The organism is Serratia sp. B501 (assembly GCF_051172315.1).
Taxonomy (GTDB): domain Bacteria; phylum Pseudomonadota; class Gammaproteobacteria; order Enterobacterales; family Enterobacteriaceae; genus Serratia; species Serratia ureilytica.
In genome coordinates this window covers 388,840-444,992 of record NZ_JBPIZB010000001.1, presented here as the reverse complement: position 1 = coordinate 444,992, position 56,153 = coordinate 388,840, and the positions used below count along the sequence as shown (strand labels likewise).

The 56,153-nt window shown below is 59.2% G+C and carries 56 protein-coding genes and 1 other annotated feature (2 of these 57 only partly in view); of the genes, 22 read left to right on the top strand and 34 right to left on the bottom strand.

Translation table 11 applies throughout. From position 1 onward, the window contains the following. From ACSBQV_RS02365 to ACSBQV_RS02330, 8 genes are all read left to right on the top strand, one after another. A protein-coding gene (locus ACSBQV_RS02365; protein ID WP_033642899.1) for a 3-deoxy-7-phosphoheptulonate synthase crosses the window boundary here: on the top strand, positions 1–983 show its 3' portion. Its footprint begins 64 nt before the window's first position; 983 of the gene's 1,047 nt are visible here — the last part of the coding sequence; its start codon lies beyond the left edge, outside the window; its stop codon occupies positions 981–983. A gap of 105 nt (positions 984–1,088) precedes the next feature. Next, a complete protein-coding gene (locus ACSBQV_RS02360; protein WP_033642898.1) occupies positions 1,089–1,574 on the top strand; it encodes a glutathione peroxidase in 486 nt (161 codons plus the stop codon). 172 nt (positions 1,575–1,746) lie between these two features. After that, positions 1,747–1,929 (top strand): hemin uptake protein HemP, encoded by a 183-nt coding sequence (gene hemP / locus ACSBQV_RS02355; RefSeq protein ID WP_016927944.1) that lies wholly within the window; start codon positions 1,747–1,749, stop codon positions 1,927–1,929. A gap of 94 nt (positions 1,930–2,023) precedes the next feature. After that, positions 2,024–4,108 (top strand): TonB-dependent hemoglobin/transferrin/lactoferrin family receptor, encoded by a 2,085-nt coding sequence (locus ACSBQV_RS02350; RefSeq protein ID WP_117187491.1) that lies wholly within the window; start codon positions 2,024–2,026, stop codon positions 4,106–4,108. A 66-nt stretch (positions 4,109–4,174) separates the two neighbouring features. Next, the gene (locus ACSBQV_RS02345; RefSeq protein ID WP_033642896.1) at positions 4,175–5,212 is read left to right on the top strand and encodes a hemin-degrading factor; all 1,038 of its coding nucleotides are present in this window, start codon (positions 4,175–4,177) and stop codon (positions 5,210–5,212) included. Further along, on the top strand, positions 5,209–6,042 hold the full coding sequence (locus ACSBQV_RS02340; RefSeq protein ID WP_099782851.1) for a heme/hemin ABC transporter substrate-binding protein: 834 nt from the start codon (positions 5,209–5,211) through the stop codon (positions 6,040–6,042). The genes ACSBQV_RS02345 and ACSBQV_RS02340 overlap by 4 nt, the downstream gene beginning before the upstream one ends. Then, on the top strand, positions 6,042–7,046 hold the full coding sequence (locus tag ACSBQV_RS02335) for a FecCD family ABC transporter permease (protein ID WP_099782849.1): 1,005 nt from the start codon (positions 6,042–6,044) through the stop codon (positions 7,044–7,046). The genes ACSBQV_RS02340 and ACSBQV_RS02335 overlap by 1 nt, the downstream gene beginning before the upstream one ends. Next, positions 7,039–7,824 (top strand): heme ABC transporter ATP-binding protein, encoded by a 786-nt coding sequence (locus ACSBQV_RS02330; RefSeq protein WP_099782847.1) that lies wholly within the window; start codon positions 7,039–7,041, stop codon positions 7,822–7,824. Before ACSBQV_RS02335 ends, ACSBQV_RS02330 begins: the two co-directional genes overlap by 8 nt. A 37-nt stretch (positions 7,825–7,861) precedes the next feature. Here ACSBQV_RS02330 and ACSBQV_RS02325 read toward each other — a convergent pair whose 3' ends face one another. The 25 genes from ACSBQV_RS02325 to ACSBQV_RS02205 all read right to left on the bottom strand — a co-directional run bounded on the left by ACSBQV_RS02325 (position 7,862) and on the right by ACSBQV_RS02205 (position 33,238). After that, on the bottom strand, positions 7,862–9,304 hold the full coding sequence (locus tag ACSBQV_RS02325) for a protein adenylyltransferase SelO (RefSeq protein ID WP_099782845.1): 1,443 nt from the start codon (positions 9,302–9,304) through the stop codon (positions 7,862–7,864). A 245-nt stretch (positions 9,305–9,549) separates the two neighbouring features. Continuing rightward, positions 9,550–10,281 (bottom strand): EAL domain-containing protein, encoded by a 732-nt coding sequence (locus tag ACSBQV_RS02320; RefSeq protein ID WP_033642891.1) that lies wholly within the window; start codon positions 10,279–10,281, stop codon positions 9,550–9,552. Between the two features lie 511 nt (positions 10,282–10,792). Further along, a complete protein-coding gene (locus ACSBQV_RS02315) occupies positions 10,793–11,806 on the bottom strand; it encodes a lipoate--protein ligase A (protein WP_033642890.1) in 1,014 nt (337 codons plus the stop codon). Positions 11,807–11,865: 59 nt separating this feature from the next. Beyond that, positions 11,866–12,330: an NlpC/P60 family protein gene (locus ACSBQV_RS02310; RefSeq protein ID WP_016927954.1), complete on the bottom strand. Its 465-nt coding sequence runs from the start codon at positions 12,328–12,330 to the stop codon at positions 11,866–11,868. 176 nt (positions 12,331–12,506) lie between these two features. Next, positions 12,507–12,899 carry a 4-amino-4-deoxy-L-arabinose-phosphoundecaprenol flippase subunit ArnF gene (gene arnF, locus ACSBQV_RS02305; protein WP_099782843.1) on the bottom strand — a complete coding sequence of 131 codons (393 nt, stop codon included), beginning with the start codon at positions 12,897–12,899 and terminating at the stop codon, positions 12,507–12,509. Next, positions 12,896–13,240, bottom strand: a complete 345-nt coding sequence (gene arnE / locus ACSBQV_RS02300) for a 4-amino-4-deoxy-L-arabinose-phosphoundecaprenol flippase subunit ArnE (protein ID WP_033642887.1) — start codon at positions 13,238–13,240, stop codon at positions 12,896–12,898. The genes arnF and arnE overlap by 4 nt, the downstream gene beginning before the upstream one ends. Then, positions 13,237–14,901: a lipid IV(A) 4-amino-4-deoxy-L-arabinosyltransferase gene (gene arnT, locus ACSBQV_RS02295; RefSeq protein WP_099782841.1), complete on the bottom strand. Its 1,665-nt coding sequence runs from the start codon at positions 14,899–14,901 to the stop codon at positions 13,237–13,239. The genes arnE and arnT overlap by 4 nt, the downstream gene beginning before the upstream one ends. Continuing rightward, entirely contained in the window at positions 14,898–15,803 is a 906-nt protein-coding gene (gene arnD, locus ACSBQV_RS02290) for a 4-deoxy-4-formamido-L-arabinose-phosphoundecaprenol deformylase (protein WP_099782839.1), read from the bottom strand. Before arnD ends, arnT begins: the two co-directional genes overlap by 4 nt. After that, the gene (gene arnA, locus ACSBQV_RS02285; protein WP_033644264.1) at positions 15,800–17,782 is read right to left on the bottom strand and encodes a bifunctional UDP-4-amino-4-deoxy-L-arabinose formyltransferase/UDP-glucuronic acid oxidase ArnA; all 1,983 of its coding nucleotides are present in this window, start codon (positions 17,780–17,782) and stop codon (positions 15,800–15,802) included. The genes arnD and arnA overlap by 4 nt, the downstream gene beginning before the upstream one ends. Then, positions 17,782–18,762 carry an undecaprenyl-phosphate 4-deoxy-4-formamido-L-arabinose transferase gene (gene arnC, locus ACSBQV_RS02280; protein ID WP_033642884.1) on the bottom strand — a complete coding sequence of 327 codons (981 nt, stop codon included), beginning with the start codon at positions 18,760–18,762 and terminating at the stop codon, positions 17,782–17,784. Before arnC ends, arnA begins: the two co-directional genes overlap by 1 nt. Beyond that, positions 18,749–19,903, bottom strand: a complete 1,155-nt coding sequence (gene arnB, locus ACSBQV_RS02275; RefSeq protein WP_099782837.1) for a UDP-4-amino-4-deoxy-L-arabinose aminotransferase — start codon at positions 19,901–19,903, stop codon at positions 18,749–18,751. Before arnB ends, arnC begins: the two co-directional genes overlap by 14 nt. Positions 19,904–20,304: 401 nt before the next feature. Beyond that, positions 20,305–21,060 (bottom strand): vitamin B12 ABC transporter ATP-binding protein BtuD, encoded by a 756-nt coding sequence (gene btuD / locus ACSBQV_RS02270; protein ID WP_099782835.1) that lies wholly within the window; start codon positions 21,058–21,060, stop codon positions 20,305–20,307. Between the two features lie 5 nt (positions 21,061–21,065). Continuing rightward, the gene (locus ACSBQV_RS02265; protein ID WP_033642881.1) at positions 21,066–21,617 is read right to left on the bottom strand and encodes a glutathione peroxidase; all 552 of its coding nucleotides are present in this window, start codon (positions 21,615–21,617) and stop codon (positions 21,066–21,068) included. 45 nt (positions 21,618–21,662) lie between these two features. Then, positions 21,663–22,670: a vitamin B12 ABC transporter permease BtuC gene (gene btuC / locus ACSBQV_RS02260; RefSeq protein ID WP_094142146.1), complete on the bottom strand. Its 1,008-nt coding sequence runs from the start codon at positions 22,668–22,670 to the stop codon at positions 21,663–21,665. A gap of 179 nt (positions 22,671–22,849) precedes the next feature. Next, positions 22,850–23,266 carry a DUF2502 domain-containing protein gene (locus ACSBQV_RS02255; protein ID WP_099782833.1) on the bottom strand — a complete coding sequence of 139 codons (417 nt, stop codon included), beginning with the start codon at positions 23,264–23,266 and terminating at the stop codon, positions 22,850–22,852. Positions 23,267–23,817: 551 nt separating this feature from the next. Next, entirely contained in the window at positions 23,818–24,114 is a 297-nt protein-coding gene (gene ihfA / locus ACSBQV_RS02250) for an integration host factor subunit alpha (protein WP_004931414.1), read from the bottom strand. A 4-nt stretch (positions 24,115–24,118) separates the two neighbouring features. Further along, positions 24,119–26,506, bottom strand: a complete 2,388-nt coding sequence (gene pheT, locus ACSBQV_RS02245; protein WP_033652458.1) for a phenylalanine--tRNA ligase subunit beta — start codon at positions 26,504–26,506, stop codon at positions 24,119–24,121. Between the two features lie 14 nt (positions 26,507–26,520). After that, positions 26,521–27,504: a phenylalanine--tRNA ligase subunit alpha gene (pheS, locus tag ACSBQV_RS02240; protein ID WP_004931416.1), complete on the bottom strand. Its 984-nt coding sequence runs from the start codon at positions 27,502–27,504 to the stop codon at positions 26,521–26,523. 187 nt (positions 27,505–27,691) lie between these two features. After that, positions 27,692–27,814 (bottom strand) — a sequence feature (Phe leader region). Next, positions 27,766–27,810: a pheST operon leader peptide PheM gene (gene pheM, locus ACSBQV_RS02235; protein WP_121626058.1), complete on the bottom strand. Its 45-nt coding sequence runs from the start codon at positions 27,808–27,810 to the stop codon at positions 27,766–27,768. (Overlaps the previous feature by 45 nt.) Before the next feature lie 113 nt (positions 27,815–27,927). Further along, positions 27,928–28,284: a 50S ribosomal protein L20 gene (gene rplT / locus ACSBQV_RS02230; RefSeq protein WP_004931417.1), complete on the bottom strand. Its 357-nt coding sequence runs from the start codon at positions 28,282–28,284 to the stop codon at positions 27,928–27,930. A 43-nt stretch (positions 28,285–28,327) separates the two neighbouring features. Further along, complete coding sequence (gene rpmI, locus ACSBQV_RS02225; RefSeq protein WP_004931418.1) at positions 28,328–28,525, bottom strand: 50S ribosomal protein L35; 198 nt, start codon at positions 28,523–28,525, stop codon at positions 28,328–28,330. A 98-nt stretch (positions 28,526–28,623) separates the two neighbouring features. After that, entirely contained in the window at positions 28,624–29,175 is a 552-nt protein-coding gene (gene infC / locus ACSBQV_RS02220; RefSeq protein WP_048233542.1) for a translation initiation factor IF-3, read from the bottom strand. 3 nt (positions 29,176–29,178) lie between these two features. Further along, the gene (gene thrS / locus ACSBQV_RS02215; protein ID WP_025159696.1) at positions 29,179–31,107 is read right to left on the bottom strand and encodes a threonine--tRNA ligase; all 1,929 of its coding nucleotides are present in this window, start codon (positions 31,105–31,107) and stop codon (positions 29,179–29,181) included. A 218-nt stretch (positions 31,108–31,325) separates the two neighbouring features. Continuing rightward, on the bottom strand, positions 31,326–31,949 hold the full coding sequence (locus ACSBQV_RS02210; protein WP_047026212.1) for a hypothetical protein: 624 nt from the start codon (positions 31,947–31,949) through the stop codon (positions 31,326–31,328). A gap of 239 nt (positions 31,950–32,188) precedes the next feature. Further along, the gene (locus tag ACSBQV_RS02205; protein WP_099782829.1) at positions 32,189–33,238 is read right to left on the bottom strand and encodes a YrzE family protein; all 1,050 of its coding nucleotides are present in this window, start codon (positions 33,236–33,238) and stop codon (positions 32,189–32,191) included. 223 nt (positions 33,239–33,461) lie between these two features. On the opposite strand from ACSBQV_RS02205, the gene ACSBQV_RS02200 reads away from it, so the two are divergent. Together ACSBQV_RS02200 and ACSBQV_RS02195 are read left to right on the top strand one after the other, a co-directional pair. Beyond that, a complete protein-coding gene (locus tag ACSBQV_RS02200; RefSeq protein ID WP_025302614.1) occupies positions 33,462–33,689 on the top strand; it encodes a hypothetical protein in 228 nt (75 codons plus the stop codon). Between the two features lie 107 nt (positions 33,690–33,796). Continuing rightward, positions 33,797–34,486: a MarC family NAAT transporter gene (locus ACSBQV_RS02195; RefSeq protein ID WP_033652461.1), complete on the top strand. Its 690-nt coding sequence runs from the start codon at positions 33,797–33,799 to the stop codon at positions 34,484–34,486. A gap of 36 nt (positions 34,487–34,522) precedes the next feature. Here the strand turns inward: ACSBQV_RS02195 and ACSBQV_RS02190 are convergent, their stop codons facing one another. From ACSBQV_RS02190 to ACSBQV_RS02165, 6 genes are all read right to left on the bottom strand, one after another. Continuing rightward, positions 34,523–35,656 (bottom strand): ABC transporter substrate-binding protein, encoded by a 1,134-nt coding sequence (locus tag ACSBQV_RS02190; RefSeq protein WP_047026214.1) that lies wholly within the window; start codon positions 35,654–35,656, stop codon positions 34,523–34,525. A gap of 150 nt (positions 35,657–35,806) precedes the next feature. Then, a complete protein-coding gene (locus ACSBQV_RS02185; protein ID WP_033652462.1) occupies positions 35,807–37,090 on the bottom strand; it encodes a serine/threonine protein kinase in 1,284 nt (427 codons plus the stop codon). A 256-nt stretch (positions 37,091–37,346) separates the two neighbouring features. Next, positions 37,347–38,684, bottom strand: a complete 1,338-nt coding sequence (locus ACSBQV_RS02180) for a c-type cytochrome (RefSeq protein WP_033642870.1) — start codon at positions 38,682–38,684, stop codon at positions 37,347–37,349. A 12-nt stretch (positions 38,685–38,696) separates the two neighbouring features. Beyond that, positions 38,697–40,478 (bottom strand): GMC family oxidoreductase, encoded by a 1,782-nt coding sequence (locus ACSBQV_RS02175; protein WP_004931432.1) that lies wholly within the window; start codon positions 40,476–40,478, stop codon positions 38,697–38,699. Between the two features lie 2 nt (positions 40,479–40,480). Next, positions 40,481–41,206: a gluconate 2-dehydrogenase subunit 3 family protein gene (locus tag ACSBQV_RS02170; protein WP_033642869.1), complete on the bottom strand. Its 726-nt coding sequence runs from the start codon at positions 41,204–41,206 to the stop codon at positions 40,481–40,483. 304 nt (positions 41,207–41,510) lie between these two features. Next, positions 41,511–42,176, bottom strand: a complete 666-nt coding sequence (locus ACSBQV_RS02165; protein WP_004931439.1) for a transglycosylase SLT domain-containing protein — start codon at positions 42,174–42,176, stop codon at positions 41,511–41,513. Between the two features lie 109 nt (positions 42,177–42,285). Here ACSBQV_RS02165 and ghoS point away from each other — a divergent pair, with 109 nt between their 5' ends. The 6 genes from ghoS (at position 42,286) to ACSBQV_RS02135 (ending at position 47,372) form a co-directional block, all read left to right on the top strand. Then, entirely contained in the window at positions 42,286–42,585 is a 300-nt protein-coding gene (ghoS, locus tag ACSBQV_RS02160; protein ID WP_033642868.1) for a type V toxin-antitoxin system endoribonuclease antitoxin GhoS, read from the top strand. 131 nt (positions 42,586–42,716) lie between these two features. Beyond that, positions 42,717–43,661, top strand: coding sequence for a metal ABC transporter substrate-binding protein (locus tag ACSBQV_RS02155; protein ID WP_099782827.1), 945 nt, complete (start codon positions 42,717–42,719; stop codon positions 43,659–43,661). Then, positions 43,658–44,548, top strand: a complete 891-nt coding sequence (locus ACSBQV_RS02150; RefSeq protein WP_099782825.1) for a manganese/iron ABC transporter ATP-binding protein — start codon at positions 43,658–43,660, stop codon at positions 44,546–44,548. Before ACSBQV_RS02155 ends, ACSBQV_RS02150 begins: the two co-directional genes overlap by 4 nt. Further along, positions 44,548–45,408 carry an iron/manganese ABC transporter permease subunit YfeC gene (gene yfeC, locus ACSBQV_RS02145; protein ID WP_016927980.1) on the top strand — a complete coding sequence of 287 codons (861 nt, stop codon included), beginning with the start codon at positions 44,548–44,550 and terminating at the stop codon, positions 45,406–45,408. Before ACSBQV_RS02150 ends, yfeC begins: the two co-directional genes overlap by 1 nt. Next, complete coding sequence (locus ACSBQV_RS02140; protein ID WP_099782821.1) at positions 45,408–46,262, top strand: metal ABC transporter permease; 855 nt, start codon at positions 45,408–45,410, stop codon at positions 46,260–46,262. The genes yfeC and ACSBQV_RS02140 overlap by 1 nt, the downstream gene beginning before the upstream one ends. A gap of 240 nt (positions 46,263–46,502) precedes the next feature. After that, positions 46,503–47,372 carry a fructosamine kinase family protein gene (locus ACSBQV_RS02135; RefSeq protein WP_033642864.1) on the top strand — a complete coding sequence of 290 codons (870 nt, stop codon included), beginning with the start codon at positions 46,503–46,505 and terminating at the stop codon, positions 47,370–47,372. Between the two features lie 35 nt (positions 47,373–47,407). Here the strand turns inward: ACSBQV_RS02135 and ACSBQV_RS02130 are convergent, their stop codons facing one another. After that, positions 47,408–47,968 (bottom strand): YniB family protein, encoded by a 561-nt coding sequence (locus ACSBQV_RS02130; RefSeq protein ID WP_025302601.1) that lies wholly within the window; start codon positions 47,966–47,968, stop codon positions 47,408–47,410. 185 nt (positions 47,969–48,153) lie between these two features. Here ACSBQV_RS02130 and ACSBQV_RS02125 point away from each other — a divergent pair, with 185 nt between their 5' ends. From ACSBQV_RS02125 to ACSBQV_RS02110, 4 genes are all read left to right on the top strand, one after another. After that, on the top strand, positions 48,154–49,434 hold the full coding sequence (locus ACSBQV_RS02125; protein WP_099782819.1) for an HdeD family acid-resistance protein: 1,281 nt from the start codon (positions 48,154–48,156) through the stop codon (positions 49,432–49,434). Positions 49,435–49,498: 64 nt separating this feature from the next. Further along, a complete protein-coding gene (gene hxpB, locus ACSBQV_RS02120; RefSeq protein WP_033652469.1) occupies positions 49,499–50,164 on the top strand; it encodes a hexitol phosphatase HxpB in 666 nt (221 codons plus the stop codon). 421 nt (positions 50,165–50,585) lie between these two features. Beyond that, positions 50,586–51,134 (top strand): metal-dependent hydrolase, encoded by a 549-nt coding sequence (locus ACSBQV_RS02115; RefSeq protein WP_033642861.1) that lies wholly within the window; start codon positions 50,586–50,588, stop codon positions 51,132–51,134. A 186-nt stretch (positions 51,135–51,320) separates the two neighbouring features. Next, positions 51,321–52,712 (top strand): L-cystine transporter, encoded by a 1,392-nt coding sequence (locus ACSBQV_RS02110; protein WP_047576041.1) that lies wholly within the window; start codon positions 51,321–51,323, stop codon positions 52,710–52,712. A 63-nt stretch (positions 52,713–52,775) separates the two neighbouring features. Here ACSBQV_RS02110 and phnX read toward each other — a convergent pair whose 3' ends face one another. Further along, entirely contained in the window at positions 52,776–53,585 is an 810-nt protein-coding gene (gene phnX, locus ACSBQV_RS02105) for a phosphonoacetaldehyde hydrolase (protein WP_099782817.1), read from the bottom strand. 9 nt (positions 53,586–53,594) lie between these two features. Then, the gene (phnW, locus tag ACSBQV_RS02100; RefSeq protein ID WP_060660794.1) at positions 53,595–54,698 is read right to left on the bottom strand and encodes a 2-aminoethylphosphonate--pyruvate transaminase; all 1,104 of its coding nucleotides are present in this window, start codon (positions 54,696–54,698) and stop codon (positions 53,595–53,597) included. 152 nt (positions 54,699–54,850) lie between these two features. Here phnW and phnR point away from each other — a divergent pair, with 152 nt between their 5' ends. Further along, positions 54,851–55,570: a phosphonate utilization transcriptional regulator PhnR gene (gene phnR / locus ACSBQV_RS02095; protein ID WP_069100110.1), complete on the top strand. Its 720-nt coding sequence runs from the start codon at positions 54,851–54,853 to the stop codon at positions 55,568–55,570. A 177-nt stretch (positions 55,571–55,747) separates the two neighbouring features. Further along, on the top strand, positions 55,748–56,153 hold the 5' end (the start) of the coding sequence (locus ACSBQV_RS02090) for a 2-aminoethylphosphonate ABC transporter substrate-binding protein (protein ID WP_434991407.1). 605 nt of this gene lie beyond the right edge of the window; the window shows 406 of its 1,011 coding nt (coding positions 1–406); its start codon is at positions 55,748–55,750; its stop codon lies beyond the right edge, outside the window.

Here is a 56,153-nt window from a genome sequence, read left to right as displayed (position 1 = left end):
CGGATAAGCTGCCGATCTCGGCGGCCGTCGCCGATAACGTGACAGCGTCACGTAAACGCATTGAAAAAATCCTTACCGGTGAAGACCGCCGCCTGCTGGTGGTGATCGGCCCCTGCTCCATCCACGATCTCGACGCCGCCGTCGATTACGCCGGCCGGCTGAACGCCCTGCGCGAACGCTACCAGGATCGCCTGGAGATCGTGATGCGCACCTACTTCGAAAAACCGCGCACCGTTGTCGGCTGGAAAGGCCTGATCTCCGATCCGGCGCTGGACGGCACCTTCCAGGTCAACCGCGGCATCGAAATGGCGCGCCGCCTGCTGCTGGAGGTGAACCAGCTCGGCCTGCCGACCGCCACCGAATTCCTGGACATGGTCGTCGGCCAATACATCGCCGATCTGATCAGCTGGGGCGCCATCGGCGCGCGCACCACCGAAAGCCAGATCCACCGTGAAATGGCCTCGGCGCTCTCCTGCCCGGTCGGCTTCAAAAACGGCACTGACGGCAACACCCGCATCGCCATCGACGCCATTCGCGCGGCGCGTGCCGGGCACATGTTCCTGTCGCCGGACAAACATGGTCAGATGACCATCTACCAGACCAGCGGCAACCCGTACGGCCACATCATCATGCGCGGCGGCAAAACGCCGAACTACCACGCCAGCGATATCGCCGCCGCCTGTGACAGCCTGCGTGAATTCGATCTGCCGGAGCACCTGGTGATCGACTTCAGCCACGGCAACTGCCAGAAGATGCATCGCCGTCAGTTGGAAGTGGCCGACAATGTCTGCCAGCAGATCCGCGCCGGCTCTGCCGCCATTACCGGCGTGATGGCGGAAAGCTTCCTGGTGGAAGGCACGCAGAAAATCGTCGCCGGCCAGCCGCTGACCTATGGCCAGTCGATCACCGATCCTTGCCTGAGCTGGTCCGACAGCGAACAGCTGCTGGCGATGCTGGCGGATGCCATCGATAGCCGCTTCTAGCCTATCGCAGGCCGGGGCCACGCCCCGGCTTTATCTCCCCTGTTTCGCTCATCTATACTGATCGCAATCCTTTAACACCCGCCGCAACGCACTGGGAGCCCCGGCATGATTCACTCTCTGTTATCCATCCCCTGCGTCACGCTGCAGGGCGAGCAAAAAACGCTGGGCGATTTCCCGGCGCGCGCTTACCTGGTGGTCAACACCGCCAGCAAGTGCGGCTTCACCCCGCAATACCGCGGGTTGGAAAATTTGTGGCAATACTATCGCGAACGCGGGTTGATGGTGCTCGGCTTCCCTTGCAACCAGTTTGGTTCTCAGGAGCCGGGCAGTCCGCTTGAGATCGCCAATTTTTGCAGCCTCAACTACGGCGTCAGTTTCCCGCTGTTCAACAAAATAGAGGTCAACGGCCCCGGCGCCCATCCGCTGTTCAACGAACTGAAACGCCTGGCGCCCGGCATTCTGGGCAGCCGCCGCATCAAATGGAATTTCACCAAATTCCTGCTCACCGCCGATGGTCAACGTGTCACACGCTTTGCGCCGATCACCAAACCTGAGCGTCTGTTCGACCGTATCGAAACCCTGCTGAAATAATCCCCTCTTTTTTACGGGCCGAGCGCGTTCGGCCCGTCGCCGGATGTCCGTTCGGCAAAAAGGTTCCATCGGTAAGAAAATTTTCCTTGATGTAACCTTTCCATCACATGATAATGATTCTCAATTTGATATTAATTACCATTTAATGGTCTGTTTTATAAGCACAAAGATGATGGATACTGCTAACACGCCAACTCCCGCCGCCGCGGCCCCGACCGAGCACAGCGCAAACGCGCCGCCCAGCTACGACAGCGCACAGCTGCTCGGCGCCGACGGCATCGCGTTCATTACCCATCAGGGCCAGCGCTATCAACTGCGGCAGACCAAGGCAGGGAAATTGATCCTGACCAAATAACCACAGAATCCTCAAACGCCAGCCACCCCGATCTTGTGATCCAGGCAGCCAGCAAATCTATTGATATGTTTCATAACATACGGAGAGTTGCACCATGCCTCTGACATTTTCCACCCGGCTGCGTTTTTCCGCGTTGAGTCTGGCGATTGCCTGCGCTCTGCCTACGGTGGCCTTGGCACAAAACACCAGCACGACACCCTCTTCTTCCCCCGCGACGCCGGCCAAAAAAGCCAAAGCCGCTGACGAAACCATGACCGTGGTCGCCACCGGCAATCAGCGCAGCAGCTTTGAAGCGCCGATGATGGTGACGATCATCGAAGGCAGTTCGCCGGAAAGCCAAACTGCGGGGACCGCTGCCGATATGCTGCGCCGCGTGCCGGGTATTACCGTCACGGGCTCCGGCCGCAGCAATGGGCAGGATCTCATGATGCGCGGTTACGACCGACGCGGCGTGCTGACGCTGGTCGACGGCATCCGCCAGGGCACCGATACCGGCCATATTAACGGCACATTTTTAGATCCTGCGTTGGTGAAACGCATTGAAATCGTGCGCGGCCCTTCTGCCCTGCTGTACGGCAGCGGCGCGCTGGGTGGCGTAGTGTCTTATGAAACTGTCGACGCCGCCGACCTGCTGTTGCCAGGCCACGACAGCGGGTTCCGCGTCTACGGCACCGCCGGCAGCGGCGATCACAGCTTGGGCATGGGCGCCAGCGCCTACGGCAAGACCGATAACCTCGACGGCCTGCTGTCGTTCGGCACCCGCGACGTCGGCAATCTGCGCCAGGGCAATGGCTTCAATGCCCCCAACGACGAAACCATCAACAACGTGCTGGCCAAAGGCACCTGGAAGATCGACGACAACCAGTCGCTGGGCGGCAACCTTCGTTACTACAACAACAGCGCCCAAGAGCCGAAAAACCCACAAACGCCAGCCAGCTCCGCTGGAAACTTAATGACCGATCGTTCGACGATCCAACGCGACGCGGCTCTGAGTTACAAACTGAAGCCGGTCGGCCAGGATTGGCTGGATGCTGAAGCGAAAGTGTATTACTCGGACGTGAAAATTAACGCGCACGCCAGCGGCAGCGAAGATGAAGCGCGCAAACAAACCACTAAAGGCGCCAAACTCGAAAACCGCACACGCCTGTTTGCAGATACTTTCGCTTCGCACCTGTTGACCTACGGCACCGAGGCTTACAAACAGGAGCAAACGCCGGGCGGAGCGACCGAAAGTTTCCCGCACGCAAAAATCAACTTCGCTTCAGGCTGGCTGCAGGACGAAATCACGCTGCGCGATCTGCCCGTCACCCTGCTCGCCGGCACCCGCTATGACAATTACAAGGGCTCAAGTGACGGCTATGCCGATGTGGATGCGAACAAATGGTCCTCACGCGGCGCAGTCAGCATTACCCCCACCGACTGGCTGATGCTGTTCGGCTCCTATTCTCAGGCGTTCCGCGCACCGACGATGGGTGAGATGTACAACGACTCCAAACACTTCTCCATCCCAATGGGGCCTACCACCATCACCAACTATTGGGTGCCGAATCCTAATTTGAAACCGGAAACCAATGAAACTCAAGAGTACGGATTTGGTCTGCGTTTCGACGATCTGCTGCTCGCCGATGATAGCTTGCAGTTCAAAGCGAGCTATTTCGATACCAAAGCCAAGGATTACATCACAACCGACGTCACCATGGAGCTGGGACGCGGCCCGCGCGGTCCTTACTGCATCAGTTGCACCACCTTCTCGACCAATATCGATCGCGCAAAAATCTGGGGATGGGACGCTACGCTCAGCTATAAAACCTCATGGTTCGGCTGGGATTTGGCTTATAACCGCACCCGCGGCAAAAATGAAGCGACCGGTGACTGGTTGAGCAGCATCAATCCGGACACCGTCACCAGCTCGCTGGATGTGCCGCTGGGCGAAACCGGTCTGTCCGCCGGTTGGGTCGCCACCTTCGCCGAACGCGCCACCCGCGTGCAGACGGGGACGCCGGAGCAAGGCGGCTACGGGGTTAACGACTTCTATCTGAGCTACAAAGGCCGCGACCGTCTGCAGGGCGTCACCACCACCGTGGTGCTGGGCAACGCCTTCGACAAAGAGTACTACTCGCCGCAGGGCGTCCCGCAGGATGGCCGCAACGCCAAACTGCTGGTCAGCTACCAGTGGTGATCATTTGACTATCTGGCGGACATCCGGTGTGTCCGCCATTCGCATCACAGCGCAGGAGAATCCCGCATGAGCAACACCCTGTACGAACGTTACCAACAGGCTAAAATCGACCATCCCGGCAAATACGCCCGCGATCTGGCGGCGATCCTTGGCGTCAGCGAAGCAGAGCTGACGCACGCCCGCGTTGGCCACGACGCCCGCCGCCTGCAGGCCGACGCACGCACGTTGCTGACCGAACTCGAGCAAGTGGGCGTCACCAAGTCCATCACCCGCAACAGCTATGCGGTGCATGAGCAGATGGGCCGCTACCGCAACCAGCACCTCAACGGCCACGCCGGGCTGATCCTCAACCCGCGCGAGCTGGATCTGCGCCTGTTCCTCAACCACTGGACCAGCGTCTTCGCCATGAGCGAAACCAACAAGCGCGGCGTGCGCCACAGCATTCAGTTCTTTGACCCGCAGGGCGATGCGCTGCACAAGGTCTACACCACCGAGGAAACCGATCTGCCGGCCTGGATGGCGCTGGTGGAACGCCACCTGAGCGAAGAAAACCCGGCGCTGGCGCTGCAGCCCGCCGAGGCGGCCACCTCCGATGAAGCCACGCAGGATCAGGCTAAAATCGACGCTGAATGGCGCGCGATGACCGACGTGCACCAGTTCTTCCAACTGCTGAGCCGCAATAAGCTGACGCGCCAGCAGGCCTTCCGCGCTGTCGGCGACGATCTGGCCTATCAGGTGGACAACAGCGCGCTGTCGCAACTGCTGGAGGCGGCGCAGCAACAGCAAAATGAGATCATGATCTTCGTCGGCAACCGTGGCTGCGTGCAGATTTTCACCGGCCAGATCGAACGGTTGATGCCGCAGGAAGGCTGGATCAACGTGTTCAACCGCCGCTTCACGCTGCACCTGATTGAAAACGCCATCGCCGAAAGCTGGATCACCCGCAAACCGACCAAAGACGGCATCGTCACCAGCCTGGAGCTGTTCGCCGCAGATGGCACGCAGATCGCGCAGCTGTATGGCCAGCGCACCGAAGGCCAACCGGAACAAACCCAGTGGCGCGAGCAGGTCGCCGCGCTCGCCGCCAAGGACATCGCCGCATGAAATCCTCCTTGATCCGCCGCCTGGCGTTGATGGTGACGCTGACGCTGCCGCTCACCGCCGCCGCCGCCGCGCAGCGCATCGTCTCGATCGGCGGCGACGTGACGGAAATCGCCTTTGCGCTCGGCGCCGGCGACGACGTGATCGCCCGCGACAGCACCAGCCTGCATCCGGAAGCGGTGAAAAAGCTGCCGGACGTCGGCTACATGCGCCAGCTGAACGCCGAAGGCATTCTGGCGCTGAAACCGACGCTGGTGCTGACGACCGAGCTGGCGCAGCCGGCGCTGGTGCTCAAACAACTGGCGGACAGCGGCGTCAAGGTCGTCAGCGTGCCGGGTGACACCACCCTGCAGGCGGTGCCGCAAAAAATCGCCGCGATCGCCACCGCGCTGCAGCGTGATGAGCAAGGCAAGCAGTTGAGCGAGCGCTATCAACAGCAGCTGGCGGCGGTCGATACCACTCCGCTGCCGGTCAAGGTGCTGTTTGTGATGAGCCACGGCGGCATTACGCCGATGGCTGCCGGGCAACACACCGCCGCCGACGCGGTGATCGCCGCCGCCGGACTGAAAAACGCCATGCAGGGCTTTGACCGCTACCGCCCGCTGTCGCAGGAAGGCGTCATCGCCAGCGCGCCGGACCTGTTGCTGGTCACCACCGACGGCGTGCGCACCCTCGGCGGCGAACAGCAGCTGTGGACGCTGCCGGGTCTGGCGTTGACGCCGGCAGGCAAGCAGCGTCGCGTGCTGATCGTCGATGACATGGCGCTGCTGGGCTTCGGTCTGGAAACGCCGGCGGCGCTAGCCAAACTGCGCCACGCGGCGGAGCAAAAGTAATGCGCTGTCGCACCTCGCCTCAGTTAGCCATCATCGGCCTGCTGGTGCTGCTGACGCTGCTGGCGCTGGTCGCCGCTAACCTGGGCGCGCTCACGCTGTCGTTTGGCACCCTGTGGCGCGAACCCTTTAGCGACGCCACCTGGCACATCTGGCTCAACATTCGTCTGCCGCGCGTGCTGTTGGCGGTGGTGATCGGCTGTGCGCTGGCGGTATCCGGCGCGGTAATGCAGGGGCTGTTCCGCAATCCGCTGGCGGATCCGAGCCTGCTGGGCATCAGCAGCGGCGGCGCGCTGTTTGTCGCGCTGTTCATCGTGATGCCGCTGGCGTTGCCGGTGACGATCGCGTTGTATGGCCACATGCTGGCGGCGTTCCTCGGCAGCCTGCTGGTATCGCTGCTGATCTACGGCATCAGCCGCAGCGGGCACGGCAATCTGTCGCGGCTGCTGCTGGCGGGCATCGCGATCAACGCCCTGTGCATGGCGGCCATCGGCGTGCTCTCCTACATCAGCAGCGATCAACAGCTGCGCCAATTCTCGCTGTGGATGATGGGCAGCCTCAGCCAGTCGCAATGGCCGACGCTGGCCGTTTCCGCCTCGCTGATCCTGCCCACGGCGCTGCTGACGCAGCTGCAGGCGCGTCGTCTGAACCTGTTACAGCTGGGGGACGAAGAGGCACACTACCTCGGGGTGAACGTTCAGCGCGCCAAGCTGCAGCTGCTGCTGTTGAGCGCCCTGTTGATCGGCGCGGCGGTGGCGATGAGCGGCGTGATCGGCTTCGTCGGTCTGGTGGTGCCGCATCTGGTGCGCATGCGCCTCGGCGGGGATCACCGCTGGCTGCTGCCCTGCTCTGCTCTGGGCGGCGCCTGCCTGCTACTGGTCAGCGACACGCTGGCGCGCACGCTGGTGGCGCCGGCCGAAATGCCGGTGGGATTGATGACCAGCCTGATCGGCGGCCCTTACTTCTTGTGGCTGGTGATGCGCCAGCGGGAGCGAACCGGTGGATAACGTCGCCAACCTCACGGCCCGGGAGCTGCGCTACAGCCTCGGTACGCGCCGCTTGATCAACGATGTTTCGCTCAGCCTCGCCGGCGGTGAAATGGTGGCGATTATCGGCCCTAACGGCGCCGGCAAATCGACGCTGCTGCGTTTGCTGACCGGCTATTTGACGCCGGACTGCGGCGAATGCCGGCTGCTTGGCCGCCCGCTGGAACACTGGGCGCCGCAGCAGTTGGCCAAAGTCCGAGCCGTGATGCGTCAATACAGCGATCTGGCGTTTCCCTTCAGCGTGGAAGAAGTGGTCAGCATGGGACGCGCGCCGCACGGCAAACGCGACGAGCACCAGGCGATCCAACAGGTGATGGTGCAGACCGATTGCCTGGCGCTGGCACAGCGCGACTATCGTCAGCTGTCCGGCGGCGAACAGCAGCGGGTACAACTGGCGCGGGTATTGGCGCAGCTGTGGCAGCCGCAGCCGTCCCCCGCCTGGCTGTTCCTCGACGAGCCGACTTCGGCGTTGGATCTTTACCACCAGCAGCATACCCTGCGCCTGCTGCGCTCGTTGACGCGCCAACAGCCGCTGGGCGTCTGCTGTGTGCTGCACGATCTCAATCTGGCGGCGCTGTACGCCGACCGCATCCTGCTGTTGCATCAGGGGCGCCTGGTGGCGAGCGGCACACCGCAGGCAGTGTTGCAGACGGAAATCCTCACCCGCTGGTACCAGGCCGATCTCGGCGTGATTCATCATCCCGAAGTGTCGTTGCCGCAGGTCTATCTGCGCCAATGAAACGTTCAAGGGCGCCATGAGGCGCCCTTTTTTCATCTCAGCTGGAACAGGAAATCTCCAGATGTTTGCCCCAGTCCGGCGGCAGCGCGGCGAGATCGTCATACTCCGGCGCATCGTCGAACGGCCGCAGCAAGGCCTGATGCAACCGCTGCAAACGGCCGACGTCGTCTTTCTCCGCATCCTCAATCGCTTGCTGGGCCAGGTAGTTGCGCAGGATCAGCCGTGGGTTCACCGCCTTCATCGCCCGTTGCCGCTCCGCGTCGCTGACCTGCTCCTGCTGCAAACGCTGACGATATTGCTGATACCAGGCGTCGAAGGCCGCGCGGTCGATAAACTCATCGCGCAGCGGCGACTGCGCCTGTTGCTGTTCGGTTTCGCTCAACAGACGGAACGTGCGGGTATAGTCCCGCCCTTCCTGGGCCATCAGGCTCAACAGGCCGGTCAGCACGTCGTTATCCTGCGCCGTCGGCGTGAAGAAGCCCAGTTTGGCGCGCATCTGTTCGCCATAGGCGCGCATCAACGCCGGTTCATACGCCGCCAACGCCTGCTGCAGCTGTTCGGCAGTCATCAGCCCCGACAAGGTTTGCGCCAGGCGATGCAGGTTCCATAACGCCACCGCCGGCTGATTATCAAAGGCGTAACGCCCTTGATGGTCGGAATGGTTACAGATGTAGCCGGGCTGATAGTCATCGAGGAAGCCGTAAGGGCCGTAATCGATGGTGATGCCGAGAATCGACATGTTGTCGGTGTTCATCACGCCGTGGGCGAATCCGACGGTTTGCCAATGGGCGATCAGGCGCGCCGTGCGTTCGACCACGTCGGTAAACCACAACAGGTAACGCTCGGCCTGATCCTGCAACTGCGGCCAGTAACGGGCGATGACGAAATCCGCCAGCTGCCGCACCTGCTCCGGCTGTTTGCGGTAATAAAAGTGTTCGAAGTGACCGAAGCGCACATGGCTTTCCGCCACCCGCAGCAGCATCGCGCCGCGTTCCGGCTGCTCGCGGTATACCGGTTGTTGACTGGTGACAATAGTTAACGCACGCGTGGTGGGGATCCCCAGATGGTGCAACGCCTCAGAGGCCAGAAACTCGCGGACAACCGAACGCAGCACCGCGCGGCCATCCCCCATGCGTGAATACGGCGTCAGCCCGGCGCCCTTCAGGTGCCAGTCGCGGTGACTGCCGTCCGCCAGGACTTGTTCGCCCAGCAAAATGCCGCGACCATCGCCCAGTTGCCCGGCCCAGACGCCAAACTGGTGGCCACTGTACACCTGCGCCAACGGCTGCATGCCCGGCAGCAGCGTTTCCCCCGCCCAAATCGGGGTTTTATCCTGAGTAAACCAACTTTCATCCAGCCCCAGATCGCGCGCCAGCGGCTCACTGTGGTACAGCAGGCGCGCATCCTTGAGCGGCGTCGGGTTCAGGGCGGTGTAAAAACCGGGTAATTGTTGGTAGTAAGCGTTATCGAATTGCGGCATAGGCCCTCCGTTTCAGCGTAGTGTAGAGCCTGAACGGGAGGATTAACACCGAAGGAATGCAGGGAGAACGCATCCGCCTGTCGCCAGAACGGATGCGGGAGGTTTCGCGTGAGGAAACGCGCTGAACGTCGGCTGACAAACGCGGTTATCAGCAAAAACGTGGGTGAATAACGGCGACTGAATCACGCTAAACATCACCCCGTCGCTTATTTACCTCATTGTGTGTAGTTTTTTTGTATCACTTCTTAATTATTGAACTCGCTGGGCATCGCCAGCAAAGCTTGCAGATTATCCACACCAACGCTGGGCCATAAAAAACCTTGCAGGCCTAAAACACCGGCGTATCTGAGTTTATTAAAGTACTCTTTTTTCTCTATTCCTCCGACGATCACGCCTTTACACAACAGGTTGATATTCTTTAACAACGAGTCGATGACCACGTCATACCCCTGATGGGTAAACAGCTGCCAGTAAAAACGCTTGTCTATCTTTACGTAGTCAAACAAACCATCGTACAACGCGGTCAGCGTGGCTTTACCGGAACCGAAATCATCGAGCCACAGCGTAAACAATTCGCTTAATCGCCGCACGCTCGTATTGTTCTTTCCGGCAGAAAGATTCGGAAAACTCTCACTCATTTCAAATGCAATAAAAGGATATTGCCGGATCCTCTGGCACAAGGCCGGATCGGAAAGAATAAGCTCGACGATGGTTTCTTCGATATTGATGGTCAACTGCACGCTGTTACCGGTAAACCAGGCAGCATGCTGCTCCGCCAGTCTCAATTGCTCATTAAATAACTCAATCCTTTGTTCAGGCGCCAATAAATTAATCCCAATTTCGGCCGGCATGGCTAAATCACCGTCGAGACTGTTGAAACGGCTCAACATTTCCACCGCCAACAGCCCGCCCTCCATTGAGTAAACAGGTTGAAAAACATAGCTACTAATAAAGTCAGCTTCGAGTTGGATGTTCATTTTAATGCCACAGGATGAATGGCTAGCGTATCATCGTATATCAATATATTTTATCGATCAATCCTTCTGGGATTAATCGGAAATATCAATGCAAATGCTCGTAAAATATCATTTAATTGATAGATTAAAGCTATACGACAATCGCGAACGGCGCAAAGAAAAGCAGCCGCACTTATGCCAGTTTTCTCGTTCGGCGCGTGATGCGAAAAGATATTTGGCTTAAGTGGAATGGATTTGAGGTCAAATTTGACTTATCTCCTTTGTTTTAATTAAGAAAAATCCTAAATAAAGTAAAATAATCTTTCTGACTTAACGCCAATTTTTCCGGCCGTTAACGATGACTGATTAAATTTAATAACGCATCAATTCCGCCCGTTATTCGCAGCATTGAAAACCTGAAAAAATGCCCGCCTTGATTTTCAGAAAATCTGCGCTACGCCCAGCGAAACGTCGCTTTCAGCGATAAAAAAAGGGATGAGCACGCTCATCCCCTCGCTGCCAGACCGCCCGGCTAGCGGATGGTATCGCTCAGCCATTGCCGCAGCTCGGTCAATTCAGCCGCCTGTTGCGGATAGGCCGCCACCAGGCGGTCGCAGCAGGCGGCGACGGGCTCACTACGGTACGCGCAGCCCACCAGCATGTCCGCCAACCGCTGTAGCGGAGCCGGATTCAGGCTGTCGGTGAATACCTGCGCACGAACAATTGTCCCCTTCTCGACATCAAAGAACAGGTCCACGCCGCCCCAGACGAAGCGTTCATTTAGCAGATGGCTGAACGCCGGCGCCTTGCCGAAATTCCATTCCCAACTGCTCTGTTTGGCGAACTGCGCGGCAAAATCGGGCAGATCGGGGAATACATCCGGCGAAATGATCTCCGGCTCGGCCGTCTCGCCATAGTGGGCGAAGAAGGCCTGCACGATCGCCTCACACACCTGCTCATGGCTGATGCCCGGCAAAAACTCCGCCAGGTTGGCGACGCGTGAACGCACCGAGGTGATGCCCTTGGCCTGCAGTTTTTTGGGATCCGGATTGAGGTAGTCCGCCAGCCGCTCCAGATCGGCATTCAGCAGCAGCGTGCCGTGGTGGAAACCGCGATCCTGCGTTTCGCGATAGGCGGAGCCGGATATTTTGCGCGGCCCATCGGCAGTTTCCATCACCAGATCATTGCGCCCCGATGCGTCGGCCGTTACGCCCAACTGCCGCAACGCTTGCAGAATGATGTTCGTGGAGACGCTTTTATCGTACCCCGGCTTGCCGGCCATAAAGGTGAAACAGGTGTTGCCCAAATCGTGGAATACCGCCCCGCCGCCGCTGCTGCGCCGCGCCAGCCGAATGCCATCCTGTTCCATACGCCGGGTGTTGCACTCTTTCCAGGGGTTCTGCGACTGGCCGATCACCACCGTTTCGGCATTACGCCACAGGAAGAGGATTTTTTGCGTGGTCATTTCGCGGAAGATGCACTCTTCCACCGCCAGATTGAACCAGGGATCGTAGGAGTCGGAGATCAGTAAACGCAAACTGTTCATGGCAGGCACCGTTCAAAACACGTGATGCCGCCATGATACACCAAATCAACGGGTTAAGGCTAAATGCGCCGCGCCTGCCAGTAGACCCGTTTCCAGTAGACGTTATCGAGCGAGGAGCGGATCACCCCGCGGCTGGTCGACGCGTGGATAAATTGGTCGTTGGTATCGTAAATGCCGACGTGCAGGCCGTTCTCACCGCCGCCGGTTTTGAAAAACACCAGATCGCCCGGCATCAGCTCGTCGCGCGAGACCTTGGTGCCCAGCGAGGTTTGCTCTTCGGTCGAACGGGGCAGCTGCATGTCGAAGCGATCGCGGAACGTGCGGTAAACAAAGCCGGAGCAATCTACGCCGCCGCGATCCAAGCCGCCGTAACGGTATGGCGTACCGTACCACTGGCGCAATTGTTCATTGAGCTGGGCCACCACCACGATAGAATCCGCCAGGCGGCCGCTGGGTGGCGGCGCATGGCTGCTGCAACCGGCGAGGATTAAACTGGCTAATAAAAACCACACACGCATCCGCATAATATCCCTTCATTGAACACGTTGCCGCATTATGCCATCCGGTACACCACCACACTGCCTGCGAGGCAAAGCCGGCACCACGTAAGGAGAGCGCTATTTCGCGTTAATTTATCTCCCGCATGGGGAAAAAGGCAAGCGCCATGAGGGAGATAATAGCAGGATCGCCGGTTTTGGCCCTATTGCGGCGATTTGGTCTCGGATTTGCTGTTAATCAGCCAGACGCCGAACAGAATAAACAGCGTGCCCAACGTTTTCAGCAGCGTAGCGGATTCGTTAAACCACGGCAGGATCACCGCCGCCAGGTAAACCAGCGCATAGCTGACGCTCAGCAGAGGATAAGCGCGATTTAACGGCAGATGGCGCAGCGCAAAGAACCAACACAGCATCGACAGCGCATAACCGAAGATGCCGCCGCCCACCGCCAGCAGCGGCAGCCAGTAGTCGGCGATCAGCGTCAACGAGACGTCGGCGAACGACATCAGCGGGATCTGAACCATGCCCCACTTCATCAGCAACTGCGCCAGCGTCACCAGCAGTACGCTGGCGGCGCCCCAGGCATAGCCCTTCATGAATGCACGCTCATCAGCAGGATCCCCAGCATAATCGACGCCACGCCACACCAATGACGCGCGGTCGTCGGCTCATGAAACAGCCAGCGCGCGGCCAGCGTCACCATCACGAAGTTAAGGCTGAGCATCGGGTAAGCCAGGCTGAGCGGCAGGCGTTGCAGCACATTGAGCCACACCGCCATGCCCAGCCCCAGCAACAGCACCGCCAGCGCCAGCCAACGCAGTGTCTGCTTGAGCCGCGCCTCGTCCGCCCGTTCCCAGCAGTGCGCCGCCTGCTTCTGGCACAGCTGCCCACCACAGGTGAGCAGACTGACCACTATCACCAACAGAAAACCGATCATGGTTGCTGTTTATACCACATCAGCACCAAACGGTTCATGCGATCCACCTTGTCTGCGGCAGGCAGTTCCTGCGGCAGCGCTTCGCCGCGCGAGAGCTGCAACACCAGCGACACATTCCCCTGCTTGCGCGCCTGCGCCAGCCACTGCGGGAAGTCGGCGTCGCTGATCAGGTGCCCTTTGGCGTCCGGATACTCCAGACCATAGGCCACCTCGCCTTTCTGGCTGTACATCAGCACGTCGCTGCGCTTCAGTTCCCAGGCCAGACCGGCCGCCACCCCAACGCTGTCGGTCAGCACGTAACGGCTGTCGCCCAGCTCGGCCATCGTGGCGCGGGCGAAGTTCTGCGGCAGTTTGGAATCGGTCACCTGCTGCGGAATCGCGTAACCGATCACCAGGCACAGCAGCACCGGACAGGCCGCCGCCCAGCGCCATTGGCGGCCGTTATCGCGCGCGGAGACCAGCGCGAACAGCAGCCAACCACCGAACGCGATCAGGCCGAGCACCACTTTCGGCCACTCCTGCGGAGTAAACAGATGCGCTTTCGGCAGCAGACCGGCGCTCAACACCACCAGCGCCACGATGCCAATCAGCCCGAACAGGCCGTTCAGCCAGGCGTTGGCCTTAAACAGCTTGGCGCGCAGCGTGGCGGCATAGTCTTCCGCATAGGCGGTCATCAGCAGCGCCAGCGGCGCCATGCACGGCAGAATATAGGTCGGCAGCTTGCCTTTGGCGATGCTGAAGAAGATCAGCGGCATCATCGCCCAGCTCAGCAGGAAGAACAGCTCCGGGTGCTGCACGCGTTCGCGCCAGCCTTTGAGCAGCGCGCCGGGCAGCAGCGCCAGCCACGGCAGCACCGCCGCCAGCAAGATCGGCAGGTAATACCAGAACGGCGCCTTGTGCTGGGCGTTATCTTCGGCGAAACGCTGAATGTGTTCGACCCAGAAGAAGTAATTCCAGAAATCGGGCTCACGTTGCGCAATCGCCAGCGCCCACGGCAGGCTGAGCAACGTGGCGGTCACGATCGCCACCGGGCCGTAGCACAGCAGATCCTTGATACGACGTTGCTGGATGACGATCGGGATCACCGCGATCACCGGCACCGCCAGCGCCAGGAAGCCCTTGGTCATAAAGCCCATGCCGCAGGCCAAGCCCAATAGCGCGTAGGCACCCAGCTTGCCTTTGACCGAGGTGGCTTTCAGCGTCAGGTAGTAGCTGACCATCGCCGCCGCCAGCCACAGCGAGATCATCGGATCCAGCACGCTGTAGGTGCCGATGCTGAACACCAGCACCATCGACAGGAACATCAGCACCGCCAGGCTGGCACGGCGCGCATTGCGCCACATCAGCATCGCCAGCGCGAACACCAGCAATGCGGTCATGCCGGTGCTGAACACCGAGCCGAACCGCACCGCAAAGTTGTTTTCGCCGAACAGCCACTGGCTGATGTTATTGAACCAGTAACCCGCTACCGGCTTCTCGAAATAACGCAGCCCCAGCAGATGCGGCACCACCCAATCGCCGCGTTGCAGCATTTCACGGCTGATCTCGGCATAACGCGTCTCATCCGGCTGCCACAGCAGACGACCGTTAAGCGGGATCAGGTAGACCAGAGCAAAAAAAACGGCCAGCAGAATGGCCCAGGATCCTTTTAGCGCCTTCATGTAACGTCCTTCACATCGGTTTGACAGCCCAGCCAACCTTCGCGGCCGGGGAAAGGAGCACGCTTGATGCGGCCCAACGGCAGTGACGCCAAATCTTGCGGTAACAGCGCGCTCAGCGGACAGAATTCGATGCCCTGCTGCTGTGCGCGTTGCAATAACTGTTCGAACATCGCCGCTTGCGACATGCCTTCCACTTCGGTGTGAATGGTGTACACCGGTACGCCGCGATCGTTCTCGATGGCGCGCAGAATGTAGTCGTTGAAGTCGGCCATGCTGACTTCGCTGCCGATCACTTCGTCGAAGGTTGGCAACGTCACCGGGATCTGCACCGTACCGTGACGCCCGTCGCTCAGCACCGGACGGAACGGATGGGTGCCGCGGCAATCGCTGTTGTAATGAAAGCCGAAACGCTGTTTGACCTCCAGCACGCGCGTGTCGGCACGCCACCCCGCCACGGCGGAGCATTTCACCGGCTGGCCGGTGCTGGCGCTCAGGGCATCGACGCCCAGCTGCACCTGTTCGGTCAGCTGCGCCTCGCTCCACTTGCCGACTTTGGCCTGCCATCCCTGGTGATCCCAGGCATGCAGCCCGACTTCATGGCCGGCTTCGGCGGTGCGCTTCATCAGCGGCCCCAGCGCGCGTGAAATGTTGCGCCCCGGCCACGCGGTGCCGGCCAGCAGAATATCCAGACCGTACAGCGAAGCGGCGTTCGAGCGCAGCATTTTCCACAGAAATTTCGGACGCAAAAGGCGCCAAAGATGGCGCCCCATGTTGTCCGGTCCCACGCTGAAGAAGAAGCTGGCCTGAATGTCATACTTTTCGAACAGGTCCAGCAACTGCGGCACCCCTTCACGGGTGCCGCTGAAGGTATCTACATCAACCCGCAGACCGACTTTCTTCATGCATCGTTCCCTTCCTGAACGGTAGTGCGCAGGAAGTAGTCCAGCGTATCGGCGACGGTTTGCTTCATCTCGATGGTCGGCTGCCAGCCCAGCAGGCGGCGCGCGTTTTTGATGCTCGGCGTGCGGTGCTCGACGTCCTGGTAACCTTTACCGTAGTAGCTGCTGCTCTCCACATCCTTGAAGCCGGCAAACGGCGGGAAGCGGTCACGCAGCGGGTGGTTGTTGAAGCTTTCCAGCAGCATTTCCGCCAGCTCGCGAATGCTCGCTTCGTTGGTCGGGTTGCCGATGTTGACGATCTGGCCGTCGCACAGGCCGTCGCGGTTCTCAATGATGCGGAACAGCGCTTCGATGCCGTCGTTGATGTCGGTGAAGCAACGCTTCTGTGCACCGCCGTCCATCAGTTTGATCGGCGAACCTTCTACCAAGTTGAGGATCAGCTGGGTGATGGCGCGGGAAGAACCGATGCGCGCGGCGTCCAGGTTATCCAGACGCGGCCCCATCCAGTTGAACGGACGGAACAGCGTGAACTTCAGGCCCTCTTTGGCGCCGTAAGCCCAGATCACCCGATCCAGCAGCTGTTTGGAGACCGAGTAAATCCAGCGTTGTTTGTTGATTGGCCCGACGATCAGACGCGAGTGGTCTTCATCGAACTCTTTGTCGTCACACATGCCGTACACTTCAGAGGTGGACGGGAAGATGATGCGCTTGTTGTATTTCACGCAGTCGCGAACGATCTTCAGGTTCTCTTCGAAGTCCAGCTCGAACACGCGCAGCGGGTTGCGGGTGTATTCGATCGGCGTCGCAATCGCCACCAGCGGCAGCACCACGTCGCATTTCTTGATGTGATACTCGATCCACTCAGAGTGGATGCTGATGTCGCCTTCCACGAAGTGGAAGCGCGGGTTGTCGAGGAAGCGGCTGATGGCGTCAGAGCCGATATCCAGACCGTAGATGTCGTAACGATCGTCGCGCAGCAGACGCTCGGTCAGGTGGTTGCCGATGAAACCGTTGACCCCGAGGATCAGCACGCGAGTGCGGCGTTTCATCACGGCGTTGGGCTTGGCGGCCAGACGCACGTCGGTGACGATGCCCATTTCCTGCGCCAGGCGGCTGCCCTGCACGTACAGGCCACTTTCGTTCTGCCCGGCGACGATTTCCAGCGCGCCTTCGCCACAGGCGATGACCAGCGGGGCGGTGCTCAGCACGGTGCCCGGTTGTTTATCGTGTTGGGTATCCAGCACGCGGGAACGCCAGACGATCAGCTTGCGCTGGCCGAGGTAGCTGAATGCCCCCGGGTACGGTTCGGTGACGGCGCGGACCAGGTTGTTGATCTCTTTGGCGGATTTGTGCCACAAGATCTCGCCGTCCGCCGCGGTGCGGCGCCCGAAGTAGCTGGCCTGAGACTCATCCTGCTTGGTAAAAGTGGCGGTGCCGTTCTTCAGCTTCGGCAGCTGCTCTTTCAACACGGCCTGTGCGGCTTCCAGCACTTTTTTGTGCAGCGTCAGCGCGGTGTCGTTGTCGGCGATAGCCACTTTCTGCTGGCCCACAATGTCGCCGGCGTCAGGGCGTTTCACCATTTTGTGCAGGGTGGCCCCGGTTTCGGTTTCGCCATTCACCAACGCCCAGTTCACCGGCGCGCGGCCACGGTAGCGCGGCAGCAGCGAACCATGCAGGTTGAAACCGCCCAACGGGGCCAGCGACAAGATCTCGTCGCTCAGCATGTGACGGTAGTAGAACGAGAAGATCACGTCCGGCTGCAGTTCGCGAATGCGATCAACCCACAGCGGGTGGTTCACGTCTTCCGGCGCATAGACCGGCAGATCCAATTCGGCGCCCAAACGGGCCACGGAGGAGAAGAAGTTGTTCTCACCTGGGTCGTCGGTGTGCGTGAACACAGCCTGCACGTCATAACCCGCCTCAGTCAGCGCTTTCAGACCTGCGCAGCCAATATCATGGTAAGCAAATACAATAGCTTTCATCATTCTTCTTCCTGAGTATTGTGGTCTTGCTGTACGCCGACCACTTTCTGAACAAAATAGCGAGGACGTGCGCGCACGTCGGTATAGATGCGGCCGATGTATTCACCCAGTAGCCCCATGCCGACAAACTGGGCGCCGATAAAGGTGAACAGGACGGCGAAAAGCGTGAACACGCCGCCGGCGGCCCATTCAGGACCGAGCAGCAGACGCAGCGCGATCAGCACCAGCGCCAACACGAACCCGGACAGCGCCACGATGCTGCCGACCACGCTGAGCAAACGCAGCGGCGTAGTGGTCAGACAGGTGATCAGGTCATACATCAGGTTGATCAGCTTCATCAGGCTGTATTTGGAGTCGCCGAACTCGCGCTCGGCGTGACGCACGTCGATCTCGGTCGTGCGACGGGCGAAGGTATTCGCCAGGATCGGGATGAAAGTGCTGCGCTCATGACAGTGCAGCATCGCCTCAACGATATGACGACGGTAGGCGCGCAGCATGCAGCCGTAGTCCCCCATCGATTTACCGGTGGCGCGTTGAATCATCATGTTGATTACGCGCGAAGCGCTTTTGCGGAACCAGGAGTCCTGACGGTTGGCGCGCACGGTGCCCACCACGTCATAGCCCTCTTCCGCCACGCTGACCAGCCGAGGGATTTCCTCCGGCGGGTTCTGCAGATCGGCGTCAAGGGTAATCACCAGGTCGCCGGTCACCTGATTGAAACCGGCCATGATCGCCGAATGTTGGCCATAGTTGCGGTTAAGCAGGACGGCAATCACGTGACTGTCCGGCTTTTCGGCCGCCGCGGTCAGCATGTCAGCGGAGTTGTCGCTGCTGCCATCGTCGACGAGAATGATTTCATAAGGTTGGGATAACTGCTTACAGGCGGCGGTAGTGCGCTCCAGCAACGCAGGCAGGCTTTCCTGCTCGTTGTATACCGGGATGACTATCGACACTTTTTTGATCGGTTCAACGCGAGACACGTAAAGACTCCACAACAGAAGACAAGGCATTGACCACGCGATCCACATCGGCGTCGGTCATATCAGGGAATAGCGGTAAGGTGCACAGCCGCGCCGAGTTCCATTCGGTATTCGGCAACGACAGCTGCGGATAGCGCTCACGGTAGAATTTCTGGGTGTGCGCGGCACGGAAATGCAGCCCGGTGCCGATGCCAACCTCTTTCAGGCGCTCCATCAGCTGGCCGCGATCGAGGCCGCAGCGCTCGGGATCGACGCGCACCATAAACAGGTGCCAGGCGTGGTCATGCGGATAATCCGGCACGCCCAACGGCTGGAACGGCGAGCCTTCCAGCGCGCTCAGGTAGCGCTGCGCCAGCGCCTTACGGCGCGCGTTCAGCTCGGCGAAGCGCGACAGTTGCACCACGGCGATCGCCGCGTGAATGTCGGACAAGTTGTATTTGTACCCCGGCTCCACCACTTCGGCCTGCGGTTTGCGGCCAAGCTGCTGGCGATCGAAGGCATCGACGGCCAGGCCGTGGAACTTCAGGCAACGCAGGCGATCCGCCAGCGCATCGTCGTCGGTGGCGATCAGGCCGCCTTCGGCGCAGGTCACGTTCTTAATCGCGTGGAACGAGAAAATCGCCGTGCCGCGCGCGCCGACCCATTCGCCGTTGTAACGCGTGCCGACCGCATGGGCGGCGTCTTCGATTAACGGCAGACCATGGCGTTCGGCCACGGCGCGCAAAGCGTCCATCTGCAGGGGGGCGCCGGCATAATGCACCGGAACAATCGCTTTGGTTTTCGGGGTGATGGCAGCCTCAACGTCGGCGGCGCTGACCATCAAGGTCTCACGGTCAACGTCGATCATCACCGGCGTAGCGCCCAGCAGTTCGATCATGTTGAGGGTGGAAACCCAGGTTTGGGAAGGGGTGATGACTTCATCGCCGGGCCCCACGCCCAGCGCCATCAAAGTGATGTGCATGCCCGCTGTGGCGGAACTCACGGCGATGGCGTGCTTACAGCCGAAGGTGGAACAGAAGTCGCTTTCCAGTTGCTGATTTTGCGGGCCGGTGGTGATCCAACCGGAACGCAACACTTTCTCTACCGCGGCGATTTCTTCGTCGCCGATGGCTGGACGAGAGAAAGGTAAAAATTGATCCATAGTTAACCCCAAACGTATCGAACTGCTTTTGATGACACTGTAAATCCCTTTCGTTTAACGAATATTAAACGCCAGAGAAGAATCGTTTCCGTGGATTAACTGCCAATGTAAGGCCGCAAGCTTAACTAAACCTTAAGACGAGACTTGTCATCAGTGGGAGAACTGATAGGAAGGTGCCGTCATCATTAATTTAATTTTATTATGTAAATCAATTTCTTATATTTTTTAATAATTACTTACGTATTTTATTTTTGCCGAATCAAGCGTAGCACGTCATCGACGTTTTTCAAGAAAATCGATAAGAAAATGAGAGACCGCACAATATTCGCCGATCCTTACCCCGCTATTTATATTCACTGTGTTTAGTTTCCGTTTACGTTGCGCCCCGCCCACTGGGTTAATTAAGCCGTGCGGGTCATGATCCAACGCTGGTCCCCTACCCATTGCAGCTGGAAATCCACTTCATAAATCTGCGACAGCAGCGCGGGCACCATCACTTCACGCGTGACGCCCTGCGCCACCAGCCGGCCGGCATGCAGCAACCAAACCCGATCGGCCTGCTGCAGGGTGTGATTCAGATCGTGCGCGCATACCAGCGCGCTGCGCCCGCTCTGGCAGAATTCGCGCAGCAGGCGATCCAGCGCGACTTTCTGCGCCACATCCAGGCTGTTGGTCGGCTCATCCAGCAACAACAGGCGGCTGTGCGGATTGACGCTGGGCCACACCTGCAGCAAGACCGCCGCCAGCCGCACCCGTTGCCATTCTCCTCCAGAAAGCTGCGTCAGCATGCGTGACAGCTTATCCACCAGCTTCAACCGCCGGCACAGATAGAGGATGGCGTGCTCCACATCGGTTTGCGCCGCCGCCGCAGGCCGGTGCAGCGCCAAATACTGAAACACCGGCATCAGCGACACCGGCGGCTGTTGCTGGCTGAGGTAACCGCGCCGGGATGCCAGTTCGCTCCCCGGATAATCGGACAGCGCGCGTCCGTCCAGACGAACCTCGCCCAGCCCCGGCAGCATGCCCGCCACCCGCGCCAGCAGAGTGCTCTTCCCGGCGCCATTTGGGCCGATCAGGTGAACCTGCAACCCGCCGTCAATCTGTGCCGAAAAAGGCGCCAGGCGCCCCGCCACCCCAACCTCAACGAGTTGCAGCATCCGTCTTACCCTGCCAGCGCTTGTTTCACCGCCGCCACCAGCGCCGGATCTTCTGGCGTGGTGTCAGGCGAGAAGCGCTGGATCACCGTGCCGTCGCGCGCGATGAGGAATTTCTCGAAGTTCCACAAAATATCGCCGGCGTGCTTCGGCGCACGCCCTTTGCTGGTCATCCGCGCCAGGAACTCGCTGCCCTGCGGCGCGACAGCAGCCGGCTGCGCGGCAATCAGCGCCTGATACAGTGGATGACGGTGTTCGCCGTTCACCTCAATCTTGGCGAACATCGGGAATTGCACGCCGAAAGTGCCGCGGCAAAACGCCAGGATCTCTTCATTGCTGCCCGGTTCCTGCCCCAGGAATTCATTGGACGGGAACCCCAGCACTTCCAGCCCCCGATCGCGATAGGTTTCGTACAGCGCTTCCAGCCCTTCATATTGCTTCGTCAGGCCGCACTCCGAGGCCACGTTGACCACCAGCAGCACCTTGCCCTGATAGGCCCCCAGCGTGGTAGCCTGATTTTCGATGGTCTGTAACGGCAGGTTATAAATTGGATTGCTCATCGGTTGTCATCCTGTAGTTTTTTAATGGCAGGTGAATGAAGAAAACTACCTTACGCCTTTTGCCCGGGTCAGTAACCAGATAAATAGCGGCGCTCCCAGCGTAGCGGTCACCACGCCGATCGGCAGTTCGGCCGCCAGCAGCGCAACGCGGGCGATCACATCGGCCACCAGCAACACGCCGGCCCCCGCCAGCGCGCAGGCCGGCAACAGATAGCGTTGATCGGTCAGGCCGGTGAGCCGCAAAATATGCGGGATCACCAGCCCGACGAAGCCGATCACCCCGGCGAGCGCCACGCTGACGCCCACCAGCCAGCCGATCGCCAGCACCAGCAGGTTGCGCCATAGATGCAGCGACAGCCCGAGCTGCCGCGCCTGCACCTCGCCCAGCGCCATCAGGTTAAGCGCTCGCCCCTGGCCACACAGCCACAGCAGCACCGGCAGCAGCGCCAACACCAGCCACTTTTGGCGCCAGTCGACGCCGCCGAAGCCCCCCATCATCCAGTACATCAACTGCCGCAGATCGAGACTGGTGCTGAAATAGACCGCCCAGGTCATCAGCGCGCTGCACACGATGCCCAGCGCCACTCCCACCAGCAACAGCCGCGCATTGGTCAGGCGGCGCCGGCGAGCGAAGCTCAGCAGCAAGAACGTCATCGCCAGCGCGCCTGCTATCGCGGCGGCGCTCATCAGCGCTACCGGCAGCAGACCGTGGCCCAGCAGCACCGTCAGCACCAGCGCGACGCCGGCGCCGTTCGCCACCCCCAGCAGGCCAGGTTCCGCCAACGGGTTTTCAAACAGCGCCTGCATCACCGCCCCGGCTACCGCCAGGGCGGCGCCGACCAACATCACCGCCAGCGCACGCGGCAATCGCAGTTGCCAGACGAACAGCTGCGCCCGATCGCTGAACCATTCTGACGGCCATATCCATCGATCGCCGGCGCAAAGGCTAAACAGCAATGCCAGCACCACGCCCAGCGCCAACAGAATGACCTGGCGTTTATCGCGGTAACGTTGATGTTGCAACAGTAAGGTGAAGGTACGGCTGGTTGGCATGGCGCGGCGATTCCCTGCCGGCCGCTGTCGTGGCCGGATAATTGACGTCTGAGTCAAATATTAGGGGGTTAACGCCGCAAGGGGAAGCCTTGCGTAAACGATGGCGCAGGAAAGCAGCGGCTGGCCCTGCCCGTCATCGCCAGGATGATGGCAAAACCAGCCGCCGATAAACTCAGGGGTTAACGATGCTGACCGGGGTTGCCCTGCGGATAGGGCCGGCCACGGCCGTCATCGCGTCGGTCATGGTCGCCGCGATCGTCATGGCGGCCATCATGATCACGATTATCGCGATCGCCGTGGAAAGGATTGCCGCTGCGCGCCGGCTCGCGACGCTCATAGCCGCGCGGCGGCGAAGGCTGCCAGCGCCCGCCGTCCCAGTACAGGCCGCGCGCATTGCGCTCCCCCAAACCGCGGCCTTGGTGTGCATGCCACCATTGCGGGGGACGCCAGTCGTAGCCATCCCAGTAGTAACCACGGCGGTCCTGATCCCCCAAATGCAGGGAAACGCCCGGCACGTTGATATCGACGGAGACATCGGCCTGTGCCGCCAGCGGCAGCAACAGAGGGAAACACACCAGCAACAGGATCTTTTTCATTTTGCCTTCTCACTCTATTTTTCTTGCTGCAGTGGTTATATCAGTGCGCTTATTTAGCGACTATCTCACCGGTGCCTATTTTCAGATCGTTTTCGACGGCCTTACACAATCCCGACACTGTTTGCCGACGTCTTTAATTATTATTGCCTCTGCCAAGGCTTAACGAATAACTGACATCGCTTAAGCGGCGCGACAATGATAATTAAACGGATCCCCACCGGAGGATAATAAGATGATTAAACGACTCGGTATGCTGCTGGCCGTGGTCGCCCTGGCCTCAACCCTTAGCGCCTGTTGCTGGGGCCCTCACGGAGGCGGCGGCCACCGTGGCGATGGCCCTGGCCATTATTACGGCCGTTATTGAAGTGAGAAATAAAAGCCACGCATTACATTAAATAAGATATAAGAATATTCCGCAATTAAGGGCAATGATTTTCGCCGTGCCGACTTAACGGCTCAATGAAGTCATGTCTTATCGATTAGGAATAAACTGAATTTTGTCCCAGAAAAGAAAAAGGCCGCGCAAGCGGCCTTTTTTGATGTCACGTCACTCACCCTTTCGGGCTGGCGTTTTCTACCCGGCTTTTCAGCTTCTGCCCCGGACGGAAGGTCACCACGCGGCGCGCCGTAATCGGAATATCTTCGCCGGTCTTCGGGTTACGCCCCGGACGTTGGTTCTTGTCACGCAGATCAAAGTTGCCAAAACCCGACAGTTTTACCTGTTCGCCATTCTCAAGGGCCCGACGGACCTCTTCAAAGAACAGTTCCACCAGGTCTTTGGCGTCCCGTTTGCTAAGCCCAAGCTTCTCAAACAGGTGTTCTGACATTTCAGCTTTAGTAAGCGCCATAGGTTCAATCCCTCAAGGATGCTTGGAATCGCTGTTTTAGAGCCTCTACGCATTTTGCAACGGTAGCGGCTATCTCCTCTTCTTCCAGTGTACGAGCGGTATCCTGCAATACCAGACTGATAGCCAGGCTCTTGTCACCTTCTGCCACGCCCTTGCCACGGTACACGTCAAACAAGTTTACGCCAACTACCTGATTTGCGCCAACTTTCTTACACTCGGCCAAAATATCTTCTGCGGGGACGTTTTCAGCCACCACAATGGCGATATCACGGCGGTTTGCCGGGAAGCGCGAAATCTCCCGCGCCTGAGGCACGGCGCGGCTCGCAAGCTTGTTCCACTCCAGTTCAAACACCACGGTGCGGCCGTTAAGATCCAGTTTACGTTCAAGTTCCGGGTGAACCACACCGATGAAACCAACGCGTTCGCCGTGCAAATAAATCGCCGCACTTTGCCCTGGATGCAGGGCCGGATTGGCTTCCGCCCGGAACTGAATTTCGGATAATTTACCGGTCAGCTCGAGGACAGACTCCAGATCCCCTTTTAAATCATAGAAGTCGACGGGCTTGCGCGCCAGATCCCAGTGTTCATCGTGCGTATGGCCGGCGATCACGCCCGCCAGCATGACGTCCTGACGGATACCCAGATCTGCCGCACTATCAGGCACAAAGCGCAGGCCGCTTTCGAACAGGCGCAGGCGCGTCTGCTGGCGGTTCTGGTTATACACCACCGCGGACAGCAGGCCGGTCCACAGCGACAGACGCATCGCCGACATTTCGACCGAAATCGGGCTCGGCAGGATCAGCGCTTCTTCATTCGGGTGCAGCAGCGCCTGCACTTTCGGATCGACGAAGCTGTAGGTGATCGCTTCCTGATAACCGTGATCGACCAGCATGGTCTTCACGCGCTTGAGCGTCAGATCGGCTTCGCGATGCTGGGTCATCACCAAATCGGCGCGCACCGGCACATCCGGAATGTTGTCGTAGCCGTAAACGCGCGCCACTTCTTCCACCAGATCCTCTTCGATCTCCATATCGAAACGCCAGCTCGGCGCGACCGCTTGCCAGCTGTCGCCCTGTTCGGTCACCTGGCAACCCAGGCGGCGCAGAATGTCGCTGACCTGCTCGCTCGGCACCACGTGGCCGATCAGGCGATCCAGCTTCTCGCGGCGCAGCGTGATGGTGGCACGCTTCGGCAGTTCATTCTCGTGAGTCACGTCGATAATCGGGCCTGCCTGGCCGCCGCAAATGTCGAGCAGCAGGCGCGTGGCGCGCTCCATGGCTTTGTACTGCAGCGCCGGATCGACGCCGCGCTCATAGCGGTGAGAAGCATCGGTGTGCAGGCCGTGACGCCGCGCGCGGCCGGTGATCGACAGCGGGCTGAAGAAAGCGCACTCCAGCAGCACGTCCTGGGTTTCGCCGTTGACGCCGGAATGCTCGCCGCCGAAGATGCCGCCCATCGCCAATGCTTTTTGATGATCGGCGATCACTAAGGTGTCGGCGTTCAGTTTGGCTTCGTTGCCGTCCAGCAGCGTCAAGGTTTCCCCTTCTTCCGCCATGCGCACCACGATGCCGCCGTCGATGCGGCTCAGATCGAAAGCGTGCATCGGCTGGCCAAGTTCCAACAGCACATAGTTGGTGACGTCGACGACGGCATCGATAGAACGGATACCGCAACGACGCAGTTTTTCACGCATCCACAGCGGGCTTGGCGCCTTGACGTCGATGCCTTTCACCACGCGGCCCAGATAACGCGGGCACGCCTGCGGCGCGTCAACACGGATCGGCAGCGTGGCGTCAATCGTCGCGGGCACCGGGCTCATGTCCGGTTCGGTCAGCGCAACCTGGTTCAGTACGCCCACGTCACGCGCGACGCCGATGATGCCCAGGCAGTCGGCGCGGTTCGGGGTGACGCTGATCTCGATGGTGTTGTCGTTCAGTTTCAGATAGTCACGGATGTCGGTGCCGATCGGCGCATCCAGCGGCAGTTCGATAATGCCGTCATGATCGTCGGAAATGCCCAGTTCGGAGAACGAACACAGCATGCCTTCCGAAGGTTCGCCGCGCAGTTTGGCGGCCTTGATTTTGAAATCGCCCGGCAGCACAGCGCCCACGGTGGCGACCGCCACTTTCAGGCCGGTGCGGCAGTTCGGCGCGCCGCAGACGATGTCGAGCAAGCGATCGCCGCCCACGTTAACTTTAGTGACGCGCAGTTTATCGGCGTTCGGGTGCTGACCGCACTCGACAACCTCACCCACCACGACGCCGTTAAACGCGCCGGCAACCGGATCCACGCCGTCCACTTCCAAACCGGCCATGGTGATTTGATCGGATAATGCTTCGCTGCTGATGGCCGGGTTTACCCACTCGCGCAACCAGAGTTCACTGAATTTCATGTGATATTCCCGCCTTACTTAAACTGTTTGAGGAAACGCAGATCGTTTTCGAAGAATGCGCGCAGGTCGGTGACGCCGTAACGCAGCATCGTCAGGCGCTCCATGCCCATACCGAAGGCGAAGCCGGAGTAAACTTCCGGATCGATGCCCACGTTGCGCAGCACGTTCGGATGCACCATGCCGCAGCCCAGCACTTCCAGCCATTTACCGTTTTTACCCATCACGTCCACTTCGGCGGACGGCTCGGTGAACGGGAAGTAGGACGGACGGAAACGAACCTGCAGGTCTTCTTCAAAGAAGTTATTCAGGAAATCGTGCAGCGTGCCCTTCAGGTTGGTGAAGCTGATGTCTTTATCGACGATCAGCCCTTCCATCTGGTGGAACATCGGGGTGTGAGTCTGATCGTAGTCGTTACGATAAACGCGGCCCGGCGCAATGATGCGGATCGGTGGCTGCTGGTTCTTCATGGTGCGGATCTGCACGCCGGAGGTCTGAGTGCGCAGCAGGCGCGTAGCGTCGAACCAGAAAGTATCGTGGTCGGCGCGCGCCGGGTGATGCCCTGGAATGTTCAGCGCGTCGAAGTTATGGTAATCGTCTTCAATCTCCGGGCCGGTAGCGACGGAGAAGCCCAGCTCGCCGAAGAAGGTTTCGATGCGGTCGATGGTGCGGGTCACCGGGTGCAGGCCGCCGTTTTCCATGCGACGGCCCGGCAGGGAGACGTCGATGGTTTCAGCCGCCAAGCGCGCGTTCAGCGCGGCGCTTTCCAGCGCGTTCTTGCGCGCGTTCAGGGCGTCTTGCACCTCTTGCTTGGCCTGGTTGATCACCGCGCCGGCCGCCGGACGGTCTTCCGCCGGTACGTCGCGCAGAGACTGCATCTGCAAGGTGAAATGACCTTTCTTGCCAAAATATTCGACGCGCACCAAATCTAACGCGGCAACATCCTGGGCATCTTCTACGGCTGCCTTGGCATTGGCAACCAGCTCTGCGAGATGTGGCATTGCTTTCCTCTTCCTCTGGCCGGGATGGCCCTAAGTAATTGTTATCTATTATTCGAACACGCCTTTGAGCAATCTTCAAAGACTTTTCAATGCGTTGCTGGCCAGGCGGCTCGCCTGCGCGGCGCAGGGCCGGCTGAGTACCCGCCGTTCTCACCGCAACGCTTTGCAAGGCGGGACGATGGCCAAAAACAAAAAAGCCTCCACGAGGGAGGCTTAGGCGCTACTTTTCGTTTCTTTTCTTACGCGCAAAGCCTCCTGAAGTCAGGCGCTAAAGTAAAAAAAGAAACGAAAAATAGCTGCGTGCATGATTGCGGTACCTTGTCGATGATTGTCCACCAGTGATATAGCGGCGGGCAATGAAAGTCAATATTTGTCGCTGAAAACAAAGATTAAAAGAGGGAGCAAGCTCCCTCTTCTACTGACTTACGCCAGAGCTGCTTTCGCTTTCTCAACCAGTGCGCCGAAGGCCACTTTGTCGAAGACTGCGATGTCAGCCAGGATCTTACGGTCAATTTCGATCGAGGCTTTTTTCAGGCCGTTGATGAACTTGCTGTAAGACAGACCGTTCTGACGAGCAGCTGCGTTGATACGTGCAATCCACAGCTGACGGAACTGACGCTTACGTTGACGACGGTCACGGTAAGCATACTGACCTGCTTTGATTACTGCCTGGAAGGCAACACGATATACGCGCGAACGGGCACCGTAGTAACCTTTCGCCTGCTTCATGATTTTCTTGTGACGTGCGCGTGCAATTACACCACGTTTTACGCGAGCCATATGCTCTCTCCTAAAGTCTTATTCTAAATTCAAAAAAAATGGCTTATGCGTACGGCAGGCACGCGGTAACCAGGACCAGATCGTTTTTAGACACCATGCCTTTCGGACGCAGGTGACGTTTACGCTTGGTTGCTTTTTTGGTCAGAATATGACGCAGGTTGGCATGTTTACGCTTAAAACCACCGCTGCCGGTTTTTTTGAAGCGCTTGGCTGCACCACGTACAGTTTTAATCTTTGGCATTTTAATTAAATCCACTTCGCATTGTTAAACAACGAATCAGTTGGGCGAATAAAACCCACACAGCGCAAGCGCCGCGCGGGTTCCATTACTTGTAAGCCTTACTGTTTCTTCTTAGGAGCGAGCACCATAATCATCTGGCGGCCTTCGATCTTCGTAGGGAAGGACTCGACCACTGCCAGATCCATATCTTCACACAGGTCTTTACGGACGCGGTTAAGCACTTCCATGCCGATCTGCTGGTGCGCCATCTCACGCCCGCGGAAACGCAGGGTGATTTTGGCTTTATCGCCATCTTCCAGAAAGCGAATCAGGTTGCGTAGTTTGACCTGATAGTCGCCATCATCGGTGCCAGGACGGAATTTGATTTCCTTAACCTGGATAACTTTTTGCTTCTTCTTCTGTTCTTTCGTCGACTTGCTCTTCTCGTAGAGGAATTTGCCGTAATCCATGATTCGGCAAACTGGCGGTTCGGCATTTGGGCTGATTTCTACTAAATCAACGCCCGCTTCCTCAGCTTTTTCAAGAGCTTCATTCAGACTGACAATACCAATCTGCTCGCCATCGACGCCGGTTAGGCGAACTTCTTGCGCGCGAATTTCTCTGTTAATGCGATTAGGACGCGCCGGTTGAACTCGTTTTCCGCCTTTAATACTTTATTCCTCCAGTTGATGAAGACTACGGCTGCGAATCTCTTTCAGCAGCTTGTCTACGACTTCGTTTACGTCCAGGCTTCCCAAGTCTTTGCCACGGCGGGTACGAACGGCAACTTTGCCTGCTTCGACCTCTTTGTCACCGCACACCAACATGTAAGGGACTCGACGTAAAGTATGTTCGCGAATTTTAAAGCCAATCTTCTCATTTCTCAAGTCCGCTTTCACGCGAATACCTGCATCCTGCAGTTTTTTGGTCAATTGCTGGACGTAATCAGACTGGCTGTCGGTGATATTCATCACCACCACCTGCACCGGAGCGATCCAGGTCGGGTAGAACCCGGCATATTCTTCGGTAAGGATACCGATGAAGCGTTCCATGGAGCCCAAAATGGCGCGGTGAATCATTACCGGCACGACGCGATCGTTGTTTTCACCAACGTACGATGCGCCCAAACGGCCCGGCAAGAAGAAATCGAGCTGCACGGTACCACATTGCCATGCGCGATCCAAACAATCATGCAGGGTAAATTCAATTTTCGGTCCGTAGAAGGCGCCCTCGCCCGGCTGGTACTCGAACGGAATGCCGTTCTCGGTCAGCGCGGCGGCCAGGTCTTCTTCCGCACGGGTCCACATGTCGTCGGTACCGATGCGTTTTTCCGGGCGCGTGGACAGCTTGACGGCAATCTTGTCGAAGCCGAAAGTGCCGTACACGTCATAGACCATGCGAATGCATTCGTTCACTTCGGCGCGCACCTGCTCTTCGGTACAGAAGATGTGGGCGTCATCCTGCGTGAAGCCGCGCACGCGCATCAGGCCGTGCAGGGAACCCGAAGGCTCGTTGCGATGGCAGCTGCCGAATTCGCCCATGCGCAGCGGCAAATCGCGGTACGACTTCAGGCCCTGGTTGAAGATCTGCACGTGACCCGGGCAGTTCATCGGCTTGATGCAGTATTCGCGGTTTTCCGACGCGGTGGTGAACATGGCGTCTTTGTAGTTTTCCCAGTGGCCGGTTTTTTCCCACAGCACGCGGTCCATCATGAACGGACCTTTCACTTCCTGGTACTGATATTCTTTGAGCTTCATGCGCACGAAGGCTTCCAGCTCGCGGAAGATAGTCCAACCGTCGTTGTGCCAGAACACCATGCCCGGCGCTTCTTCCTGCATATGATACAGGTCGAGCTGTTTGCCGATCTTGCGGTGATCGCGCTTGGCCGCTTCTTCCAGGCGTTGCAGGTAGGCGTTCAGCTGCTTCTTGTCTGCCCAGGCGGTACCGTAGATACGCTGCAGCATTTTGTTTTTGCTGTCGCCGCGCCAGTAAGCGCCGGAGGTTTTCTGCAGTTTGAAATGGTGGCAGAAACGCATGTTCGGCACGTGCGGACCGCGGCACATGTCGACGTATTCTTCGTGGTGATACAGGCCCGGACGATCGTCATGGCTGATGTTCTCATCCAGGATCGCCACTTTATAGATTTCGCCGCGCTCAGCGAAGGTGTCGCGGGCTTCTTGCCAGCTGACCTTCTTCTTGATGACGTCGTAATCCTTATCGGCCAACTCGTGCATCCGCTTTTCCAGCAGATCCAGGTCTTCCTGCGTCAGGGTGCGGTCGATATCCACGTCATAATAGAAACCGTTGTCGATCACCGGACCGATCGCCATTTTGGTATCCGGCCACAGCTGCTTGATCGCATGACCCAGCAGGTGCGCGCAGGAGTGGCGCATGATTTCCAGACCGTCTTCGTCTTTGATGGTGATGATGGCCAGCTGCGCATCTGATTCGATCAGATCGCCGGCGTCGACCAGCTCGCCGTTGACACGGCCGGCGATACAGGCTTTCGCCAGGCCAGGGCCGATATCGCGCGCGACATCCATCGGGGAAACGGGGTGGTCGAAATGACGCTGACTTCCGTCAGGAAGGGTAATAACAGGCATTAATAATTCCTTATCTACAGTGGTGACCCACACGACAGATCACATGCAGTACGAAAATTGGATTTTGGGTTTGGTCAGCCAGGTTTCAGATCTCGCCCACAATTGCCAGATTGAAACCTCACTGGGTATACAGAATGGAACGCATACCTTCTCAGCCGCATTCGGCTAAGCGAATAGTATCACTAAAATTGTTCCGGATAAATAAAGCGCCGCCGCCCTCACACTTTCGCTCTATCCGGCGCAAACACGCCTTTCAGGTAGCTAAGGGTGGCCAGCAGGCACAGGCCGTAGCCCAGCAGTTCGCATCCCTCTTCCACCATGTTTTTCACCACCCGGTTGTAACCGTCCAGCATCAGCGTTTGCCACAGCGCGCTCATGCCGAATAGGCGTGAAAACACCAGAATGCACAGCAGGCCGGCGCACATCATGCCGTAGCCGGGGTGCGACACGATATAGACCAGGCCGCGCGCCGTAGCCGCAATATGCCTTGCGGCATGCCACAGACAGGCCAAGGCGACCGCCAGCGCGAACCACACCCAGGCGCCGTGCCACAACGCATCGAAAGCGAAGTCCATCTCGCGGATCAGCATGCAGAGAAAGAAGCCGCCAACCAGCAGCCAGGCGGAACGACGCTCGGCCTGTCGCCGAGCCGCGGCGAAGAAACCGCCGGAGATGGCGAGCAGCAACAGCTCCTGCGCCGCTTCGGTCAACGAGGTTTCATGCACGAAGTTATGCAGCCAGTGCACATCGATAAACACCAGGCCGACCAATGCCGCCATGAAGGCGGCGGAAAGCGCGAATGCGCCGATTTTCCCCAGTAAAATATGCAGTTCTTGTTTCATAATCACACTCATTATTATTTACAGCGCCTCTATGGTATCCACCTGTTCTCAGGGATCGTGGCAATTGATGCCTAATGCCCTGCGCCGCGCGAAAGGTGGTCGTTAATTACGCCGAAACAATAAAAAACCCCGGCACCTGGGCCGGGGTAAGGCCAGTCTTTCCTGGCAGTCACTTCATCGTCGTCAGTATTCCAGGCTCTCATCCCTATATCATCGAGACGCGCAAAGGAGCCTGAAGATTACGCCTTCGCAGGTGATACCGCGATACGGTGGACATTGGTGTTAACGCCCCACAAGCCGGCCAACGCACTGACCACTGCGCCAATCAACAGCGCAAAGAACGACCACAATGCGGCCCGCGACAATTCGTCCGCAGCAGCGGCAGCCTGTTCGCGCGCCTTCTGTTTCAGCTCCACATACTCCTGTTTTGCCTGATTGATTTTTGCTTCGGCGTCATCCAAACGCTGATTAACCAGCTGCGCAGTTTTATTTTTGGCTTCGACCAAATTCTTCACCGTCTGGTCCACTTCCTGCGGCGTCATATCGGTATTTTCCGCCAAGGCCTTTTTCAGGGCGTCTTGATCCACATCTTGCGAGATGGCCTCACCCTGTTTTTTAAGCTTGGCGACCAGTTGATTAATAATGTCGTCGCTATTGTCAGGCTGAAGTGCCAGAGCTTTTACTGCGTCCGCCAAATCAGTTTTGGCCGCATTCAACTGCTGTTGCATGAATTCAGGCTGCAATGACGGGATACCGCTTTTTTTAAGCGCCGTAACCACATCGCCTTGCAGCTGTTCAGGTTCCAAGGTTGTGTCAATGCCCAACTTGTCAAACACTTTACCGCCGGCGTCCGCCAATCCGGATGCCCCTTTGCCAATTGCTGAACCGGCGCCGGAGAGCAAGCTGCCGGAGGTCGAAGCGATAGCGCCCAGCGCATTGCCGGTCGCCTTCACGGCAGACCCGACCAGCATCCCACCCAGCACCGCCGCCACAATCAGTGAGGTCGCCCATACCAGGAAGCCATGAATAAGTCCGTCATTAGCAGCCAAACGCCCGGCAATAAAAGCGCCGGCGGCCAAACTAATAATGATTGAAACAGCGGACCAAATCACTACGGTGGTACCGGCGCCGTTTATCGGATCGTCTGATGTCGGATCCACGATGGAGAATCCAAGACTGGTGCCTAACGTCGACAGCAACAGTGAAACAGCCAATACGGTGATCACGCCGCCGATGACGCTGCCCCAGGAGATTTTTTTCGCTGCTACCCATTCTTTTGCCACTTCCATAGTAAAACTCCTTTTAAGTTTTCGATTATAAAGAAATGCCAGAAAGCCTTACCATTATAGACTCGCTTCATCAATCAGGCGGTTAAAGGGTGAAAAAAGTTAAAAATAATTAATGATAATGACTTCAGAAGTGCGTTTACTTTCAGCGGCGCTACGCTGACAGACCGCCTTAGCGTCACTATTCTTACGCTATCCACCAATGAACAAGGTCTTAGCGCACAACATGAACCGGTTACTCGCAGCCCTCATCGTGGCGTGCGCGGCATTGGCGACGTTATATGGGCTGGTGCATTTTGGCGCGCGTTCGGTGCCGCGCGCGATTGCGGTCAACGAGGCGCCGCTGGGGTGTGAGGATGAACCTGAGCTCGCCGGCGAGTGCGGCGATGACGATGAGGCTCCCGCCGACGAATTTCGCCGGCCGGCGACGCTGAACGCCCGGGCCGACGGTTAATTAACGTTACGAGCTATCCCCATTGCCGCCAGGCGTACGGCAGGCTAGGCTGTTCAGCTCATGGGCCGCCGTTTGGCGGCTTGAACGTTGCACAGGGAGTCTATTTTATGACGGGTATTTTGCAGTTATTCCAGGCCATCGGACTGGGTTTGGTGCTGCTGTTGCCGCTGGCCAACCCGCTGACCACGGTGGCGTTGCTGCTCGGGTTGTCCGGCAATATGACGCGCGAAGAGCGTAATCAGCAGTCGCTGATGGCCTCGGTTTATGTGTTCTGCATCATGACGGTGGCGTTTTATGCCGGGCAGGTGGTGATGAACACCTTCGGCATTTCGATCCCCGGCCTGCGCATCGCCGGCGGCCTGATCGTCGCCTTCATCGGTTTTCGCATGCTGTTCCCGCAGCAGAGCCCCGAAGACGCGCCGGAGGTGGAGAGCAAGTCGCACGAGCTGCGCCACAAGACGTCGGCCAACATCGCCTTCGTGCCGCTGGCCATGCCGAGCACCGCCGGGCCGGGCACCATCGCGATGATCATCAGCTCGGCGTCGAGCGTCAAAGCGAACTCGCTGGGTTTTGAACCCTGGGTGTTGGCCGTGGCGCCGGTCGCCATCTTCCTGACGGTCGCGGTGATCCTGTGGGCCTGCCTGCTCAGTTCCGGCGCCATCATGCGGTTGGTCGGGAAAAGCGGCATCGAGGCGATCTCGCGCCTGATGGGGTTCCTGCTGGTGTGCATGGGCGTTCAGTTCATCATCAACGGCGTGCTGGAGATCATCTCCACCTATACACCGGCCGCCGCCTGACCATGAAAAACGGGCGCGACACCGCGCCCGTTGCCGTTATTTCCCCGCCGGCGCCTGCGCGCCCAAAATGCCCTTGCCTTCCGGCACTTCGGTAAAGCGACTGAGGATCTCGCTGTAGGTCTTGGCCGGATCCAAATCCGGGAACTGCGCCGGATAGATAAATTTCGCCAGATACTCCAGCCCGACGATGTTGTACGGGTGGTTGTAGAAGTTATGGTAGATGCCGTAGAACCGCCCTTCCTTCACCGCCGACACCTGCGAGAACCCCGGGCGCTGCTTCATGCGGTTGAAGGCCTCATCCACCTGCTGCTGCGTCACGCCATAGCCGAACGGCACCGCGGCGTTGGTCTTGCTGGCCCACTGCGAGCCGGAAACGATGTAGGCATCCGGTTTCATGCTGATCACTTTTTCCAGCGCCACGTCGCCGGTCGCGCCCGGCAGCAGCGCAGAACCGATGTTGCGCGCGCCGACCGCTTCGACCAACGCGCCCCAGCCGACGTGCGCATGGGTGAAGCAGCAGGATTCCAGGCCATTCAGACCGGCCTTGGCTTCGAAGAACACCAACGGTTTGGGTGCCACCGCCTGCGTTTTGGCCAGAATGGCCTGATAATGCTGCTGATAATAATCGGTATATTGCTTGGCTTCGCTTTCACGGTTGAGGGTTTCCCCCAACAGCGTCACGCTTTTCGGCGTGTTTTCCACCGGCTTGAGCATGGTATCGATAAACAACACCGGCACGTTCAGCGCCTTCAGCTTATCCAGCACGCCGGTTTGGCTCAGCGAAGGCTTGGAACGCAACTGGGCGATCATCAGATCGGGCCGCTTGGCGATCACGCTCTCCAGATTCACTTCGCCTTTATCGCTGAATCCCATGTCGATGATGTTTTTCGCCGCCGGCCATTTGCTCTGCAAGATTTCCCAGGTCGCCGCGTCGCTTTTCTTCAGCAGGTTATTCCAGGCCACCAGCCGGCCGAACGGGTTGGCGCGATCGAGCAGCGCCAGCGTAAGAATGTCGCGCCCGTCCTGCACCACGATGCGTTTCGGCTCCTGCTGGAGGGTGACCGTCTGGCCGGAGGTGTCGGTCAGGGTCAACGGATAGGTAGTAGCCATCGCCGGAGAGGCGAGTAAGGCGGCGCAAACCAGCGCCGGCAAAGTGATTCGACGGTGCACGAAAGACTCCTTAGTCATGAATACATTCAGGAAATACTAATGAGAATGGCTTGCATTATCAAAGATAACGCCCGGCATGCCGGCGATTAATTGCAAAGGGATGTGTAAAGGAAGGATAAGAGGCGCGCCGGAGGCGGCGCGCCCAGGGGATCATATCAGGCCGTAGATCAGCGCCGAGAGCGCGATCAGCCCCATCACCAGCACGAAGACGTTGCTCGCCGCGCGATATTGGCGCATGGCCGGCACCGCACGCACGGCGTACATCGGCAAGATGAACAGGATCGCCGCAATCAGCGGGCCGCTGATGGTTTCGATGATATGCAGCGCGCTGGGGTTCCACACCGTCGCCGCCCAGGTGAGCAGGAACAGCGACACCGCCGAGATGCGGTGCGTCATGCGCGAGCTGAGCGGCTTGCCGACCGCGCGCGTGACGCCGTCGATCAGGCTGGTCGCCCCTTCCGTCACCCCCAGCGAGGTGCCGAGATAGGATTTGGCCATCGCCAGCATCGCCATCACCGGGCCAAGGTAGGCGATCAGCGGGTTGGAGAACTTGTTGGCCAGCGTGGTCAGCACCGTGATGTTCTGCTCTTTCGCCTGCAGCATGTCTTCATGAGACAGGCTCAGCACGCAGCTGAACACGAAGAACAGCACGGTAACGCAGATCAGCACATAGCTGTAGCGCATGATGCGCGCGCAGCGGCGTTCCGCCTTGTCGCCGTACAGGCTCTTCTGGGTCGAGGCGAAGGAAGAGATGATCGGCGCATGGCTGAAGGAAAACACCATCACCGGCACAGCCAGCCACAGAGAATGCCACAATCCCGGCGTGTCGAAGCGGGTGGCGGCCAGGCCATGCACGAAGTTGGCGGTATTCCAGCTCGGCATCAGATAGAGCGAAATGCCCATCAGGAACACCAGCAGTGGGAACACCAGCATGCCCATCGCCGCCACGATGCTGTCTTTGCCGCGCAGCAGCACCAGATTGAGCACCACCACCACCGCCAGGCTCAGCCAGAGGCGCGGCAGCGGCGCCACGTGAAACTGATGGATCAGGAAGCTGTCCAGCGCATTGGTGATCGAAATGCTGTACACCAGCACGATCGGGAAGAACGCCATCAGATACAGCACCATGATGATTTTGCCGGCCAGCACGCCGAAGTGTTCCACCACCACATCGTGAATGTTGCCGTCGCGGCTGGAGCCGGAAAGCACGAAACGGCTGAGCGCGCGGTGCGGCAAATAGGTCAGCGGGAAAGCGAACAGCGCCATCAACAGCAGCACCAGCGGGCCGTTCAGGCCGGCGTTGATCGGCAAGAACAACGTACCTGCGCCCACCGCAGTCGCATAGAGACCGAACATCCAGACGGTGTCGGTTTTGTTCCATTTGGCAGTCTGAGCGGCCGTCAGCGTGCCTGAATCGGGAGAAATCGTACTCATGAGACAGTCTACCTTAATCTGCGGCGACAACGATTGCGCCTAACGGGATATCCTTCTCCGCGAGTTTTTTAATAATAATCAGTGAATTAAAGCGATATTTCATACTTACGCCTGATGAAAGGACGGCAAAGGATAATGAAAAATCCGCTGCGGGTCTATGTTTTATCGGCTGAACGGACGATTTGCGAACACAATCTGCTGAAAAAGCAGGCGGCAGCAGAAAAACTAAGGGCCCCTTGCGGAGCCCTTAAACGGTTTACTTCTTCGCGTCCGGATGGTCCGGCACCTCGGCGCTGCCCATCTCCTTCTCATCGCGGATCATCGAGCGGTCTTTACGCACGTCGGCCACGTCGGAGGCGCTCACCGGTTTGGCGCTGTTGCCCCAGCTGGAGCGGATGAAGTTCACCACGTCCGCCACCTGCTGATCGTTCAAACGCCAGCCAAACGGCGGCATGGTGATGTTGGACACCGCGCCCTGCACCGCCGGCGTGGTGTTGCCGGTCAGCACGATATGGATCAGCGAGGTCGCGTCCTCGGTCTGCACCACCGGATTGCCCTTCAGCGACGGGAAGGCGCGCTTGTAGCCCACGCCGTCGGTGCGGTGGCAGGCCGCGCAGTTATCGACATACAGGGCCGCACCGGGCTTGCTGTCATTCCCGCGCCACAGATCCTTGGCCACGCTGTCTTCGACCGGCGCCGCCTGCTGCTTGCCGTCTTTCGGCGGCAGCGATTTCAGGTAGCGCGCAATGGCGGTCAGATCGTCGTCGCTCAGGTATTGCAGGCTGTGCTCCACGACGTCGCTCATGCCGCCGAACACGATGGCTTTGTCGTTACGGCCGGTTTTCAGGAACTCGGTCAGCTCGGCTTCGCTCCAGCTGCCCAGGCCGTCCTTGCGGTCGCCGCGCAGGCTGGAAGCCACCCACCCGTCGATCGGCGCGTTGCTCCCGGACAGGTAGTCGTCGCTTTCGCTGTTGCTCAACGCTTTCTCCTGCATGGTGATGCTGCGCGGGGTATGGCAGGCGCCGCAGTGGCCCAGGCCTTCCACCAGGTAGCGACCGCGCTCAATCACCGGATCGGCCTTGGCGTCGGCGACAAAATCCGCCGGCGACGGCGCAAACATGCCGCGCCAGATGCTCAGCGGCCAGCGCATCGACAGCGGCCACGGGATGTCGGAGTCCTTGTTGGCCTGCTCCACCGGCTGCACGCCGTGCATGAAATAGGCATACATGGCGCGCATGTCGTCCTCTTTCACCAGCGCGAACGACGGGTACGGCATCGCCGGGTATAGGGTGCTGCCGTTTTTGGCTACGCCCTTACGCACCGCGTTGTCGAAATCCTCGAAGCTGTAATCGCCGATGCCGGTTTTCTTGTCCGGCGTAATGTTGGTCGAGTAGATGGTGCCGATCGGCGTCTCCATCGCCAGGCCGCCGGCGAAGGTCTTGCCGTTCTTGCCATCGGTATGGCAGGCCACGCAGTCACCGGCGCGCGCCAGGTACTCGCCGCGCTTGATCAGCTCGCTGCTGACGGTAGCGTCCTGCGCCCAAACGGAGAAACTCACTGCACTGAGAACCAGTGCTGGTACAAATGCTTTCATCGTTCGCCGTCCTTATGCCTGCACCAATGGGCCTGGGTTTTTCAGATACTGCTCGCGAATGGCGCGGGCAGACCAATAAGCCAGCGCCGCCACGGTGCCGGTCGGGTTATAGCCCAACCCTTGCGGGAAGGCCGATGCGCCGATCGAGAACACGTTGTGCACATCCCAGCTCTGCAGATAGCGGTTGACCGCGCTGGTCTTCGGATCTTCCCCCATCACCGCACCGCCGTTCATGTGGGTGGTCTGGTAGCTGGTGGTATCGAAGTGGCTGTTGGCGTTTTTCGGGCTGCCGGCGATCAGTTTCGGGTTCATCGCTTTGGCGATCGGCGCCATCTTGTCGTACATGAACTGCGCCATCTTGATGTCGTTTTCCTGCCAGTCGAACGTCATGCGCAGCAGCGGCTGGCCGAACACGTTCTTGTAGTTGGGATCGAGATCCAGATAGTTGTTGCGGTACGACTGGTGCGCGCCGTGGGCGTCCATCGAGACGTGGTGGGTGTAGGCATCCGCTACCGCCGCTTTCCACTTGCTGCCCCAGGCCGGGGTGCCCGGTGGGGTTGGCAGGCCGGAGATCGGCTTGGTGCCCGCCTGGTTGACCCAGAACGGCGAACCGCCGACAAAGCCTTCTTTGGCGTGATCGAAGTTGTCGGCGTTGAAGTCATCCACGCCCACGCCGTTGCCGCCGGCGCCGATGAACGGGTTGGTGAAGACGTCTTTATCAAAGAACGCCTTGATGGTGGTCATGTTCTGGTAGGCGAAGTTGCGCCCGACCACGCCTTCGCCGGTCACCGGATCGTAAGGCTTGCCGATGCCGGACAGCAGCATCAGGTGCACGTTGTGGAACTGGAACGCGCCCAGGATCACCAGGTCGGCCGGCTGTTCAATCTCACGGCCCTGCGCATCGACGTAGTTCACGCCGGTGGCGCGGGACTTGTCATCGGTCAGGTTAACCTTCAGCACGTTGGCGTTGGTGCGCAGCTCGAAGCGTTTCTCCATGCGCAGCGCCGGCAAGATGTTGACGTTCGGCGAGGCTTTGGAATACATGTAGCAGGCGTAGCCGCTGCAGAAACCGCAGAAGTTGCACGGACCCATCTGCGCGCCGTACGGGTTGGTGTAAGAGTCCGAGGTGTTGGCGGACGGCAGGTTGTAAGGGTGGTAACCCACCTCCAGCGCCGCTTTCTCGAACAACTGGGCGGAGTAGGTGTTTTTCTGCGCCGGCAGCGGGAAGTCGTCGGAGCGATCCGGCGCAAAGCGGTTGCCGCCCTTCTGCGCCACTTTCTGCCCTTTGATGGTCCAGGCGGTGCCGGAGGTGCCGAACACTTTCTCCGCTTTGTCGAAGAACGGTTCCAGCTCGTCGTAGGTCACGCCGAAGTCCTGGATGGTCATGTCCTTCGGAATGAAGTTTTTGCCGTAGCGCTCTTCATAATGGCTGCGCATGCGCAGTTCGATCGGATCGACGCGGAAATGCACGCCTGACCAGTGCAGACCGGCGCCGCCGACGCCGGTGCCCGGCAGGAACGCCGCCAGCTGGCGGTAAGGCACCGCGGTCTGGCTGCTGTTGTGGCGAATGGTGACGGTGCTTTTCGACAGATCCTGGAACAGCTTGCGTCGAATGTTATAGGTCAGCTCGTCGATCACCTGCGGATAAGAACCGTCCGGGTAGGTGTCGCGCATCGGGCCGCGCTCCAGCGCCACCACGTTGAGGCCGGCCTCGGTCAGCTCTTTGGCCATGATCGCGCCCACCCAGCCGAAGCCGACGATCACCGCGTCTACTTTTTTCATTACCGTTGCCATGGTTAGCCCCTCTCCCCACGAATCGAGACCGGCGGGAAGGGATAACGCTCCCCTCGCTCAACCCAGTCCATAAAATCGGCGCGCGCGCCCGGAAAATTAATCAGCTTCCAGCCAACCATGTCTTTGTTGCCGCCATGGATCGGATCGCTGAAGAAACCTTCACGGGTGTTTTGCAGCAGATAGGAGAAGAACAGTTTCGACGGCAGTTGCTGGAACTCCGCCTCGCCGGACTCGAACTTTTGCAGCAGGGCGTCTTGCTGCGCGCCATCCAGTTCGGCGAAAGGCTTGCCGGCGGTTTTCTTGCTGTAGGCGTCGGCGTCATGGATGCCGAGGTTGTAGATTTGCTTGGGCACCAGCGGCAGCTGGTAGCCCATCTCCTTCGGCACATCGGGGTTGAACGGCCCCTGCATGTACCAGATGGAACCGGTGGCGTACGGCGTGTTCATCTGGCGATCGATAAACTCCGGCACGCCGGCTTCCAGCGCGCCAGGGCCGCGCTCGTCGGCCGGGATCAGGCGCGCGACGGCGGCCTTGATGAAGGCCCACTCTTCCGGGGTGAAAAAGGTCGGTTGGTAATCGTTCTGCGTTGAAGTGTTCGAGGCAGCGACCGCTGGTGCCGGGGCCGTCAGCGCGCCAACGCCGCTGCCACCAATTACCGCCGCAGGAATTAAGGTCATCGATTTCAACAAGAAATCGCGCCGCGAATTGTTGGTTTTATGATTCGACATGTCACATTCCATCCAAAGATAGTCACAACTATTTAACCGCAACCTTGCGATCGATACGGGTTTTTAAAATAATTTGTTACTTATTTGTCTATTTATTGAAGGTCAGAATGCGAGCAAAAGCAAAAATGTTACCGGTAACTTATTGAATGAACGTAAAGATTTATCTGCTAACGTAAATTTAACTTTTTGTGCGGTTTTTCTGATAAGCGATGAGGAAATAACGAAAAATGAGAGGCGGGTCGCGCTAAAAACTGACGCCGAAAACAAAATCGGCCGCGTTCGGCGGCCGATTCAAAGGATGGGATTACTGCGACATCGCCTGATAAGCGGTGGTCACTTTCCATAAATAGCGCGGCGCCTGCGGTGCCGGGTGCTTTTTCTGGATGTGCTGATAAAACTCATCCGGACTCATCTGATTGATGCGATTAACCGCCACGCGCTTGTCCGAGGAGAAAGTGCGCAACATGGCGCCCGCCCCGTTCACATACGAAACGATGGTGGCGTAACGCAAAGTCTGTGGGTTGTTGATCCCGGCTAGCTGCTGGCTTTGAAGAATATTGATATAGGCCGTTCCCAGATCAATATTGACCGCCGGATCCTTCAGCTCACGCGAGCTGGGTTGCCCGCTTCGTCCTTTCATGCGATAGGCGTCGCGGCCGGCGGTAGAAGCCTTCAGCTGCATCAATCCCACTGCGTTCGAGGTGCTGACCACGTTCGGGTTAAACCCGGACTCCACCTGAATAATCGCTTTAATCAGCGTTTCGTCGACGCCGTAGTTGCTGGCGGCCTGACGAATGTAATCGTTATAAGCAACCGGGGTGCCTGTGCGGTTTACCGGTGCCTGCGGAGGGGGTTTTAACCAACCGCCGCGCGTTGTGCCACTGCCTGAAATATTGCTCGCCGTTTGCGGGTCTTTGGCGCACCCCGACAAAAGCAAAATTGCCGTAAGGCAACCTATTTTTGTTTTCACAGAATCCCTCACTCCTTTCAATGAGTTGCGTAGCATATACAACTTGTAAGGACACCTGCAGTAATTTTTTGGACTAATCTCAAGCTATCCATATACCAAGAGGTGATTTATGAGTCAATCTGCAACAAGCTGCTTTGTGGTGACTTTTCGCTATCAGGAAGCGGGACTGACCGACCTGGCCAAGCTGACCGGGCAATTGACCCGTGAAGGTTTTGTCACGTCGGTGACAGACGAAAATGGCGTTCATCATGAACTCGGCAGCAACAGTTTTGCGTTCATAACCGTTCTGGATCAAGAGGATGTGCAGCGACTGGCGCAGGGGTTCGGGCAGTTGGCGTTGGGAAAACAGCCGGAGGTGGCGATCTGCACCTGTAAGGACTACCTTCAGCGGTTACATACTGATACATAAAATGCTATAACTCCCCGGACGGTATTATTTTTCAGTTGGAGAAATAGCCCCGCCGGCGGTGGGCAAGTGACGCTTGACTTCGCTTCAATTGATATTGATAATCATTTTCATTTGAACCAGGAGACGTCATCATGCCATTGATAACTTGCGCTTTTCGTCGTAGTCGCCCTCCCCGCGCTGCCGCACTGTTACGCCCCTTCACGCTCGCCTGTTTGCTGCTCGGCGCCGCTCTGGTCAGCCAACCCGCGCTGGCGGAAAAAAAGCTGCGCGTGGTGACCACTTTCACCATCATTCAGGATATCGCCCAGAACGTGGCGGGTGACGCCGCCGTCGTGGAATCCATCACCAAACCGGGCGCCGAGATCCACGATTACCAACCCACCCCGCGCGATATCGTCAAAGCGCAGCACGCCGACCTGATCCTGTGGAACGGCATGAACCTGGAACGCTGGTTCCAGCGCTTCTTCGAGAACATCAAGCAGGTGCCGGCGGCGGTCGTGACCGAAGGCATCACCCCGCTGCCAATCCGTGAAGGACCCTATAACGGCAACCCGAACCCGCATGCCTGGATGTCACCGAGCAACGCGCTGGTATATATCGAAAACATCCGCAAAGCGCTGGTGGCGCACGATCCGGCCAATGCGGAAACCTACAACCGCAACGCCAAGGCCTACGCAGAGAAAATCGGCGCGCAGGACGCCCCGCTGCGCGAACGCCTGGCGCGCATTCCGGCCGCGCAGCGTTGGCTGGTGACCAGTGAAGGCGCCTTCAGCTACCTGGCGCAGGACTATCAGCTGAAAGAAGTCTATCTGTGGCCGATCAACGCCGATGAGCAAGGCTCGCCGCAACAGGTCCGCCGGGTGATCGACGCGGTGCGCGCCCACCATATTCCGGTGGTGTTCAGCGAGAGCACCATTTCCGACAAACCGGCCAGGCAGGTGGCGAAAGAGACCGGCGCCAAATACGGCGGCGTGTTGTACGTGGACTCGCTGTCCACCCGCGATGGCCCGGTGCCGACCTATATCGATCTGCTTAACACCACCGTGCAAACCATCGCCAAAGGATTCGATCAATGACCCATGAGCTGTTTGTCCGCCCTGAATTGAACGTGGACGACGTCACCGTGACCTACAACAACGGGCACACCGCCATTCATAACGCCAGCTTTACCCTGAGCGGCGGTTCTATCTGTGCGCTGGTGGGCGTCAACGGCAGCGGTAAATCGACGCTGTTCAAAAGCATCATGGGGCTGGTCAAGCCCACCAGCGGCCGGGTGTCGCTGAGCGACAAACCGGTGGCGGACGCGCTGAAAAAGAACCTGATCGCCTACGTGCCGCAAACCGAAGACGTCGACTGGAACTTCCCGGTGCTGGTGGAAGACGTGGTGATGATGGGCCGCTACGGCAAGATGAATTTCCTGCGCATTCCGTCGCGCGAGGATCGCTTGCGGGTCAACAAGGCGCTGGAGCGCGTCGGCCTCAGCGAGCTGCGCGGCCGGCAGATCGGCGAACTCTCCGGCGGTCAGAAAAAGCGTGTGTTTCTGGCGCGCGCCCTGGCGCAGCAGGGCACGGTGCTGCTGCTGGATGAGCCTTTCACCGGCGTGGATGTGAAAACCGAGAATGCCATTATCGATCTGCTGCGCTCGCTGCGCGACGAGGGGCATTTAATCCTGGTTTCCACCCATAACCTCGGCAGCGTGCCGGAGTTCTGCGATCGGGTGATCCTCATCAACCGCACGGTGTTGGCCGCCGGCCCGACCGAAACCACCTTCACCCAGAGTAATCTGGAGCTGGCGTTCGGCGGCGTGCTGCGCCATATCAACCTCTCCGGCCCGGATCTGCACGACGACAACGATCCGCGCACCGTCACGGTGTTGACCGACGATGAACGCCCGGCGGTGTTCTATGGCCACACCAAGAGCGATCCGCCTGCCAACAGTCAGGCCAGGGAGAAACAATCCTGATGCTGGACCTTCTGCTGCAACCTTTCAGTTATAACTACATGGTGAAGGCCATCTGGGTCAGCGCCATCGTCGGCGCCGCCTGCGCGTTTCTGTCCGCCTACCTGATGCTGAAAGGGTGGTCGCTGATGGGCGATGCGCTGTCGCACTCGGTGGTGCCCGGCGTGGCCGGCGCCTATGCCCTCGGCCTGCCCTACGCCGCCGGCGCCTTCTTCACCGGCATGCTGGCGGCGCTGGCGATGACGCTGGTGCGTCACATCACCCGGCTGCGCGAAGACGCCATCATCGGCTTTATCTTCTCCACCTTCTTCGCCGTCGGCCTGCTGATCGTGTCGCTCAACCCCACCTCGGTCAACGTACAGTCGATCATCTTCGGCAATATCCTCGGCATCGCCGACGAAGACGTGCTGCAGGTGGAGATCATCATCGGCGTTTCGCTGCTGATCCTGTGCCTGGTGTGGAAAGATCTGCTGGCGGTGTTCTTTGACGAAAGCCACGCGGTGTCGATCGGCCTGTCGCCGCTGAAGCTGAAGATCCTGTTCTTCACCCTGCTCAGCGCCTGCACCGTCGCCGCACTGCAAACCGTCGGCGCCATTTTGGTGATCGCCATGGTGATCACGCCGGGCGCCACCGCCTATCTGCTGACCGACCGCTTCAGCCGGCTGGTGATCATCGCCATCATCATCGGCGCATTGACCAGCGGCATCGGCGCCTACCTGAGTTTCTTCCTCGACGGCGCCACCGGCGGGGTGATCGTCACCCTGCAAACGCTGGTGTTCCTGGCGGCGTTCTGCTTCGCGCCGAAACACGGCCTGCTGGCGGCAAAACGTCGCGTAGCACAGTCACCAACCGGAGGCCGCTGATGGACACACTCTACCAACTGCTCAGCGAACCCTTCTCCTACCCGTTCATGCAGCGGGCGATCGTCGCCGCCATCGTCACCGGCGTGGTATGCGCCGTGCTCTCCTGCTATCTGGTGCTCAAGGGCTGGTCGCTGATGGGCGACGCCATCTCGCACGCCGTCTTGCCAGGCATCGTAGTAGCGTTCGTCATCGGCATTCCGCTGGCGATCGGCGCCTTCCTCTCCGGCATCTTCTGCGCGGTGGCCACCGGCTACCTGAAAGAGAACAGCCGGGTGAAAGAAGACACGGTGATGGGCATCGTTTTCTCCGGCATGTTCGCCTTCGGCCTGGTGCTGTTCTCGCGCATCGACACCGACCAGCACCTGAGCCACATTCTGTTCGGCAACATGCTGGGCATCACCGACGGCGAGCTGAAGCAAACCCTGCTGATCGCCGGCCTCACCCTGGCGGTGGTGTTGCTTAAACGCAAAGACTTCATGCTCTACTGTTTCGATCCGCACCATGCGCGGGTGATTGGCCTGCCGGTCAAGCTGCTGCACTACGGGCTGCTGTGTCTGCTGGCGATGACCATCGTCGCCTCGCTGCAGGCTGTGGGGGTGATCCTGGTGATCGCCATGCTGATCGCCCCCGGCATCATCGCCTTTATGCTGTGCCGCCGCTTCGATCGCATGCTGATGGTGGCGACGGTGGTGTCGGTGTTCTCTTGCGTGCTCGGCACGCTGATCAGTTTCCACATCGACGGCGCAACCGGGCCCTGCATCGTCATTGTGCAGGCCGTGCTGTTCGTTATCGCCTTACTGTACGGTAAACTGCGTCCGTTACAGCGTAACCAAACCGCCCTGGGCGACAGTTAAACGCCCTCCTCTGATGCGGCGGTGCTCTCCGCCGCATCCTGTTTCCTCCGCCCGCTTATCCGTTGTCATCAAGTTGCAACCGGTATTGCGCTTAAATTAATCAATAGGGTATATACTGTGAGCTGGCGGGATGCTGAAAAAATCGCCGCCTTTGACGCCGGCTGTGCGCCGCGTCGTGTTTTCACCACGGGAAAGACGCTAACCTAATGAATTATCAGGCAGCACAGAGGGGGAAATACCATGTGGCAAGCCGTTAGCCGTCTGTTAAGTGAACATCTTGGCAGCGCAGAGATACGCGAAAGGATTGAACTGCCCGGGGGCGACATTCACCCGGCGTGGCGCGTGAGTTACGGTGACAACGAGGTGTTCGTGAAATGCGACGCCCGTGAACAACTGCCGATATTCACCGCCGAGGCCGATCAGCTGGCGCTGCTGGCGCGCAGCAAAAGCGTGCGGGTGCCGGAAGTGTACGGCGTCGGCAGCGATCGCGACTACAGCTTCCTGCTGCTGGAGTATCAGCAGTTGAAACCCCTCGACGCCCATGGCGCCTACTGCCTGGGGCAACAACTGGCGCATCTGCACCAGTGGAGCGAGCAACCGCAGTTCGGTCTCGACTTCGACAGCGATCTGACCACCACCCCGCAACCCAACGCCTGGCAACGCCGCTGGTCGGAATTCTTCGCCGAGCAGCGCATCGGCTGGCAGCTGCAGCTGGCGGCGGAAAAAGGCATGACCTTCGGCGATATCGACGACATCGTCGATCGGGTGTATCTGCGCTTGCAGCACCACCAGCCGCAACCTTCCCTGCTGCACGGCAACCTGTGGCCGGGCAACTGCGCGATGACCGCCAACGGGCCGATACTGTTCGATCCGGCCAGCTACTGGGGCGACAGAGAGTGCGATTTGGCGATGCTGCCGCTGTATCCGGAGCTGCCGCCGCAGATCTACGACGGCTATCAGAGCGTGTGGCCGCTGGGGGCCGGATTTATCGAACGCCAGCCGCTGTATCAGCTGTACTACCTGCTCAACCGCAGCAATCTGTTCGGCGGCCAGCATTTGGTGGCTGCCCAACGCGCGGTGGAGGCGCTGTTGCAGCCGGAAGCGTCATAACGTTCCGGGGCGCCGAGCGGCGCCCCGTTCATGGTTCAGGCCGCGCCGGCCAACTGCCCCAACAGGCGGATCACGAACCAGGCGATCACCGCAATCACGATCGGCAGGATGTACAGCGGGAAGTACTGCAGGAAGATGGTGTGGTGCGGCAGCGTAATGCGCTCCTCAAGCTGTTGGCGCGTGTGCCCTTCGCTGCCCTTGGCCTGCTCCAGGATCATCTGGTCTTCCAACCCTTCGCGGATGAACTTGACCTGACGCGACATGCGCGCGCCGGAAGCCTGCAGCGCCAGCCCGACGAAGATCAGAATATAGATGATGATGAACATCAGATTGGCGCCGCTGAACAGACTTTTATCCACGTCGGGCACCGGTGAGTTGTACCAGAAAAGGTTCAGGAACGGCGTGTTGAAACGCACCATGTCCACCATCACGTGGACGAAATCCAGCATCACCGCGTTGATGCCCTTGGTTTTTTCACTGTGCTGATAGATAAAACCCAGCACGGAAATCAGCGTCGACAGCAACGCCGGGATAAAAACCACCCATCCGAGAATGCGTTTCAAAATGGCGAGACGCCCGGCCTGTTGATACGTCATGTGTTCCCCTTGTTAGCGACGTAACCGAATCGGCTAAGTCTACCTGCTGTTGGCGAAACTCGCCCACCGTTTTCTTCACTCCCGCTGTGCTACAAGCTTAGCCGAATTAGTCGAAATCAAAAACTTAACCGCGCCGGCACACTATCATTGAAGAGATAACGTTATCCATTCGGGCAGAGGCCGCCATGATTCGACTGATTATCTTATTGCTGGGCGCGCAGGCGCTGCACGGTCAGCGCCGTCTGCTGGTGCTGTTCGGTTGGCTGTGGATAGCCGCAGGGGCGCTGATGCTGTTCGACATCCTGCAGGATGGCCGGTCGGTGCTGGCGCTGGATGCGCTGGCGGTCATCCTGGCGCTGGAGGGGTTGGTGGCGGTATCCGCCGCGCTGGTGATCGGCTCTTCGGCCAGCAGGCCGGTGCTGCTGAAAGGATTGGGTTTTGTCTTTATGGCCTTTTTAATGCTGGACGTGCCCGCAGACGATAACATCGTCGCCACCGTGGTGTTTGGCAGCGCGCTGCTGCTTGACGGTGCCGTGCGCATCGCCTCCTCCACGGTGATTCAACACAGTCGATGGAAAGGCGTGGCGCTGGCGGGCGGCGGCGAGATCCTGCTTTCGTTGATGATTTTTGTCGGCTGGCCGGCGCCGCATCGGATGACGGTGCCCTTTTGCCTCGGCGTGATGATGGTGCTTTCCGGCTGGGCCTTATTGCGTATCGCCCGGAGACTGACAACCTTCTCTCTGAATCAGCACCCCACGCGCCAGCCACCGCACCCGGAGGATGAGACTGCGCCGCTCACGGTGTATGTCTGGACACCGATTGGTGCGGCTAAAGATCCGCGCCGGCGTTACATCGTCGACCGATACATCGCGGCGGTCGATGGCGGCGGCAATATCTCCACCGGTCACGCCGCCCTGGCGCTCGCGCCGGATGTGTATATCAGTCACTACCCGCTCAACGACATCAGCCATTCCGTTCAGGATTTCCGCCAGTTGTTGCATGCCGGCGAACAGAACAACGTCGACGGGCGTTTCCTGCCCGACCTTGCGGGCGAGATCGCCGCCTGGTGCCCCCCGGACAAGAAAATTCAATTCTACCGCTATAACCCGGCGGCGCTGCGCGCATTCTGGCTGCGTTATCGGCAGGACGCCACCTACAATCTGACCCGGCGCAACTGCTCCACCACGGTCATCGGCGCGCTCGACAGCGCGTTGGAAGGCGTGCTGGGCGATAAACATCTGTGGCGCCGCTTTCTGTTGCTGGTGCTCGATCCCAACCTGTGGATGCTGGCGGTACTGCGCAGCCGCGGCGAAAGCATGACCTGGACGCCGGGTTTGGTGCTGGACTACGCACGCATGTTGCAACAGGTCACCGAGCGTCAACACCAGCGCTGGTGGCTAAAATTGCGCGAGGTGTGGAATATCCTGCGTTTTGGCAAAAGCCAAACGCGCAGGCAAAGGTTTTAGTCTCGTCACCGGCGATGATAAAGTGTCGGGCACATTCACCCGCGCCGGCAGGAGTTAACCGTTAATGGCTTATTCGCAACGCATTGAAACCGCAATTTTTGATATGGACGGCTTGTTGATCGACTCGGAACCGCTGTGGCTGCAGGCCGAGTTGGATATCTTCGGCGCGCTGGGTTTGGATCTGTCCGACCGTCACAAGCTGCCGGACACGCTGGGGCTGCGCATCGATCTGGTGGTGAAGATGTGGTATCAGGCGATGCCGTGGCAAGGGGTTTCGCTTGATGAGGTGTCGGCGCGGATTATCGAGCGCGCCATCGAGCTGGTGCACGAGACGCGCCCGCTGCTGCCGGGCGTTCAGCAGGCGCTGGAGCTGTGCCGCCGCCAGGGGTTGAACATCGGTCTCGCCTCCGCCTCGCCGCTGCACATGCAACGGCAGGTGCTGAAGATGTTCGAGCTTGAGGATTACTTCGATCAGCTGGTTTCCGCCGAATACCTGCCGTACAGCAAGCCGCACCCGGAGGTCTACCTGATCGCCGCCGAACGCCTGGGCAGCGATCCGCTGCGCTGCATCACGCTGGAAGACTCGTTTAACGGCATGATCGCCACCAAGGCCGCACGCATGCGTTCCATCGTGATCCCGGCAGCCGAATACCGTCACGATCCTCGCTGGGCGCTGGCGGACCACAAGCTGGACACCCTGGAACAGCTCACCCCCGCCCACTTTGCCTGACCTGCGGCGCCGGCCATCGGCGCCCTGGGTTTGCCGCTCTGCGTCATAAAAGGGATCCGCACCGCAAAACAAACGAAACACCGTTTCATTTTATTGAATTGGCATGACGTTCTCATTATGCTGCATGGCAGGGAAAGCGACGGCCCGCGGCGCGTTGTCACTGCCACGCAGCGCGGTTCAAGGCCGCCGCTTCCTCCCGCCACACGCTGAGCAACCGTCTTTTTTCTCACCGCCATACGCCCCCCATCGCCCGCTTTTTGTTCTCGCCCGTCAAAATCGATGCTTTGTTACCCATTGCCGTAACAAGCCGTTGTAAAACAGGGAAAAATAAACAATTGGTTACAGGGTAACTGCTTCCACTACTGGGAATTTTCCCATATACTGGATAAATTAACAGTTTACCAGTCGGAATCGCAACAGCATGACCGCGGAAGGACACCTTATATTCTCTGTCGCTTGCGCGATCTTCGCCAAGAAGGCGGAAGTGACGCCAGAGCTGGCTACCGGCGACTGGTGGCACATCATACCCGCCGCGCTGCTGACCTCACTGCTGCCGGACATCGATCACCCCAAGTCGGTGCTGGGCCAGCGTCTGCGCTGGATCGCCATTCCCATCGCCCGTGCCTTCGGCCACCGCGGTTTCACCCACAGCCTGCTGGCGATCGCCGGCGGCATGGCGCTGTTTCAGCTTGATGTGCCGCGCAGTTGGCCGATCCCGGCCGACGCGCTGCACGCCATGATCATCGGTTACTTCAGCCATCTGCTGGCCGACATGCTCACCCCCGCCGGTGTGCCGCTGCTGTGGCCGTGCCGCTGGCGTTTTCGCCTGCCGCTGCTCAACTCGCAAAAAGGCAATCAGTTGGAGCGCGTGCTGTGCCTCTGCCTGGTGGCGTTTGCCATCTGCTGGCAAGGTGATTTCACCCTCCCGGTGCAATCCTACGTAGAGCAAATCAGAAATATTAGACTCTGATCACAAAAAATCGCTCAACCCATCACCCATGCGTATATAAAACGAACAAAATAACACAAAAAGCTATATTAAATTCCATTTGGATATAAGTGGGCCCCTCGGCAAACTGTTACGATATTTACATCGCGACACACCTAATGGTGCGTAGTCGTTTTTATATAAGAAAGATTATTGGAGATATTGGGGATGAATCTTCCGCTCGTGATTAACGTGCTGGTGTTTGTCGCGCTCCTTTTGCTGCTGGCGCAAACCCGCCACAAGCAATGGAGCCTGGCGAAAAAAGTGCTGGTCGGCCTGGTGGTCGGCGTGGTGTTCGGTCTGGGGCTGCAGCTGGTGTACGGCGCCGACAACCCGGTACTGAAAGAATCCATCAGTTGGTTCAACATTGTCGGCAACGGCTATGTGCAACTGCTGCAAATGATCGTCATGCCGCTGGTCTTCGCCTCTATCCTGAGCGCGGTCGCCAAATTGCATAACGCCTCTTCGCTGGGCAAAATCAGCGTTCTGACTATCGGCACATTGCTGTTCACCACGCTGATCTCGGCGCTCGTGGGCGTGCTGGTCACCAACCTGTTCGGCCTGACCGCCGAAGGCCTGGTGCAGGGGGCGCAGGAAAGCGCGCGCCTGACGGCGATCCAGACCAACTACGTAGGCAAACTGGCCGATCTGACCGTGCCGCAGATGGTACTGTCGTTCATCCCGAAAAACCCGTTCGCCGATCTGACCGGCGCCAGCCCGACCTCAATCATCAGCGTGGTGATTTTCGCCACCTTCCTCGGCGTGGCGGCGCTGCAGCTGCTGAAAGACGACAAGCCGAAAGGCGAGCGCGTGCTGGTGGCTATCGATACCCTGCAGGCCTGGGTGATGAAGCTGGTGCGTCTGGTCATGAAGCTGACGCCGTACGGCGTGCTGGCGCTGATGACCAAAGTGGTCGCCGGTTCCAACATTCACGACATCGTCAAGCTCGGCAGCTTCGTGGTGGCCTCCTACATCGGCCTGGCCATCATGTTCGTGGTACACGCCATCCTGCTGGCCTTCACCGGCGTGAACCCGATGAAGTTCTTCCGCAAGGTGTGGCCGGTAATCACCTTCGCCTTCACCAGCCGCTCCAGCGCCGCCAGCATTCCATTGAACGTGGAAGCGCAGACTCGCCGCCTGGGCGTGCCGGAATCCATCGCCAGCTTCTCGGCGTCGTTCGGTGCCACCATCGGCCAGAACGGCTGTGCGGGCCTCTACCCGGCGATGCTGGCGGTGATGGTTGCGCCGACCGTCGGCATCAACCCGCTGGATCCGGTGTGGATCGCCACCCTGGTCGGCATCGTCACCCTCAGTTCCGCCGGTGTGGCGGGCGTGGGCGGCGGCGCCACCTTCGCCGCGCTGATCGTGCTGCCGGCGATGGGCCTGCCGGTGACGCTGGTCGCGCTGCTGATCTCGGTTGAACCGCTGATCGACATGGGCCGTACCGCGCTGAACGTCAACGGTTCCATGGCGGCGGGCACCATCACCAGCCAACTGATGAAACAAACCGACAAAGCCGTGATGGACAGCGAAGACGAAGTCGAATTGGCTCACCGTTAACGCCTTCCGCGAACGAAAAAACCGGGGATGATCCCCGGTTTTTTTATGCCCTGCGTTCAGTCGTTACGGCCGCTCGCCGTTCGCCAGCCGCCGGTTGATATCGGCGATCACACCCGGCAATTGCGCCAGCGTATCTATCACATAGTGCGCGCCCGCCGCGTACAGCTTATCGGCGGCGGCCGTGCGGCGGCGCTCGATCTCCCCTTGCGGCATTTGGCGATACTCCTGCCAGGTCGCGCCAAACTCGTTGCCGGACAGCGCCAGCCCGACGCTCCACATCCCGGCGTTCAGCCCTTCGGCAATGCCCGGCACCGCGTCATCCACCTTCACGCAATGCGTCACCGCATCGATGCCCAGCGCAATCACGTTTTGCAACGCCATCCACGGCCCCGGTCGCCCGCCGGCCGCGAGATCGTCGGTGGCGACCCAGTAATCCGGCGCGTAGCCGCGCTGCGCCGCGGCAGGCGCCAGCACCGCCATCACCGCGCGCGGATAACCGGAGCAGGAGCCGATTTTGATGCCCTGTTCACGCAGAGCGGCAATCACCTGCGGCACGCCCTCGATGGGATCGGCGAAGTCGACCACTTTGGCGATTTGCAGCGGCATAAACGCTTGATACAACGCGTCGATATCCTGGTGGCTCATCGAGCGGCCCAGCTTCTGCCGCCAGCGCGCGTCAACCGCCGGCAACTTGCCCAGCGCCTCGATGTGTTGCCATTTGCCGAGCCCCATCGGAATGCGCGCTTCCACCAGGCTGATGTCGATATCGAAAGTGCGTTTGAACGCCTCGACGAAAATCTGCGTCGGCGCAAAGGAGCCGAAGTCCACCGTGGTGCCGGCCCAGTCGAGGATCACTGCCTTGATCTGTTTCATGGTCAATCCTTATTGATTCCAGTACATCGCCTGCCCGACGGCCGCCAGCAAACGTTCGATATCCTGCGGATAAATTTCGCCGATGTTGCCGATGCGGAAGCAGTCGCTCTGCGACACTTTGCCGGGATAAATCACGAAGCCCTGCTGCTTCAGGCGCTGATAAAACTCGGCGAAGCGGTAAGTGTCGGCCTTCGGCGAATAGAACGCCGTGATGATCGGCGAATGCAGCGCATCGTCCAGGAGGGTCTCAAAGCCCAGTTCACGCATGCCCGCCACCAGCCGACGCTGATTGGCGTGATAGCGGTCGTGACGCGCGGCAATGCCGCCCTCTTGTTCCAGCTCTTTCAGCGCCTGCGCGAAGGCCAGTACGGTGTGAGTGGGCGACGTAAAGCGCCATTTGCCGGCCTGGTCTTCCATACAGCGCCACTGGGCATACAAATCCAGTGACAGCGAGCGCGAACGGCCGGCGCATTTCTCCAGTTCGCTGCGGCGGGCGATGACGAAAGCAAAGCCCGGCACGCCCTGAATGCATTTGTTGGCGGAGCTGATCAGAAAATCGATGCCCAGCGCGTCCACATCCAGCGGGATGCCGCCGAAGCTGCTCATCGCATCGACGATAAAGGTCTTGCCGTTGCGCGCCGCCAGACCGGCGACCTTCTGCAGCGGGTTGAGCATGCCGGTGGTGGTTTCACAGTGCACCATGGCGATATGGCTGATGCGCGCATCGCTTTTCAGCACCGCCTCCATCGCCGCCACGTCCGGTTCGTTCACCTCGCCGCAGTCGAACGCGTGGTGGTCGATATCCATCAGCCGCGCCATTTCGATCATCCGCGCCCCGTAAGCGCCGTTGTTGACGATCAGCAGCTTATCGTGCGGGCCGATGGCCGTGCCCAGCACGCCCTCTACCGCAAAGCTGCCGCTGCCCTGCAACAGCACCGAGGTATAGCCAGCGGACGGCGTCGCCAGCGCCACCAACCGTTGGCGAATGCGCTGCACCACCCCGAGGTTGTAATCTTCATCCCAGGTGCAGCTGTCATACAGCATCGCCTCTTTCACCGTTTTCGACGTGGTCAACGGGCCGGGGGTCAACAGCAGGTAGTTACGGTCGGACATGTTATTCACCTATTGGTCTATACCAGATTGCGCTGATTGTGGCGGCAAATTCCTTCCCAGGTCAAACGGCAAAGCGCGGTGAAACAAAAAATTCATCTGGCTATGTATAATAAGCGGGCCGGAATGCCAGGCCGATGCCATAGCGAGATGAAATGAAAGAACATCCGGGCGATATGCCCCACTATCTGCAGATCAAGGATCAGCTTCAGGCGCGCATCACCCGCGGCGCGCTGCAGGCCGGCGACAAGCTGCCTTCGGAGCGCGAGCTGTGCGCCATCTTCTCCACCACCCGCGTCACCATCCGCGAGAGCCTGGCGCAGTTGGAAGCCACCGGCGCCATCTACCGCGCCGATCGTCGCGGCTGGTTCGTCACGCCGGAGCGGCTGTGGCTGGATCCGACGCAAAACACCAACTTCCACCGTCTGTGTCAGGAGCAAGGGCGCACGCCGCGCACCGCGCTGCTGTCCGGCGAAAAAACCACGGTGCCGCTCGACGTGATGCAGCCGCTGGCGCTCGAACCGTTCGATCAGGTGTATCTGCTGCGCCGGGTGCGCTATGCCGACGGCCGCGCCATCTGCTATTGCGAGAACCACTGCCTGCCGCAACGGGTGCCGGAACTGCTCAGCCACGATCTCAACGGCAGCCTGACCGAGGTTTATCAGCAGCATTACGATTTGATTTACAGCAACATGCACCTGTCGTTCTACCCGACCGCCCTGCCTTATCGCGCCGCCAACGCGCTGGGTGCCATGGTCGGCCTGCCCGCGTTGCTGCTGCGCCGCTTGAATTACGATCAGCACGGCCGCATTCTCGATTTCGATATCGAATACTGGCGCCACGACAGCCTGCGCATCGAAGTCGATACGCTTTAACCCCCTGCCCAACGGGGCCTGCGCACGCAGGCCCGCCTTTCTCTCCCGCGTCGTCCTCCCCGTTTCCTGCAATGATATTTTGCTGATTTCATTTGTTTGTCATATTCGCCGATTAGCGTGGCCGCATATCTGGTGTATACCAGTTTCACATTAACCCGTAACAGTGAGGCTGAAGCTATGAAACTTTCTCGACTGGTCGTGATAACCGCCATCGCACTCGGCTCCGCGCCGCTCTGGGCCGCCGAGGCGGTGGTGACCGTCTACTCCGCCGATGGTTTGCACGACGGCGATCACAGCTGGTATCAAACGCAGTTCGACGCCTTCACCCAGGCGACCGGCGTCAAGGTGCAGTACGTCGAAGGCGGCTCCGGCGCCATCGTGGAACGCCTGTCGAAAGAGCGCAGCAACCCGCAGGCCGACGTGCTCGTGACGCTGCCGCCGTTCATTCAACGCGCGGCGGCGGAAAAACTGCTGCAGGACTTTACCCCGCAGGCGGCCGCGCAAATCGCCGATGCGCAGCCACAGTTCGTGCCGCTGGTGAACAACTACCTGAGCTTCATCTATAACGCCAAACTGCTGCCGC

What these genes read in the sequence shown, in the direction of transcription:
- ACSBQV_RS02360 (WP_033642898.1), top strand. Translation starts at nt 1,089, where the DNA reads ATGATTCACTCTCTGTTATCCATCCCCTGCGTCACGCTGCAGGGCGAG.
- hemP (WP_016927944.1), top strand. Translation starts at nt 1,747, where the DNA reads ATGGATACTGCTAACACGCCAACTCCCGCCGCCGCGGCCCCGACCGAG.
- ACSBQV_RS02350 (WP_117187491.1), top strand. Translation starts at nt 2,024, where the DNA reads ATGCCTCTGACATTTTCCACCCGGCTGCGTTTTTCCGCGTTGAGTCTG.
- ACSBQV_RS02345 (WP_033642896.1), top strand. Translation starts at nt 4,175, where the DNA reads ATGAGCAACACCCTGTACGAACGTTACCAACAGGCTAAAATCGACCAT.
- ACSBQV_RS02340 (WP_099782851.1), top strand. Translation starts at nt 5,209, where the DNA reads ATGAAATCCTCCTTGATCCGCCGCCTGGCGTTGATGGTGACGCTGACG.
- ACSBQV_RS02335 (WP_099782849.1), top strand. Translation starts at nt 6,042, where the DNA reads ATGCGCTGTCGCACCTCGCCTCAGTTAGCCATCATCGGCCTGCTGGTG.
- ACSBQV_RS02325 (WP_099782845.1), bottom strand. Translation starts at nt 9,304, where the DNA reads ATGCCGCAATTCGATAACGCTTACTACCAACAATTACCCGGTTTTTAC.
- ACSBQV_RS02320 (WP_033642891.1), bottom strand. Translation starts at nt 10,281, where the DNA reads ATGAACATCCAACTCGAAGCTGACTTTATTAGTAGCTATGTTTTTCAA.
- ACSBQV_RS02315 (WP_033642890.1), bottom strand. Translation starts at nt 11,806, where the DNA reads ATGAACAGTTTGCGTTTACTGATCTCCGACTCCTACGATCCCTGGTTC.
- ACSBQV_RS02310 (WP_016927954.1), bottom strand. Translation starts at nt 12,330, where the DNA reads ATGCGGATGCGTGTGTGGTTTTTATTAGCCAGTTTAATCCTCGCCGGT.
- arnF (WP_099782843.1), bottom strand. Translation starts at nt 12,899, where the DNA reads ATGAAGGGCTATGCCTGGGGCGCCGCCAGCGTACTGCTGGTGACGCTG.
- arnE (WP_033642887.1), bottom strand. Translation starts at nt 13,240, where the DNA reads ATGATCGGTTTTCTGTTGGTGATAGTGGTCAGTCTGCTCACCTGTGGT.
- arnT (WP_099782841.1), bottom strand. Translation starts at nt 14,901, where the DNA reads ATGAAGGCGCTAAAAGGATCCTGGGCCATTCTGCTGGCCGTTTTTTTT.
- arnD (WP_099782839.1), bottom strand. Translation starts at nt 15,803, where the DNA reads ATGAAGAAAGTCGGTCTGCGGGTTGATGTAGATACCTTCAGCGGCACC.
- arnA (WP_033644264.1), bottom strand. Translation starts at nt 17,782, where the DNA reads ATGAAAGCTATTGTATTTGCTTACCATGATATTGGCTGCGCAGGTCTG.
- arnB (WP_099782837.1), bottom strand. Translation starts at nt 19,903, where the DNA reads ATGGATCAATTTTTACCTTTCTCTCGTCCAGCCATCGGCGACGAAGAA.
- btuD (WP_099782835.1), bottom strand. Translation starts at nt 21,060, where the DNA reads ATGCTGCAACTCGTTGAGGTTGGGGTGGCGGGGCGCCTGGCGCCTTTT.
- ACSBQV_RS02265 (WP_033642881.1), bottom strand. Translation starts at nt 21,617, where the DNA reads ATGAGCAATCCAATTTATAACCTGCCGTTACAGACCATCGAAAATCAG.
- btuC (WP_094142146.1), bottom strand. Translation starts at nt 22,670, where the DNA reads ATGCCAACCAGCCGTACCTTCACCTTACTGTTGCAACATCAACGTTAC.
- ACSBQV_RS02255 (WP_099782833.1), bottom strand. Translation starts at nt 23,266, where the DNA reads ATGAAAAAGATCCTGTTGCTGGTGTGTTTCCCTCTGTTGCTGCCGCTG.
- ihfA (WP_004931414.1), bottom strand. Translation starts at nt 24,114, where the DNA reads ATGGCGCTTACTAAAGCTGAAATGTCAGAACACCTGTTTGAGAAGCTT.
- pheT (WP_033652458.1), bottom strand. Translation starts at nt 26,506, where the DNA reads ATGAAATTCAGTGAACTCTGGTTGCGCGAGTGGGTAAACCCGGCCATC.
- pheS (WP_004931416.1), bottom strand. Translation starts at nt 27,504, where the DNA reads ATGCCACATCTCGCAGAGCTGGTTGCCAATGCCAAGGCAGCCGTAGAA.
- rplT (WP_004931417.1), bottom strand. Translation starts at nt 28,284, where the DNA reads ATGGCTCGCGTAAAACGTGGTGTAATTGCACGCGCACGTCACAAGAAA.
- rpmI (WP_004931418.1), bottom strand. Translation starts at nt 28,525, where the DNA reads ATGCCAAAGATTAAAACTGTACGTGGTGCAGCCAAGCGCTTCAAAAAA.
- thrS (WP_025159696.1), bottom strand. Translation starts at nt 31,107, where the DNA reads ATGCCTGTTATTACCCTTCCTGACGGAAGTCAGCGTCATTTCGACCAC.
- ACSBQV_RS02210 (WP_047026212.1), bottom strand. Translation starts at nt 31,949, where the DNA reads ATGAAACAAGAACTGCATATTTTACTGGGGAAAATCGGCGCATTCGCG.
- ACSBQV_RS02205 (WP_099782829.1), bottom strand. Translation starts at nt 33,238, where the DNA reads ATGGAAGTGGCAAAAGAATGGGTAGCAGCGAAAAAAATCTCCTGGGGC.
- ACSBQV_RS02200 (WP_025302614.1), top strand. Translation starts at nt 33,462, where the DNA reads ATGAACCGGTTACTCGCAGCCCTCATCGTGGCGTGCGCGGCATTGGCG.
- ACSBQV_RS02195 (WP_033652461.1), top strand. Translation starts at nt 33,797, where the DNA reads ATGACGGGTATTTTGCAGTTATTCCAGGCCATCGGACTGGGTTTGGTG.
- ACSBQV_RS02185 (WP_033652462.1), bottom strand. Translation starts at nt 37,090, where the DNA reads ATGAGTACGATTTCTCCCGATTCAGGCACGCTGACGGCCGCTCAGACT.
- ACSBQV_RS02180 (WP_033642870.1), bottom strand. Translation starts at nt 38,684, where the DNA reads ATGAAAGCATTTGTACCAGCACTGGTTCTCAGTGCAGTGAGTTTCTCC.
- ACSBQV_RS02175 (WP_004931432.1), bottom strand. Translation starts at nt 40,478, where the DNA reads ATGGCAACGGTAATGAAAAAAGTAGACGCGGTGATCGTCGGCTTCGGC.
- ACSBQV_RS02170 (WP_033642869.1), bottom strand. Translation starts at nt 41,206, where the DNA reads ATGTCGAATCATAAAACCAACAATTCGCGGCGCGATTTCTTGTTGAAA.
- ghoS (WP_033642868.1), top strand. Translation starts at nt 42,286, where the DNA reads ATGAGTCAATCTGCAACAAGCTGCTTTGTGGTGACTTTTCGCTATCAG.
- ACSBQV_RS02155 (WP_099782827.1), top strand. Translation starts at nt 42,717, where the DNA reads ATGCCATTGATAACTTGCGCTTTTCGTCGTAGTCGCCCTCCCCGCGCT.
- ACSBQV_RS02150 (WP_099782825.1), top strand. Translation starts at nt 43,658, where the DNA reads ATGACCCATGAGCTGTTTGTCCGCCCTGAATTGAACGTGGACGACGTC.
- yfeC (WP_016927980.1), top strand. Translation starts at nt 44,548, where the DNA reads ATGCTGGACCTTCTGCTGCAACCTTTCAGTTATAACTACATGGTGAAG.
- ACSBQV_RS02140 (WP_099782821.1), top strand. Translation starts at nt 45,408, where the DNA reads ATGGACACACTCTACCAACTGCTCAGCGAACCCTTCTCCTACCCGTTC.
- ACSBQV_RS02135 (WP_033642864.1), top strand. Translation starts at nt 46,503, where the DNA reads ATGTGGCAAGCCGTTAGCCGTCTGTTAAGTGAACATCTTGGCAGCGCA.
- ACSBQV_RS02130 (WP_025302601.1), bottom strand. Translation starts at nt 47,968, where the DNA reads ATGACGTATCAACAGGCCGGGCGTCTCGCCATTTTGAAACGCATTCTC.
- ACSBQV_RS02125 (WP_099782819.1), top strand. Translation starts at nt 48,154, where the DNA reads ATGATTCGACTGATTATCTTATTGCTGGGCGCGCAGGCGCTGCACGGT.
- hxpB (WP_033652469.1), top strand. Translation starts at nt 49,499, where the DNA reads ATGGCTTATTCGCAACGCATTGAAACCGCAATTTTTGATATGGACGGC.
- ACSBQV_RS02115 (WP_033642861.1), top strand. Translation starts at nt 50,586, where the DNA reads ATGACCGCGGAAGGACACCTTATATTCTCTGTCGCTTGCGCGATCTTC.
- ACSBQV_RS02110 (WP_047576041.1), top strand. Translation starts at nt 51,321, where the DNA reads ATGAATCTTCCGCTCGTGATTAACGTGCTGGTGTTTGTCGCGCTCCTT.
- phnX (WP_099782817.1), bottom strand. Translation starts at nt 53,585, where the DNA reads ATGAAACAGATCAAGGCAGTGATCCTCGACTGGGCCGGCACCACGGTG.
- phnW (WP_060660794.1), bottom strand. Translation starts at nt 54,698, where the DNA reads ATGTCCGACCGTAACTACCTGCTGTTGACCCCCGGCCCGTTGACCACG.
- phnR (WP_069100110.1), top strand. Translation starts at nt 54,851, where the DNA reads ATGAAAGAACATCCGGGCGATATGCCCCACTATCTGCAGATCAAGGAT.